At 72.9% G+C, this 56647-nt stretch carries 59 protein-coding genes and 1 riboswitch; of the genes, 41 read left to right on the top strand and 18 right to left on the bottom strand.

Annotation, left to right across the window (positions count from 1 at the left end):
- Positions 1-63 precede the first annotated feature (63 nt).
- From nadD to QSK20_RS03885, 8 genes are all read left to right on the top strand, one after another.
- Positions 64-693, top strand: coding sequence for a nicotinate-nucleotide adenylyltransferase (gene nadD / locus QSK20_RS03920; RefSeq protein ID WP_285787136.1), 630 nt, complete (start codon positions 64-66; stop codon positions 691-693).
- A gap of 77 nt (positions 694-770) precedes the next feature.
- On the top strand, positions 771-1184 hold the full coding sequence (gene rsfS / locus QSK20_RS03915; RefSeq protein ID WP_285787135.1) for a ribosome silencing factor: 414 nt from the start codon (positions 771-773) through the stop codon (positions 1182-1184).
- Positions 1181-1849 carry a histidine phosphatase family protein gene (locus QSK20_RS03910; protein WP_285787134.1) on the top strand — a complete coding sequence of 223 codons (669 nt, stop codon included), beginning with the start codon at positions 1181-1183 and terminating at the stop codon, positions 1847-1849. Before rsfS ends, QSK20_RS03910 begins: the two co-directional genes overlap by 4 nt.
- Before the next feature lie 193 nt (positions 1850-2042).
- Positions 2043-2891 (top strand): DegV family protein, encoded by an 849-nt coding sequence (locus tag QSK20_RS03905; RefSeq protein ID WP_285787133.1) that lies wholly within the window; start codon positions 2043-2045, stop codon positions 2889-2891.
- A 165-nt stretch (positions 2892-3056) separates the two neighbouring features.
- Entirely contained in the window at positions 3057-3929 is an 873-nt protein-coding gene (locus QSK20_RS03900; protein WP_285787132.1) for a ComEA family DNA-binding protein, read from the top strand.
- Positions 3926-6328, top strand: coding sequence for a ComEC/Rec2 family competence protein (locus tag QSK20_RS03895; RefSeq protein WP_285787131.1), 2403 nt, complete (start codon positions 3926-3928; stop codon positions 6326-6328). Before QSK20_RS03900 ends, QSK20_RS03895 begins: the two co-directional genes overlap by 4 nt.
- A gap of 147 nt (positions 6329-6475) precedes the next feature.
- A complete protein-coding gene (gene holA / locus QSK20_RS03890; RefSeq protein WP_285787130.1) occupies positions 6476-7456 on the top strand; it encodes a DNA polymerase III subunit delta in 981 nt (326 codons plus the stop codon).
- Positions 7453-8010, top strand: a complete 558-nt coding sequence (locus QSK20_RS03885) for a hypothetical protein (protein ID WP_285787129.1) — start codon at positions 7453-7455, stop codon at positions 8008-8010. Before holA ends, QSK20_RS03885 begins: the two co-directional genes overlap by 4 nt.
- A 136-nt stretch (positions 8011-8146) precedes the next feature.
- Here QSK20_RS03885 and rpsT read toward each other — a convergent pair whose 3' ends face one another.
- Complete coding sequence (rpsT, locus tag QSK20_RS03880; protein ID WP_285787128.1) at positions 8147-8413, bottom strand: 30S ribosomal protein S20; 267 nt, start codon at positions 8411-8413, stop codon at positions 8147-8149.
- 186 nt (positions 8414-8599) lie between these two features.
- The gene (locus QSK20_RS03875; RefSeq protein WP_285787127.1) at positions 8600-9604 is read right to left on the bottom strand and encodes a phosphotransferase; all 1005 of its coding nucleotides are present in this window, start codon (positions 9602-9604) and stop codon (positions 8600-8602) included.
- Positions 9605-9656: 52 nt separating this feature from the next.
- On the opposite strand from QSK20_RS03875, the gene QSK20_RS03870 reads away from it, so the two are divergent.
- The 7 genes from QSK20_RS03870 (at position 9657) to QSK20_RS03840 (ending at position 16779) form a co-directional block, all read left to right on the top strand.
- Positions 9657-10238: a DUF4240 domain-containing protein gene (locus QSK20_RS03870; RefSeq protein WP_285787126.1), complete on the top strand. Its 582-nt coding sequence runs from the start codon at positions 9657-9659 to the stop codon at positions 10236-10238.
- Between the two features lie 28 nt (positions 10239-10266).
- Positions 10267-10800, top strand: a complete 534-nt coding sequence (locus QSK20_RS03865) for a DUF4240 domain-containing protein (RefSeq protein ID WP_285787125.1) — start codon at positions 10267-10269, stop codon at positions 10798-10800.
- A gap of 226 nt (positions 10801-11026) precedes the next feature.
- Positions 11027-12907 carry a translation elongation factor 4 gene (lepA, locus tag QSK20_RS03860; RefSeq protein ID WP_285787124.1) on the top strand — a complete coding sequence of 627 codons (1881 nt, stop codon included), beginning with the start codon at positions 11027-11029 and terminating at the stop codon, positions 12905-12907.
- A gap of 314 nt (positions 12908-13221) precedes the next feature.
- Positions 13222-13506: a GlsB/YeaQ/YmgE family stress response membrane protein gene (locus tag QSK20_RS03855; RefSeq protein WP_145836567.1), complete on the top strand. Its 285-nt coding sequence runs from the start codon at positions 13222-13224 to the stop codon at positions 13504-13506.
- Between the two features lie 158 nt (positions 13507-13664).
- Positions 13665-14954, top strand: coding sequence for a sugar ABC transporter substrate-binding protein (locus QSK20_RS03850; RefSeq protein ID WP_088982551.1), 1290 nt, complete (start codon positions 13665-13667; stop codon positions 14952-14954).
- Positions 14951-15934 (top strand): carbohydrate ABC transporter permease, encoded by a 984-nt coding sequence (locus QSK20_RS03845; protein WP_285787123.1) that lies wholly within the window; start codon positions 14951-14953, stop codon positions 15932-15934. The genes QSK20_RS03850 and QSK20_RS03845 overlap by 4 nt, the downstream gene beginning before the upstream one ends.
- The gene (locus tag QSK20_RS03840; protein ID WP_285787122.1) at positions 15934-16779 is read left to right on the top strand and encodes a carbohydrate ABC transporter permease; all 846 of its coding nucleotides are present in this window, start codon (positions 15934-15936) and stop codon (positions 16777-16779) included. Before QSK20_RS03845 ends, QSK20_RS03840 begins: the two co-directional genes overlap by 1 nt.
- Before the next feature lie 154 nt (positions 16780-16933).
- Here the strand turns inward: QSK20_RS03840 and QSK20_RS03835 are convergent, their stop codons facing one another.
- The 4 genes from QSK20_RS03835 to QSK20_RS03820 all read right to left on the bottom strand — a co-directional run bounded on the left by QSK20_RS03835 (position 16934) and on the right by QSK20_RS03820 (position 20702).
- Entirely contained in the window at positions 16934-17707 is a 774-nt protein-coding gene (locus tag QSK20_RS03835) for a hypothetical protein (RefSeq protein WP_285787121.1), read from the bottom strand.
- Between the two features lie 191 nt (positions 17708-17898).
- A complete protein-coding gene (locus QSK20_RS03830; RefSeq protein WP_285787120.1) occupies positions 17899-19017 on the bottom strand; it encodes a PucR family transcriptional regulator in 1119 nt (372 codons plus the stop codon).
- Positions 19010-19798, bottom strand: coding sequence for an efflux permease Rv1217c-related protein (locus tag QSK20_RS03825; protein WP_285787119.1), 789 nt, complete (start codon positions 19796-19798; stop codon positions 19010-19012). The genes QSK20_RS03830 and QSK20_RS03825 overlap by 8 nt, the downstream gene beginning before the upstream one ends.
- On the bottom strand, positions 19776-20702 hold the full coding sequence (locus QSK20_RS03820) for an ABC transporter ATP-binding protein (protein WP_285787118.1): 927 nt from the start codon (positions 20700-20702) through the stop codon (positions 19776-19778). Before QSK20_RS03820 ends, QSK20_RS03825 begins: the two co-directional genes overlap by 23 nt.
- Before the next feature lie 287 nt (positions 20703-20989).
- Here QSK20_RS03820 and QSK20_RS03815 point away from each other — a divergent pair, with 287 nt between their 5' ends.
- Positions 20990-21643, top strand: a complete 654-nt coding sequence (locus QSK20_RS03815; protein ID WP_285787117.1) for an MOSC domain-containing protein — start codon at positions 20990-20992, stop codon at positions 21641-21643.
- A gap of 131 nt (positions 21644-21774) precedes the next feature.
- Here the strand turns inward: QSK20_RS03815 and QSK20_RS03810 are convergent, their stop codons facing one another.
- From QSK20_RS03810 to QSK20_RS03800, 3 genes are all read right to left on the bottom strand, one after another.
- Positions 21775-22677 carry a phytanoyl-CoA dioxygenase family protein gene (locus QSK20_RS03810; protein ID WP_285787116.1) on the bottom strand — a complete coding sequence of 301 codons (903 nt, stop codon included), beginning with the start codon at positions 22675-22677 and terminating at the stop codon, positions 21775-21777.
- Between the two features lie 178 nt (positions 22678-22855).
- Positions 22856-23671 (bottom strand): hypothetical protein, encoded by an 816-nt coding sequence (locus tag QSK20_RS03805; protein ID WP_502888837.1) that lies wholly within the window; start codon positions 23669-23671, stop codon positions 22856-22858.
- A 170-nt stretch (positions 23672-23841) separates the two neighbouring features.
- Positions 23842-24633 carry an enoyl-CoA hydratase-related protein gene (locus QSK20_RS03800; RefSeq protein WP_285787114.1) on the bottom strand — a complete coding sequence of 264 codons (792 nt, stop codon included), beginning with the start codon at positions 24631-24633 and terminating at the stop codon, positions 23842-23844.
- A gap of 20 nt (positions 24634-24653) precedes the next feature.
- On the opposite strand from QSK20_RS03800, the gene hemW reads away from it, so the two are divergent.
- Positions 24654-25877, top strand: a complete 1224-nt coding sequence (gene hemW / locus QSK20_RS03795) for a radical SAM family heme chaperone HemW (protein WP_285787113.1) — start codon at positions 24654-24656, stop codon at positions 25875-25877.
- Between the two features lie 126 nt (positions 25878-26003).
- On the opposite strand, the gene QSK20_RS03790 is transcribed toward hemW, so the two are convergent.
- Complete coding sequence (locus QSK20_RS03790; RefSeq protein ID WP_285787112.1) at positions 26004-27041, bottom strand: DUF4870 domain-containing protein; 1038 nt, start codon at positions 27039-27041, stop codon at positions 26004-26006.
- Positions 27042-27296: 255 nt separating this feature from the next.
- Between QSK20_RS03790 and hrcA the strand changes: the two genes are divergently transcribed.
- From hrcA to QSK20_RS03775, 3 genes are all read left to right on the top strand, one after another.
- On the top strand, positions 27297-28319 hold the full coding sequence (gene hrcA, locus QSK20_RS03785) for a heat-inducible transcriptional repressor HrcA (RefSeq protein ID WP_285787111.1): 1023 nt from the start codon (positions 27297-27299) through the stop codon (positions 28317-28319).
- 73 nt (positions 28320-28392) lie between these two features.
- Positions 28393-29532 carry a molecular chaperone DnaJ gene (gene dnaJ / locus QSK20_RS03780; protein ID WP_285787209.1) on the top strand — a complete coding sequence of 380 codons (1140 nt, stop codon included), beginning with the start codon at positions 28393-28395 and terminating at the stop codon, positions 29530-29532.
- Complete coding sequence (locus tag QSK20_RS03775) at positions 29533-30267, top strand: 16S rRNA (uracil(1498)-N(3))-methyltransferase (RefSeq protein ID WP_285787110.1); 735 nt, start codon at positions 29533-29535, stop codon at positions 30265-30267.
- A gap of 106 nt (positions 30268-30373) precedes the next feature.
- On the opposite strand, the gene ppk2 is transcribed toward QSK20_RS03775, so the two are convergent.
- Positions 30374-31285: a polyphosphate kinase 2 gene (gene ppk2 / locus QSK20_RS03770; RefSeq protein WP_285787109.1), complete on the bottom strand. Its 912-nt coding sequence runs from the start codon at positions 31283-31285 to the stop codon at positions 30374-30376.
- A gap of 72 nt (positions 31286-31357) precedes the next feature.
- The gene (locus QSK20_RS03765; RefSeq protein ID WP_352232269.1) at positions 31358-32119 is read right to left on the bottom strand and encodes an SDR family NAD(P)-dependent oxidoreductase; all 762 of its coding nucleotides are present in this window, start codon (positions 32117-32119) and stop codon (positions 31358-31360) included.
- Between the two features lie 132 nt (positions 32120-32251).
- Here QSK20_RS03765 and QSK20_RS03760 point away from each other — a divergent pair, with 132 nt between their 5' ends.
- Positions 32252-32602, top strand: a complete 351-nt coding sequence (locus tag QSK20_RS03760) for a histidine triad nucleotide-binding protein (RefSeq protein ID WP_145836558.1) — start codon at positions 32252-32254, stop codon at positions 32600-32602.
- A gap of 121 nt (positions 32603-32723) precedes the next feature.
- The gene (locus QSK20_RS03755) at positions 32724-34076 is read left to right on the top strand and encodes a serine hydrolase domain-containing protein (protein ID WP_502888836.1); all 1353 of its coding nucleotides are present in this window, start codon (positions 32724-32726) and stop codon (positions 34074-34076) included.
- Between the two features lie 183 nt (positions 34077-34259).
- On the opposite strand, the gene QSK20_RS03750 is transcribed toward QSK20_RS03755, so the two are convergent.
- Entirely contained in the window at positions 34260-34820 is a 561-nt protein-coding gene (locus QSK20_RS03750) for a snapalysin family zinc-dependent metalloprotease (protein ID WP_285787107.1), read from the bottom strand.
- 291 nt (positions 34821-35111) lie between these two features.
- Here QSK20_RS03750 and QSK20_RS03745 point away from each other — a divergent pair, with 291 nt between their 5' ends.
- The 13 genes from QSK20_RS03745 to QSK20_RS03685 all read left to right on the top strand — a co-directional run bounded on the left by QSK20_RS03745 (position 35112) and on the right by QSK20_RS03685 (position 46061).
- Positions 35112-36173 (top strand): PhoH family protein, encoded by a 1062-nt coding sequence (locus QSK20_RS03745; protein ID WP_285787106.1) that lies wholly within the window; start codon positions 35112-35114, stop codon positions 36171-36173.
- 14 nt (positions 36174-36187) lie between these two features.
- Positions 36188-36661: an rRNA maturation RNase YbeY gene (gene ybeY / locus QSK20_RS03740; RefSeq protein ID WP_088982570.1), complete on the top strand. Its 474-nt coding sequence runs from the start codon at positions 36188-36190 to the stop codon at positions 36659-36661.
- Entirely contained in the window at positions 36637-38052 is a 1416-nt protein-coding gene (locus tag QSK20_RS03735; protein WP_502888831.1) for a hemolysin family protein, read from the top strand. Before ybeY ends, QSK20_RS03735 begins: the two co-directional genes overlap by 25 nt.
- Complete coding sequence (locus QSK20_RS03730) at positions 38045-38419, top strand: cytidine deaminase-like protein (protein WP_285787104.1); 375 nt, start codon at positions 38045-38047, stop codon at positions 38417-38419. Before QSK20_RS03735 ends, QSK20_RS03730 begins: the two co-directional genes overlap by 8 nt.
- Positions 38416-39390 carry a GTPase Era gene (gene era, locus QSK20_RS03725; protein WP_285787103.1) on the top strand — a complete coding sequence of 325 codons (975 nt, stop codon included), beginning with the start codon at positions 38416-38418 and terminating at the stop codon, positions 39388-39390. The genes QSK20_RS03730 and era overlap by 4 nt, the downstream gene beginning before the upstream one ends.
- A 270-nt stretch (positions 39391-39660) precedes the next feature.
- Positions 39661-40911, top strand: coding sequence for an acyltransferase family protein (locus tag QSK20_RS03720; RefSeq protein WP_285787102.1), 1251 nt, complete (start codon positions 39661-39663; stop codon positions 40909-40911).
- A gap of 52 nt (positions 40912-40963) precedes the next feature.
- The gene (gene recO, locus QSK20_RS03715; RefSeq protein ID WP_285787101.1) at positions 40964-41785 is read left to right on the top strand and encodes a DNA repair protein RecO; all 822 of its coding nucleotides are present in this window, start codon (positions 40964-40966) and stop codon (positions 41783-41785) included.
- A gap of 28 nt (positions 41786-41813) precedes the next feature.
- Positions 41814-42623: an isoprenyl transferase gene (locus QSK20_RS03710; protein WP_285787207.1), complete on the top strand. Its 810-nt coding sequence runs from the start codon at positions 41814-41816 to the stop codon at positions 42621-42623.
- Between the two features lie 94 nt (positions 42624-42717).
- Entirely contained in the window at positions 42718-42906 is a 189-nt protein-coding gene (locus QSK20_RS03705) for a hypothetical protein (RefSeq protein WP_285787100.1), read from the top strand.
- Between the two features lie 99 nt (positions 42907-43005).
- A complete protein-coding gene (locus QSK20_RS03700; protein ID WP_285787099.1) occupies positions 43006-43788 on the top strand; it encodes an alpha/beta fold hydrolase in 783 nt (260 codons plus the stop codon).
- A 316-nt stretch (positions 43789-44104) separates the two neighbouring features.
- On the top strand, positions 44105-44755 hold the full coding sequence (locus tag QSK20_RS03695; protein WP_285787098.1) for a hypothetical protein: 651 nt from the start codon (positions 44105-44107) through the stop codon (positions 44753-44755).
- A gap of 334 nt (positions 44756-45089) precedes the next feature.
- A complete protein-coding gene (locus QSK20_RS03690; RefSeq protein WP_285787097.1) occupies positions 45090-45548 on the top strand; it encodes a class F sortase in 459 nt (152 codons plus the stop codon).
- Between the two features lie 279 nt (positions 45549-45827).
- Positions 45828-46061: a hypothetical protein gene (locus tag QSK20_RS03685; RefSeq protein WP_285787096.1), complete on the top strand. Its 234-nt coding sequence runs from the start codon at positions 45828-45830 to the stop codon at positions 46059-46061.
- 50 nt (positions 46062-46111) lie between these two features.
- On the opposite strand, the gene QSK20_RS03680 is transcribed toward QSK20_RS03685, so the two are convergent.
- Genes QSK20_RS03680 through QSK20_RS03670 form a run of 3 tightly spaced genes read right to left on the bottom strand, consistent with a single transcriptional unit; the run spans position 46112 to position 49011 of the window.
- The gene (locus QSK20_RS03680) at positions 46112-46912 is read right to left on the bottom strand and encodes an energy-coupling factor transporter transmembrane component T family protein (protein ID WP_285787095.1); all 801 of its coding nucleotides are present in this window, start codon (positions 46910-46912) and stop codon (positions 46112-46114) included.
- Positions 46909-48375, bottom strand: a complete 1467-nt coding sequence (locus QSK20_RS03675) for an ABC transporter ATP-binding protein (RefSeq protein ID WP_285787094.1) — start codon at positions 48373-48375, stop codon at positions 46909-46911. The genes QSK20_RS03680 and QSK20_RS03675 overlap by 4 nt, the downstream gene beginning before the upstream one ends.
- Before the next feature lie 45 nt (positions 48376-48420).
- Positions 48421-49011: an ECF transporter S component gene (locus QSK20_RS03670; protein WP_285787093.1), complete on the bottom strand. Its 591-nt coding sequence runs from the start codon at positions 49009-49011 to the stop codon at positions 48421-48423.
- 77 nt (positions 49012-49088) lie between these two features.
- A riboswitch (TPP riboswitch) is annotated at positions 49089-49193 on the bottom strand.
- Positions 49194-49481: 288 nt separating this feature from the next.
- Here QSK20_RS03670 and QSK20_RS03665 point away from each other — a divergent pair.
- The 6 genes from QSK20_RS03665 (at position 49482) to QSK20_RS03640 (ending at position 55676) form a co-directional block, all read left to right on the top strand.
- Entirely contained in the window at positions 49482-50435 is a 954-nt protein-coding gene (locus tag QSK20_RS03665) for a permease (protein ID WP_285787206.1), read from the top strand.
- Entirely contained in the window at positions 50436-51170 is a 735-nt protein-coding gene (locus tag QSK20_RS03660) for a TIGR03943 family putative permease subunit (RefSeq protein WP_285787092.1), read from the top strand.
- Between the two features lie 56 nt (positions 51171-51226).
- A complete protein-coding gene (locus QSK20_RS03655) occupies positions 51227-52057 on the top strand; it encodes an alpha/beta fold hydrolase (protein WP_285787091.1) in 831 nt (276 codons plus the stop codon).
- A gap of 62 nt (positions 52058-52119) precedes the next feature.
- Entirely contained in the window at positions 52120-52875 is a 756-nt protein-coding gene (locus tag QSK20_RS03650; RefSeq protein WP_502888835.1) for a sugar isomerase domain-containing protein, read from the top strand.
- A gap of 200 nt (positions 52876-53075) precedes the next feature.
- Positions 53076-53579 (top strand): DUF6328 family protein, encoded by a 504-nt coding sequence (locus QSK20_RS03645; RefSeq protein ID WP_285787090.1) that lies wholly within the window; start codon positions 53076-53078, stop codon positions 53577-53579.
- Between the two features lie 123 nt (positions 53580-53702).
- Positions 53703-55676, top strand: coding sequence for an acyl-CoA dehydrogenase family protein (locus QSK20_RS03640; protein ID WP_285787089.1), 1974 nt, complete (start codon positions 53703-53705; stop codon positions 55674-55676).
- Positions 55677-55733: 57 nt separating this feature from the next.
- On the opposite strand, the gene QSK20_RS03635 is transcribed toward QSK20_RS03640, so the two are convergent.
- Positions 55734-55901: a hypothetical protein gene (locus QSK20_RS03635; protein ID WP_170107768.1), complete on the bottom strand. Its 168-nt coding sequence runs from the start codon at positions 55899-55901 to the stop codon at positions 55734-55736.
- Positions 55902-55910: 9 nt separating this feature from the next.
- A complete protein-coding gene (locus QSK20_RS03630) occupies positions 55911-56516 on the bottom strand; it encodes a hypothetical protein (protein WP_285787088.1) in 606 nt (201 codons plus the stop codon).
- Between the last annotated feature and the right edge of the window lie 131 nt (positions 56517-56647).

The following is a 56647-nucleotide window of genomic DNA, read 5'->3' as shown; positions in this document are numbered from 1 at the left end:
CCGCTGCCGCACCCGAGGGAGCAGGGCAGGTCAGCCGCGTCCCGGCGGGCATACGATCACCGGATGGAGGAAGACATCCGGCGGATCGGGATCATGGGGGGCACCTTCGACCCGATCCACCACGGCCACCTCGTGGCGGCCAGCGAGGTCGCCGACCGGTTCGGGCTGGACGAGGTGGTCTTCGTCCCCACCGGGCAGCCGTGGCAGAAGGCCGACGAGGCGGTCAGCCCGGCCGAGGACCGCTACCTGATGACGGTGGTCGCCACCGCCTCCAACCCGCGCTTCCAGGTCAGCCGGGTCGACATCGACCGGGGCGGCCCCACCTACACCGTCGACACCCTGCGTGACCTGCACGCCGAGTACGGCCCGAAGGTGCAGCTCTACTTCATCACCGGCGCGGACGCGCTGGCCCGGATCCTCTCCTGGAAGGACCTGGACGAGATCTTCGAGCTGGCCCACTTCATCGCGGTCACCCGGCCGGGGTTCGAACTCTCCGACGCGCACCTGCCCGCCGACACGGTGAGCCTGGTGCAGGTGCCCGCGATGGCGATCTCGTCGACCGACTGCCGGGCGCGGGTGGCCCGCGGCGAACCGGTGTGGTACCTGGTCCCTGACGGTGTGGTGCAGTACATCGCCAAGCGGGGGCTCTACCAGGGCCGGCAGCCGTCTGGTTCGTCCCGAGAAGTCCGCTAGTCGACCGGAACTCACGCGTCACTCCCGCGCCACGTGTGAGACGCTAGGAGAATCGCACGGTTGATCGAAGGAGAACGGTGACAGTTTCCGACCGCGCCCACGAGCTGGCGACCGCGGCCGCCCAGGCCGCAGCCGACAAGAAGGCGCAGGACATCGTCATCATCGACGTGGGCGACCAGCTCGCCATCACCGACGCCTTCCTGCTCGCCTCCGCCCCGAACGAGCGTCAGGTGCTCGCCATCGTGGACGCGATCGAGGAACGCCTGCTGGAGCTGCCGGAGAAGGCGAAGCCGGTCCGGCGGGAGGGCGAGCGGGGCGGCCGCTGGGTGCTGCTCGACTACGTCGACGTCGTGGTCCACGTCCAGCACACCGAGGAGCGCGAGTTCTACGCCCTCGACCGGCTCTGGAAGGACTGCCCGACCATCCCGTTCGTCGACCGGGACCTGGTCGAGGCCGACGCCACCGCCGGGTCCGCGGCTCCTGCCGAATGACCCGGCTGATCGTCTGGCGGCACGGCAACACGGACTGGAACAACGCCCGGCGGGTGCAGGGGCAGACCGACGTGCCCCTCAACGAGCGGGGTCGCGAGCAGGCCCTGGCCGCCGCGCCGCTGCTCGCCGCGCTCCGCCCGGACGCCATCGTCGCGAGCGACCTGAGCCGCGCGGCGGACACCGCCGCCGCGCTGGCCGCGCTCACCGGCCTGCCGGTCCGCACCGACCCGCGACTGCGTGAACGCTACTTCGGGCAGTGGCAGGGGCTGCTGCTCGACGAGGTGATCGAACGTTTCCCCGCCGAGTACGCCCGCTGGCGGGCCGGTGACCCCGATCCGGGCGCCGGGTTGGAGAGCCTCGACGACCTCGGCAAGCGGGTCGGCAGCGGATTCCAGGCCGCCGTCGACGCCGTACCCGGTGGCACGGTGGTCGTCGCCACTCACGGCGGTGGGGCCCGGCAGGGCTGCGGCCACCTGCTCGGCTGGGGCCACGACGTGCTGGCCACCGTCCTCTCCCTGGCCAACTGCCACTGGACCGAGCTGCGCCACGACGAGGTTCGGGGCTGGCAGCTGCGGGCCCACAACGTCGGGGCGCCTACCGTCGGTGTTCCCGCCGGGGCCGGCGGCTCCGGGCCGGGCGTCCCGGCGTCCACCGAAGCGGTCTGACCCGTACCGTCGCCCGGGCCGGACCGCCCGGGCCGATGGTAGGCCGACGACCCGGTCCCCGGCGGTGGGGCCGGCGGGACCGGTCGGGCCGGCGCGACGCCTACGCAACCGGTCCGGCCGGTGTGATGCCGGCGGGACCGGTCGGGCCGGCGCGAGGTCGGCGACCCGCCCCGACTTCGACTAGCGTGCGGGCATGCCCGTCGCGGTCGTCACCGACTCCACCGCCTACCTGCCACCCGAACTGGTGCGCACGCACCGGCTGACGGTGGTGCCGCTGACCGTCGTGCTCAACGGCGCGGAGGGCCTGGAAGGGGTCGAGACCCGCCCCGACGACGCCACCCGGGCGCTCGGTGCGCGCCGGGTGTCGGTGAGCACCTCCCGGCCGGCTCCCGAGCAGTTCGGGCGCACGTACCGCCGGCTGCTGGACGAGGGGGCCGACGGGGTGGTCTCCGTGCACCTCTCCGCCGAACTCTCCGGCACCGTCGAGGGGGCCCGCGCCGCCGCCGCCGAACTCGACGGCCGGGTCGCTGTCGTGGACAGCCGGTCCGCCGGGATGGGCATCGGGTTCCCGGTGCTCGCCGCCGTCCGGGCCGCCGAGGAGGGCGCCGACCTCGCCGGGGTACGCGACGCGGCGCTCGCCGCGGTGGACCGCACCCGCGTTTTGTTCTACGTCGACACGTTGGAGTTCCTCCGCCGGGGCGGCCGGATCAACGCCGCCGAGGCGCTGCTCGGCACGGCGCTCTCGGTCAAGCCGATCATGCACATGGTCGACGGGGCGATCGTGCTGCGGGACAAGGTCCGTACCGCCAGCCGGGGGGTGGCCCGCCTGGTGGACCTCGCCGTCGAGGCGGCCGGTGACGCCCAGGTGGATCTCGCCGTGCACCACCTGGCCGCCCCGCAACGGGCCGAGCAACTGCTCGACGCGTTGCGTGACCGCCTCGGCGAGCGGCTGCACGACACGTACCTCACCGAGGCGGGAGCGGTGGTCGCCGCCCACGCCGGACCGGGACTGGCGTCGGTGGTGGTGCACCGGCGGTCGTAGGCGGGCGGCCCGGAACAGCCTGCTCCGGTCGGGGGCCGCCGCCCGTCGACCCCGACCGCTAGCACACCCGGGCATGATCAGGGCGTTGTCCACAGGTGGCTCGTCCGTCCACAGGTGACCCGGCGCGGGCCACGTCCCCGGGGTCCGCCGGCCTACCGTCGCGCCGTGTCCGACGACCAGGAGACCGAGGCGGGCCGGCGGCTGCGGCGACTGCTTCCCGTGCGCAGCGACCGGGTGACCGGGCCGTCCGTCGCACCGGCCCGACCGTCCCGCCCGTCCCCGGGTGTCGACCGTCCGTCCCTACGGGACGCCGGCCCGCCCCCGGAGGAGAGCAGCGGGCCGGAACCGTCCCGGTCGGCGTCAGCCGACCGTCCCGCGTCGACAGCGGACGTGGCGACGCCGGCACTGCCCGGTCCGGGCGCCTTCGACCCGGGGCGGCGGGGTGTCCGGGCGCTCGCCGTGGTCGCGGCCCTGGTGGTGCTCGGGGCCGGATTCTGGGCCTGGCGGTCCCGGCCGCAGGTGGAGCCGGTGGCGGCGCCGACCGCGTCGGTCGGGTCGCCCGTCGACGCCGCCACCGAGCCGCCGTCGGGCAGCGGCGCGGCCGAGCTGGTGGTGGCGGTCGCCGGCCGGGTACGCCGTCCCGGGCTGGTCCGGCTGCCCGCCGGTGCCCGGGTCGCCGATGCGATCGAGGCGGCCGGCGGCGCGCAGCCGGGCGTGGACGTCGCCCTGCTCAACCCGGCCCGCAAGGTCACCGACGGCGAGCTGATCGTCGTCGGGGTGACCCCTCCGCCGGGTGCCGGTCCGCCCACGGCCGGAGCGGCACCCGGCGCGGCCGGGCCGGCGGCCGGGAAGGTCAACCTGAACACGGCCACCGTGGCGCAGCTCGACACGCTGCCCGGGGTCGGTCCGGTGCTCGCCCAACGGATCGTCGACCACCGCGACCAGCAGGGCGGCTTCCGGTCGGTGGGCGACCTGCGCCAGGTCGAGGGCATCGGGGACGCCCGTTACGAGCAACTCAAGGACCTGGTGACGGTGTGACCCGCCCCGGCACCGCACCCGGCCCGACGCACCCGGCCGGCGATCCGGCCCCGGACCTGCGGCTGGCCGGGCTCGCCGTGGCGGCCTGGCTGACCGCTCTCGCCGGACTGCACCTCTCCGCCCCGGTCGGTGCGCTGCTGGCCACGGTCGCCGCCGTCCTCGCCGGCGTGCTCGCCGTCCACATGGTCGGCTGGCTCGGACGACCACGCGAACCCGTCCGGCGGTACGGGTGGATCGCCGTCGCCGTGCTGCTCGGCGTGGTCTGCGGCGGCGCGGCCACCAGCGCCCGGTTGACCGCCCGGGACGCGGCCGTCATCCGTGCCCTGACCCACACCCGTGCCCCGGTCACCGCGCACCTGGTCGTCCGGGACGATCCGCGTCCCGTCCGGGGCGCGGCCGGTCGACCGGCCATGCTGCTGGTCCCGGCCGACCTGGTCACCGTGACCGGGCCGGACGGCCGACGGGTCGACGCCCCGGTCCGGCTCCTGGTGCTCGCCACCGACCCGGCCTGGCGTCCGCTCCTGCCCGGCCAGCGGCTGACCGCCGAGGGGCGGCTCGCCGAGCCGCGTGGCGGCGACCTGACCGGCGCGGTGCTCACCGCCAGCGGCCCACCGACGCCGCGCGGTGAGCCCAGCCGGGCGCAGCGGGTCGCCGGCACCCTCCGCGCCGGGCTGCAACGAGCCTGTGCCCCGCTGCCGGACGACCCGGGTGGGCTGCTGCCCGGTCTGGTGGTCGGCGACACCAGCCGGCTGCCACCGGCCGTGGAGGAGGACTTCCAAGCCACCGGCATGACCCACCTGAACGCCGTCTCCGGTTCCAACGTCGCGATCGTGGTGGGCGCGGTGCTGCTGCTCGCCCGCTGGGCGCGGGCCGGCCCCCGGCTGGCCGTCGTGCTCTGCGGGCTCGCCCTGGTCGGGTTCGTCATCCTGGTCCGCCCGTCCCCGAGCGTCGTGCGGGCGGCCACCATGGGCGCGATCGGACTGGCCGCGCTCGCCGCCGGACGGTCCCGGGCCGCGCTGCCCGCCCTGGCCGCCGCGGTGACCGTGCTCGTGCTGGTCGACCCGGAGCTGGCCGGTGACCCCGGGTTCGCGCTCTCCGTGCTGGCCACCGCCGGGCTGCTGCTGCTCGCCCCACGGTGGCGTGACGGACTGCGCCGACGCGGCGTACCGGCTGGCCTGGCCGAGGCGCTCGCCGTGCCGGCCGCCGCGCAGCTCGCCTGCGGCCCGGTGGTCGCCGGGCTCTCCGGCACGGTCAGCCTGGTGGCGGTCCCGGCGAACCTGCTCGCGGTGCCGGCGATCGCGCCGGCCACGGTGCTCGGCGTGGTGGCCGCGGTGCTCTCCCCGGTCTGGCCGGCCGCCGCCGAGTTCGTCGCCTGGCTGGCGAGCTGGCCGGCGTGGTGGCTGGTCAGCGTCGCCCGGTACGGCGCGCGGTTGCCGGCGGGCGCGCTGCCCTGGCCGGGCGGGGTGGCCGGAGGGCTGCTGCTGGCGGCGCTGACCGTCGCGTTGCTGGTGGCCGCCCGGCGGGCGGTGGTCCGGCGGGCGGTCGCCGTGGTGGGGGTCGCCGCCGTGCTGGGCGCGTTACCGGTGCGCCTGGTGGCGAGCGGGTGGCCGCCGGCGGGCTGGGTGGTGGCGGTGTGCGCGGTCGGCCAGGGTGACCTGGTCGTCCTCCCGGTGGCGCCGGGCCGGGCCGTGGTGGTGGACGCCGGCCCCGACCCGGCCGCCGCCGACGGCTGCCTTCGCCGGCTGGGCGTCCGGCAGGTGTCGCTGCTCGTGGTCAGCCATTTCCACGCCGACCACACCGCCGGCGTCGACGGGGTGTTCCGGTCGCGACGGGTGTCGGCGGTGGCCACCCCACGGTGGCCGGAGCCGGCCGCCGGGCGGGACCTCGTCCGGGCGGCGGCGACGGTGGGCAGGGCACCGGTGACGCCGGTCGGTGCCGGGTGGACGTTCCGTGACGGCCGGGTGGCGCTGGACCTGCTCGGTCCGCCGTACCCGATCCGGGGCACCCGGTCCGACCCGAACAACAACTCGGTGGTGCTGCTCGCCCGGGTGGACGGGGTGCGGATCCTGCTCGCCGGCGACGCCGAGACCGAGGAGCAGCGGGCGATGCTGGACCGGGCACCGTCCGGAAAGCTCCGGGTCGACGTGCTGAAGGTGGCCCACCACGGTTCCGCCTACCAGGACCCGGCCTTTCTCGACGCGACCCGTCCGGCGGTGGCGCTGGTGCCGGTCGGCGTCGACAACGACTACGGGCACCCGAACCCGGCCGTGTTGTCCCGGCTGGCCCGGGGCGGTGCCCGGGTGCTGCGGACCGACACCGAGGGGGACCTGGCGGTGGTGACCGTCGACGGACGGCTGGCGGTGGTGGCCCGGGGAGTGGAGCCCGGCCGCCGTCGGTAGGGGAGTCTCCGACGGTCGTCACCGAGGCCAGGCAGTATTGCTCAGAAAAGGGGCGGATTGAGTTATATGTCTGGATTTGCGCTGAGTGCGGGCTCTGCCGTCGCGGCGACGGCGAGCAGGCACGATGTGCTTCCGGAGCGTGCGAATATGGGCGGCGTGACCCCCGCCAGCCTCGCTCCCATTCTGCTCGTCCTCGGCGACGAGGAACTGCTCGCCACGCGCGCCGTTTCCCAGGCCGTCGCCGAGACCCGTGCCGTCGACCCCGACGTGGACGTCCGGGAGTACCAGGCCGGCAGCCTCACCGTCGGCGAGATCGCCGAGATGCTCAGCCCGTCCCTCTTCGGTGGGCGGCGGGTGTTGATCCTCCGCGCCGGCCAGGACGCCCGTAAGGACCTGGTGGCCGCGCTGCTGGCGTACGCGAAGGATCCGGACCCGGAGGTCTGCCTGGTCGTGCTGCACGTGGGCGGAGCCAAGGGGAAGGCGTTCGCCGACGGGCTGCGGGCCGCAGGGGCCACGGTCGTCCCGGCGGCGAAGCTGAAGGGCGACCGGGAACGGGTGGCCTTCGTCCGCGACGAGATCCGGCGCGCCGGGGGCAGGTGCACCGACGACGCCGCCCACGCGTTGCTCGCCGCCGTCGGCAACGACCTGCGTGAGCTGGCGGCGGCCTGCTCCCAGCTCATGGCCGACACCGACGGACGGATCGACGCCGACACGGTGGCCCGCTACTACCGGGGTCGGGCCGAGGTGAGCGGCTTCACCGTGGCCGACGCCGCGATGGTCGGTGACGTGCCCGCCGCCCTGGAGGCCCTGCGCTGGGCCCTGCACGTCGGCGTCGACCCGGTCCCGATCGCCGACGCGCTCGCCGACGGGGTGCGGACGGTGGCCCGGGTCGCCTCGGCCGGTCGCGGCGACCCGTACCAGCTCGCCAGCACCCTCGGCATGCCCGCCTGGAAGATCAGGACCGCCCAGCAGCGGGCCCGGGGCTGGACGCCGGAGGGGCTGGTACGCGCGATGCAGGTGGCCGCCGAGTGCAACGCGGCGGTCAAGGGCGGTGCGGACGACCGGGCGTACGCGCTGGAGCGGGCGGTCTTCTCGGTGGCGGCGGCCCGGCAGGGCAGTACCCGGTGACCCGGCCGACGCGGACCGGATGGGCGACCCTCGCGGCGGACGAGGAGCGGTACCGTCCGCTGTACGCGCGGGTCCTCGGGCTGCGGTTCGTCAACCCCGGCGGGGTGCTCTGCTTCCTCTTCTTCGAGGGCGCGGTGGCGCTGGCCGCCCTGCTCGCCCTTGCCGAGCTGGTCAGTTGGTGGGCGGTGCTGCTGTTACCGGCCGCCGTCGCGGTGATGGTCAAGCTGAACGACATCGTGGCGGCCTCGGTGGTCCGCACCGCCGCTCTCGTTCCCGAGCAGGAGCGGGACCGGTTCCGCCGCCAGATCGAACCGGCGGTGGGACGGGCGCCGGTGCCCGCCCGCGCGGCGGACCGTCGGGGCAGGACCGCGGCCGGACACCCCGTCGACCCGGTCACCGGCCGGGCATCCTGGATCCCCGCGGAGGTGGTGTCGGTCCACCGCCCCGAGCCGAGAGTCCCGGGCGCCGGCCGGAAGAAGGTCGATTCGCGCCGGCCGGCGATCGAACCCGACCGGTGGCACGCGGAGCCGGACAACCGCCCGGCCCGACCCTGAGCCGGCACAGCCGGTCGGGACGGCACCGGGCACCCGGGGCCACCGCGATGGAGAAGCAGGTGGGCGTACCCGGGAAAGCCGAAACCCCCGGGGCCGTTCGGCCCGGGGGTTTCCGGTCAGATCGACGCGCGCCGGATCAGGCGGAGAGGGAGTGCACGCGCTGGGCGATCGCGGACTTGCGGTTCGCGGCCTGGTTGGCGTGGATCACACCCTTGCTGGCGGCCTTGTCCAGCTTGCGGGAGGCGTCCCGCATGAGCACGGTGGCCTTCTCGGTGTCGCCGGCCGCAACGGCCTCGTGGAACTTGCGGATGGCGGTCTTCAGCGACGACTTGACCGACTTGTTACGCAGCCGGCGCTTCTCGTTCTGCCGGTTGCGCTTGATCTGGGACTTGATGTTCGCCACGCGACAGCCTCGTCTTATAACTCGGGTTTCGGTCTGCTTCTGCGCGCGACGAGCATGCGTCATCGCTGCGCGAAAAGCCAGGCTACCAGGTCCGCCGGGACGCGCCAAAACGGGCGGCGATCCCACCCGTCGACCCCGGACCGGCGCCCGTTGCGCTGCGCGGTCGCCGCGCTGGTCGGCGCGGGGTCAGCGGGCGGACCGGGGCCAGCCGCGCCGGTCGGCGAGCCAGTCGAGGGCGAGACCGCCGCTGAAGAGGCGGTGCGCCCGGATGTGCGGCGAGGCGGTGCCCGGCGCCGCGTTGGCGCCGGTGAGGTAGTAGCCGGACAGGGCCGCCAGGGTGGCGTCCAGCGCGTCCGACGGTGCCCCGGCCGTCACCGGGTGGTCGGCGAAGAGGGCGTCGGCGTCCAGGCCGCTGCCGTACGCGGTGAGCAGCAGCCCGGCCAGGTCGAACCAGGCCGGCCCCTGGCAGAGCCAGGTCCAGTCGCAGAACCACGCCCGGCCGGACCGGTCGATCAGCACGTTGTCCAGGCGGAGGTCGCCATGGGCCAGGCCGCCGGTCAGGGCGTACCCGGGCAGCAGCGACTCCAGCCGGACCAGCTCGGGCAGGACCTCCTCCCAACCACCGGCGACGGGGCAGGGCCCCGGCCGGGGCTCCCGCCCGGTGGCCACCTCCCGCCACCAGGTGAGGTCCTCGTAGGCCAGGTCGGCGAGGCGGGGCAGGCCCACCGCGACCAGGTCGGCCGGGGGCGCGGCGAGCGCGGCGGCGACCTCCGCGTACCCCGCCAGGGTGGCGGTGAGGTCGGCGGCGGACCAGGGCAACTCCGGCACCCGTCCGTCCACGGCGGTCAGCCCCAGCGCGAACCAGCCGGCCGCGTCGAGGGTCCACCGGGGCCGGGGCACCGGCAGCCCGGCCGGGAGCCGGTCGAGGAGGGCGGCCTCCCGGGCGTACCAGGTGACCAGGTGGGGCTGGTCGGCCGTGGACGCCGCCTTGACGAAGACCCGCCCGCCGTCGGCGGTCTCCAGCACCCCGGCGAAGCCCCGGGTGAAGCCGGACGACGCGACCCGGACCGACCGCACCGGCGCGCCGAGCCGCGCGGCCACCGCGCCGCGCAGCCCGGCCGGCAGGTCCGCCCAGGACGGACGTTCGGCGGTGACCTCGTACGACACCGGGGGCAGCGAGACCGCGCACATGGCGTCCATGGTGCCGCGCGATCGTGTCGTACCGCACCCGCACACTGCCCCGGTGCTGGATGTCGACGACTTCTGGACCCTGGTCGAGGGTTCCGCCACGGTCACCGGGCAGCCCGACGAACGGCTGGCCCGGCTCACCGACCGGCTCGCCGGGCGCACCCCCGCCGAGGTGGTGGACTTCGCCCTCCGGCTGGACGAGGTCCGCCGCCGGGCCGACACCTGGCGGCTCTGGGCCGCCGCGTCGCGGATCTGCGACGGGCACTGCTCCGACGACGGGTTCCACTACTTCCAGGTCTGGCTCGTCGGGCTCGGCCGGGAGACCTTCGACCGGGTGGTCGCCGACCCGGACACGCTCGCCGACGTGCCGCAGGTGCGCCGCCTCGCCGGCCGGTCGCTGCGGGACTGGGCCGACGACGAGTGGCCGGACTGGGAGGGCCTGGACTACGTGGCCGGCGAGGCGTACGAGCGGATCACCGGCGTCGACGAGGGGCTGGACGAGGCGATCGAGGCACGCGGCCACGAGCGCAGCTTCTCCCCGGACCCGCAGGACGAGCAGGACGCCCCGCGTGACCCGGCCGAGTTCGCCCGCCGGTACCCCCGGCTCGCCGAGCTGTTCCCGGCGACCGGCCGGTGAGGGCGCGGCTCTGTCAGACTGCCACTCCATGAGGACCGACGACTTCTGGCAGCTGATCGACCGGGCCCGGGCGGGCGCCGGGGAACCCGGGGCGGTCGCCGCGCGGGCGGTCGCGCTGCTCGCCGAGCGGACTCCGGAGGAGATCGTCGGGTACGCGCACCACCAGCGGCGGGTGCTGGCCGCCTCGTACCGGGTCGACCTCTGGGGGGCCGCCTACCTGATCAACGGCGGAGCCTCGGACGACGGGTTCGAGTACTTCCGGGGCTGGCTGATGACCCAGGGCCGGGCGGTGTTCGCCCGGGCGGTCACCGACCCGGACTCGCTGGCCGAACTACCCGGGGTACGGGCCGCCGCGCTCAGCGGCGAGGAGTTCGAGTGCGAGGACATGCTGGCGGTGCCGTGGGACGCGTACCGGAAGGCCACCGCGACGGACCTGCCGGCGGACCGGGACCCGGTCGCCCAGCCCGACCTGAACGACTTCTGGGACTTCGACGACGAGGAGGAGGCGCGGCGACGGCTGCCCCGGCTGGCCGCCCTCTTCACGGAGCCTCCCGCCGAGTGACCTCCCGCCCTCGCTCGCCCGTGCCGCCGCCGGCGGCTGAGGTGGTAGCAGGGGACCCCTGTTCATCAGAAAGCGGTAACAGGGGACCCCTGCTATCACGCGTGCCGCCACGCGAGGGGAAGGGCGTGGAGGAGCGCTCCGACCTTGTCCGGGAGGACGTGGGAGCATAGAGGGGGGCCGGCGTCACGCCGGCCTGCTCACGTCACGCCGACCAGAACGGACCGCTGTGCCACCGATGCTCGACTCCGGCGCGAACGCTCCTGGTGCCACCGACCCGGGGCGCATCAGGAACTTCTGCATCATCGCCCACATCGACCACGGGAAGTCGACCCTGGCCGACCGGATGCTCCAGCTCACCGAGGTGGTGGATCCCCGGCAGATGCGCGCGCAGTACCTCGACCGGATGGACATCGAGCGGGAACGCGGCATCACCATCAAGAGCCAGGCGGTCCGGATGCCGTGGACCGTCCGGGAGGGCGAGCGCAAGGGCGAGCGCGCCGTCCTGAACATGATCGACACTCCCGGGCACGTCGACTTCACCTACGAGGTGTCCCGGTCGCTCGCCGCCTGTGAGGGCGCGGTGCTGCTGGTCGACGCCGCGCAGGGCATCGAGGCGCAGACCCTGGCGAACCTCTACCTCGCGCTCGAGAACGACCTGCACGTCATCCCGGTGCTCAACAAGATCGACCTGCCGGCCGCACAGCCGGAGAAGTACGCCGAGGAACTGGCCCACCTGATCGGCGGCCAGCCGGAGGACTGCATCCGGGTCTCCGGCAAGACCGGCGAGGGCGTGCCGTACCTGCTGGACGAGATCGTCCGGCAGTTCACCCCACCGGTCGGCGAGGCCGAGTCCCCCGCCCGAGCGATGATCTTCGACTCGGTGTACGACGTCTACCGGGGCGTGGTCACCTACGTCCGGGTGGTCGACGGGCGGATCAGCGCCCGCGACCGGATCAAGATGATGTCCACCGGCGCGGTGCACGAGCTGCTGGAGATCGGCGTCATCTCCCCGGAGATGAAGAAGGCCGACGCGCTCGGCGTCGGCGAGGTGGGCTACCTGATCACCGGCGTGAAGGACGTCCGCCAGTCCCGGGTGGGTGACACGGTCACCATCAACACCCGGCCGGCGTCCCAGGCGCTCGGCGGGTACAAGGACCCGAAGCCGATGGTCTACTCGGGTCTCTACCCGATCGACGGCTCGGACTACCCGAACCTGCGGGACGCCCTGGACAAGCTCAAGCTCAACGACGCCGCCCTGACGTACGAGCCGGAGACCTCGGGCGCGCTCGGCTTCGGCTTCCGCTGCGGCTTCCTCGGCCTGCTGCACCTGGAGATCATCCGGGAGCGGCTGGAGCGGGAGTTCAACCTGGACCTGATCTCCACCGCCCCGAACGTGGTCTACCGGGCCATCCAGGAGGACGGCGAGGAGGTCGTGGTCACCAACCCGAGCGAGTACCCGACCGGCAAGATCGCCGAGGTGTACGAGCCGACGGTGCGGGCCACCGTGCTCACCCCGAACGACTACGTCGGCGCGGTGATGGAGCTCTGCCAGGGGCGGCGCGGCAGCCTGCTCGGCATGGACTACCTCTCCGCCGACCGGGTGGAGCTGCGTTACACGCTTCCCCTCGCGGAGATCATCTTCGACTTCTTCGACCAGCTCAAGAGCCGGACGAAGGGGTACGCCTCGCTCGACTACGAGCCCTCCGGCGAGCAGTCGTCCGACCTGGTCAAGGTGGACATCCTCCTGCACGGCGAGCCGGTCGACGCGTTCAGCGCGATCGTGCACAAGGACAAGGCGTACAACTACGGCACCACGATCGCCGCGAAGCTGCGCACCCTGATCCCGCGTCAGCAGTTCGAGGTGCCGATCCAGGCGGCCATCGGCAGCCGGGTCATCGCCCGGGAGACCATCCGGGCGATCCGCAAGGACGTGCTCGCCAAGTGCTACGGCGGTGACATCAGCCGGAAGCGCAAGCTGCTGGAGAAGCAGAAGGAGGGCAAGAAGCGGATGAAGATGGTCGGTCGGGTGGAGGTTCCCCAGGAGGCGTTCATCGCCGCCCTCTCCTCCGACGGCGGCGGCGAGGGCAAGGGCGCGGGGAAGAAGTAGCGCCGAAGATAGTCACTCTCCGTATCGGATCGGCGGGTCGGATCGATCCGTAACGAACGCTTCCACGGGCCGCCCGGTCCTGCGGTCCGCGTACCGGAAGGAATTTTCCGGTACGCGGACGCGTGGGGTCGGGCGGTCTCCCGTCGGTCTGACCTGGTGTTTTGTCGGACTCCCAGGTCGCTTCCAGGTTGTCCCCGGTCGGGGCTCGGTGCCGGATGTCCGGTTGTGCCGGTTTGAGATTTCGGCGCCCCGGGAACTTAGCGGTCACGACAGGAACGACACACCTAGTGACAACACATTGGAGGAGGGCGACCGTGGAGCTCACCGTCTGGGGAATCATCACTGCGCTCATCGTTGGTCTCATCGTCGGCGCGCTCGGCCGTCTGGTCGTCCCGGGCCGGCAGAACATGCCGATCTGGCTGCACATGCTGATCGGTGTCGGCGCCGCGCTGCTGGGCACGATCGTGGCCCGCGCCGCCGGGTTCGCCACCACCGCCGGTGTCGACTGGCGGGAGCTGCTGCTTCAGGTCGCCTTCGCCGCCATCGGTGTCGCGCTGGTGTCGGGCGTCGGCCGTCGTCGCCACGTCACGCACCGGTAACGATCTCCGCGTACCCGCAAGGGGCGCCCGGCCATCCGGCCGGGCGCCCCTTCCGTCTGTTGTACGTTCGCTCCGCCGCCACCCCTGTCGTAAAGGAATTTTACCGACTATGGTGCGGCGGAGAAGGTTTGTGCCAGACGGCGCGAGGGAGAAGTGGCGTGAACAGGTGGAAACGGCTGGCCCCGGTCACCGCCGTCGTGGCCTCGGCCGCGATGTTGATCGCCGGCTGTGGTGGCTCCGACGAGGGTCAGTCAGCTGATAACAGCAAGTTGACGGTCTGGATGATGGGCGAGGGAAGCGAGGCGCAGACCGCCTTCCTCGACGGCGTCGAGGCCGAGTTCAAGAAGAAGCACCCCGAGACCGACGTGGTGGTCCAGTACATCCCGTGGCTCGAGGCGCCGAAGAAGTTCCAGGCGGCGCTCGCCGGCGGCGAAGGGCCGGACATCACCGAACTGGGCAACACCGAGACGCAGGGCTGGGCCGCGCAGGAGGCGCTGGCCGACCTCAGCGGCCGGATGGACGGCTGGGCCGACGGCAAGGACATCCTGCCCGACCTGGTGAAGAACGCGCAGCTCGACGGCAAGCAGTACGGCCTGCCCTGGTACGCGGGCGTGCGGGCGATGTACTACCGCACCGACTGGTTCGCCGAGGCCGGCGTGCAGCCGCCGACGACCTGGGACCAGCTCGTGGCCGCCGCCAAGGCGGTCCAGGCCAAGAAGCCGGGCACCTACGGCATCGCCCTGCCGGGCAACTCCGAGCTGCCCTTCTACTCCTTCCTCTGGAGCGCCGGGGCGGAGATCGCCACCAAGCAGGGCGACACCTGGAAGTCCGGCTACAACACCCCGGAGGCCCAGAAGGCGGTCAAGTTCTGGACCGACATGGTGACCGTGCACAAGGTGGCCCCGCCGGCCGCCGCCGGGTGGAACGAGATCGACGCCCGGACCCAGTTCGCCACCGGCAAGGCGGCGATGGCGTTCGCCGGCAGCTGGCAGCAGGGCGCGATCAAGAAGGACAACCCCGAGATCGAGAAGGTCTGGGGCACCTTCCCCATCCCCGGCCCGGACGGCAAGCCGGCTCCGGCCTTCGCGGGCGGCTCCGACCTGGGCATCTGGGAGGACAGCGAGCGCAAGGACCTGGCCTGGGACTACCTCACCGTCCTGCTGAACAAGAAGAACGCCAAGACCTTCGCCGACAGCCTCGGGTTCTTCCCGGTCTACCAGGATCTGGTCGCCGGCGGTGAGTACGCCAACGACAAGGTGATGGCCGCGTTCGCCACCACCCTCCAGAACACCAAGCTCACGCCGCTCACCCCGAAGTGGGTGGAGGTCAGCCGGACCAAGACGACGACCCAGGCGATGAACAGCTCGGTGATGAAGGGCCAGAAGACGGTGGAGCAGGCCACCGCCGACGCGGCGGCCGAGATGGAAAGCATCCTCAACGCCAAGTGAGCACCCTGACCGACACACCGAAGGCCGCCGCCCCGCGGGAGAACCCCGCGCGGCGGCGGCCCCGGGTGGACCGCCTCCCGTACCTGCTGCTCCTGCCCTGCCTGGCGATCATCGCCGTGCTGCTGCTCTGGCCGCTCGGCCAGGTGGTGTGGATGTCGTTCCACCGGCTGAACAACGTCCGCCAGCTGCGCGGCGACCGGGAATGGCCGTGGATCGGGCTGGAGAACTACGTCCAGATCCTCAGCGATCCCTTCTTCCGGACCGTGCTGCGGAACACCGTGCTCTTCGCGGCGGCCAACGTGGCCTTGACGATGATCCTGGGCACCCTGGTCGGACTCCTGCTCAACCGGCTCAGCAAGCGGATGGCGACCTTCGTCGGCAGCTGCGTGATGCTCGCCTGGGCCACCCCGGCACTGACCGGCACCATCGTCTGGAAGTGGATCTTCGACGACACCAGCGGTCTGGTCACCTGGCTGTTCAACGCGCTGCCGGACGGGTTGTCCCAGGCGCTCTTCGGCCGCACCGACTGGACCGGCTACGGCTGGTTCAACTCGCCACTGCTCTTCTTCGCCATTCTCACCCTGGTGGTGGTCTGGCACTCGTTCCCGTTCATCGCGGTCAGCGTGCTCGCCGGGCTGAAGAGCGTACCGAGTGAACTGCACGAGGCGGCCCGGGTGGATGGGGCCGGTCCCTGGCGGGTCTTCTGGAAGGTCACCTTCCCGCTGCTGCGCCCGGTCTTCGGCATCCTGATCGTGCTCTCCACCATCTGGGACTTCAAGGTCTTCACCCAGCAGTTCGTGCTGGCCGGCGGCACCCAGGACCGGCCGACGTTCATGCTCTCCATCTACTCGTACGCGGAGGCGTTCTCGCCACCGCCGAAGTACGGTCTCGGCGCGGCGATCGCGGTGATCCTCACCCTGATCCTGCTCGTGGTGACCGGCCTCTACGTCCGCATGGTGCTCAAGCAGGAGGAGGAGTGATGCGCGGCACGCTCGTGAAGCGGATCGCCCTCAACGGAGCCGGGCTGCTGGTGGCGCTCTTCGCGGCCTTCCCCGTCTACTGGATGATCGCGACGTCGCTGAAGCCGAACCGGGAGATCTTCTCCTCGACGCCGCGACCGGTGCCGACCGAGCCGACGCTCGACCACTACAAGAGCATCCTCACCGGCAACCTGATCCCCGGCGTCAGCTTCGCGGACTTCTTCCTCAACAGCGTCCTGGTCGCCGGGGCGACCGTGCTGCTCAGCGGCCTGGTGGCACTGCTCGCCGCCACCGCGGTGGCCCGGTTCCGGTTCAAGCTGCGGACCAGCTTCCTGATCATGCTGCTGATCGTCCAGATGATCCCGCTGGAGGCGTTGGTCATCCCGCTGTTCCTGATGATCCAGCGGCTCGGCCTCTACAACACGCTGCCCAGCCTGATCCTCACCTACCTCGGCTTCTCGTTGCCGTTCGCGGTCTGGATGCTGCGCGGCTTCGTGGCCGCCGTGCCGAAGGAACTGGAGGAGGCGGCGGCGATCGACGGGGCCACCCGGGCGCAGATCTTCCGGAAGGTCCTCTTCCCGCTGGTCGCCCCCGGCCTGGTGGCGACCAGCATCTTCTCCTTCATCACCGCATGGAACGAACTGATCTTCGCGTTGACCTTCATCAACGACCAGGACCGGTACACGCTCCCGGTGGCGATGACGTTCTTCTTCGGCCGCGACGACACGGCGTGGGGCCCGGTGATGGCCGCCTCCACGATCTTCACCCTGCCGGTGATCGTCTTCTTCCTGGTGGTCCAGCGCCGGATGGTCTCCGGCCTGGTCGCGGGCGCGGTCAAGGGCTGAGGTTGGTGGTTGGTTGTTAGCAGGGGACCCTTGTTACCGCTTTTTGCGGAGCAGGGGGCCCCTGCAAACACCTGAACCGTCGCCGCCCACCCACACCGCGAACGCCCCGCTGCCCGTCCCGGCAGCAGCCAGCCGGCAGACCGTCCGGACGGACTCAGGAGAAGCGCTCGACGGTGACCGGGATCAAACCCCGCAGGCGCAGTGTCGTGGTCAGCTCACGCAGCACCGGCCGTACGCCGTCGTCCCGTCCGGTCGCCAGGTCGACGGTCAGGTCCAGGCAGTACGCCCCGACCACCCCGATCCGACGCAGCTCCCAGCGGAAGACATCGGCTCCGACCCGACGGCGGGCGCTACCGACCACCCCGTCCGGGCGGGTCGGATCGGTGCCGGTCATCTGCCACACCGACGACAGTTCGACGAGGTGGTCCGGCCCCAGCTCGTTGGCGAACAGCACCCGGTAGACCCGGGTGCTGTGGAAACCGGGAGTGACCTGCTCCGGGGACAGCAGCAGCGGAGCCGACGCCGCACGGGTGTCTCCCGCCCGTAGGTGACCGCGCAGGGTCGCCTCGTCCGGGAGCGTGGCTCCGCCGAGCTGGCGGTAGACGACCTCGGCCCGGTGGCGGGGCACCCCGACGACCCGTCCGCGCAGCTCGGGGTCGGCCCGGATGTTCCTGCTCAGCTCGCGCGCCGTCCACCATCCCGGTCCGCCCGGCGTCCACGCGGCGCTGTCCACCCGGAGCACCTGGTGGTCCGCGCCGAAGAGGAACTCCTCGACGACGATGCCCTCGGGCGGCGCGGCCGGTCGGTCGCCCGGCGGTCGGGGACGGACCAGGTAGTAGTCCAGCGCCGGCGCGGTGGGCCGGGGCCGTCGGACGGGCACCGGTGGCCGGCCGGCCGCTCCGCCGCCTCCGGTACGGGACATCGCCATGTACGCATTCTCGACCACAATCTGCAGATGCCCAGGACGTCGGCAGCCCGCGCGCCCTGACCCCTCGGAGCGCAACTTCGAGGGGTCGCCCGGTGAGCGCGACAGTGTCCACCGGGCCGCTGGTTTCCACGGTCTGCGTTGCGCGTGGGCAGGTCGTGAGGCCCCGGACGGTGCGCGCCGTCTCGGTGCTGTCATGGCTGGGGTGAGGGCCAGCCGAGAAGGCGGGCACCCAGGACGGCGGCGTGCAGCGTGAAGCGTTGGGTGGGTTCGCCGGGGTGGTAACCGGTGAGGTCGTGGATACGGTCGAGGCGGTAGGTGACGGCACGGACGGACAGGTGCATGTGGCGGGCGGTGGCGGTGTAGTTGCCCTGGTTGTCGAACAGGACGGTGAGGGTGTCGAGGTAGGGCTGGGCACCGCCGCGAGCGGTGGTCAGCGGGCCGAGGACAGTGGTGACCAGGTCGGTGATGGCATCGCGGTCGCGTAGCAGTACAGGAAAGACGAGCAGGTCGGCGGCGTTGAGCACCGGTGTGGTGAAGCCGAGCTTCGTGGCGTGGTCGAGGGTGTTGCGGGCTTCGTCGAGCGAGGTGGCGAGGCCGGCCAGGCCGGGGTGGGCACGGCCGACCGCGAGTTGCCAGCCGTCGGTGCCGAGTTCGGCGATGAGCCGGTGGGCGAGCTCGGCGGTGATGCCGCGCAGGCCTCCTGCGCTGATGCAGACGAGGTCGCCGTCGCGCAGGGTGGTGAGGATGTTGCCTTCGCCGAACCGGCCGGCCAGCGCGGCGTCGACGCGATGGACGACCTCGGCGGTGAGGCCGGCTGCTCGGGCGACGAGCACGACGTGGGCTGCGGAGAGGCGGATGCCGTAGCGGTGGGCCCGCTCGGCGAGGCGTCCGGGGTCGGCGCGGCCGGTGAGCAGGTCGTTGACGAAGACGGCGCGGTTGTGGTCGTGGCGGGCGAGTTCGGCGTGGGTCTGATGGGCGTAGCCGTCGAGGAGCGCGTCGAGCAGCGACCGCGCCGTCTCGAGGACAGCCGCTGCCTGCGCATGGACGCCGGTCGTGGTGTCGTCTGGGCCGACGGTGGTGTACTGCCAGCGGTCGGCGGCGGCACGCAGCATGGTGCCGACCAGGTCGGGCAGTTGCAGGCCGGTGTCCGCGGCCCGCGCGCCGAGTCGGGCGGCGGCCTGCGTACGCCGGTCACCTGCCGGTTCGTCCAACAGCGCCCGGCATGCCTGGGTGAGCCACAGTTGTTCGCCGTTCGCGGTCTCCCCTGTGGCCGCCGCGGGCGGGCGGCCACCGGTGCGCGATTCAGACACCGACGTCGCGACGGTCGAAGAGGATCACCCCGGCGGCCGCGGTGAGGGCACCGACGGCGGCGAGGACGAGCAGTTCGGCCGGGTGCCAGCCGGTGTGCAGCGGGTCGGTGCCGATGAAGTAGTGGAAGGGCGACAGCCAACGCAGCCATCCCCAGCCGTCGAGCATGCCGCCGATGGCATTGACCATGTAGGTCGCCACGGCGACGACACCGGTGACCGCCAGGACGGTGCCGCGTCGCCCGGTGGCCGCGCCGATGAGGAACGCGATGCCGGTGAAGCACCACACCAGCGCGACCAGCCCGGCGCACGCGGCGGCGACGTTGGACAGCGGAATGTCCATGCCGACCGCAGGGACGACGAGCATGAGCACCAGCAACGGGATGGCGGCGACCGAGGTGACCGCCGCGCTGGCGGCGGTCAGGCGCTGCCGGGCGAACGCAATACGGGAGAGCGGGTTGGCCAGCAGCAGTTCCATGCCGCCGTCCTCCTCGGGCCGGGCGATCGTCCGCGCGGTCAGGGTCACGGCGCACATGAGCACCAGCAGCGGGCCGATGAGGCTGAAGACGGTGGCCTGGAGGTAGCCGGCGGCGGAAAGCATGTCGGCGATGCCGAGGAAGTCGAGCATCCCCTGGGGCAGGGCGTCCTGCTTGAGCTCGGCCGCGCCCTGAAAACTGGCGTAGAAGCCGGTATAGGTGGCGGTGAACGCGGCGACGCCGACGGCCCAGCCGATTACCGCTCGGCGGTCGTCCCGCCACGTCTTATGCACCAGCGCGGGCAGCATCGCCGGCTCCTTCGGAGTGGTAGTAGAACGACAGGAACGTCTCCTCAAGGTCCGGCTCGGCCGACAGCAGGTCGACGACCTCGTGCCGGGCCGCGGCCTTGACCAGCGGATCGAGCCGGCCGTCGACGGTGCATCTGAGCACCGGCCCGGAGATCGTCACGTCGCTGACACCTGGCAGAACGTCGAACTCGGCCGCGTCGACCGGGTCGGCGAAGTGGATCTCGACGGTGCGGACCGCACGCCGGCCGAGCGACTCCACCCGCTCGACCGCGGCGAGCCGGCCGTCGCGGACGATCGCGATCCGGTCGGCGCTCTGCTGCACCTCAGCCAGCACGTGGGACGACATGAACACGGTCTGGCCGGCAGTGCGGGCATCGTGCACCATGGCCAGGAACTCCTGCTGCACCAGCGGGTCCAGGCCGCTGGTCGGCTCGTCGAGGACCAGCAGCGCCGGTCGGTGCATGAACGCCTGGACCAGGCCGACCTTCTGCTTGTTGCCCTTGCTCATCGTGTGGACCGGCCGAGACAGGTCCAGGCTCAGCCGGTCGGCCAGCTCCGTCACCTGCGACCACGGCACACCGCCGCGGGCGTCGGCGAAGAACCGCAGCAGCGCATCGGCCCGGCCGCGACCGGGGAACGCCAGTTCGCCGGGGAGATAACCGATCTGCCGGTGCAGGGTGGCCTTGTCCCGGCGCGGATCCAGGCCGAAGATCGTGGCGCGTCCCCGGGTGGGGCGCAGAAAGTCCAGCAGCAGCCGGATAGTCGTGGTCTTCCCGGCCCCGTTCGGACCGAGGAAACCCATCACCTCCCCGGTGCGGACCTCCAGGGTGAGGCCCTCGACGCCGCGGCGCGGACCGTAGAGCTTCGTCAGGTCCTCGGCATGTACGGCGATGTCGCTCGTCATACCCCACATCGTGGCCACGACCCCCATCCCGCCTCCAGGTCCGGATCCGGTCGACAACCGGCCGGGATCCTTGCCGAGGTCCGGCAAACCCGCAGCATACGAGCCATACCGCGCAAGGGCGCCCGCCGCTGCGGGCCCTCCCTGACAGCGTGCCGGGTGAACGGGGTCGTGACCGGTGCGATGGTGAGCGCGGCGGTTGTGCCGTGGCTCCTCGGCGTCGCCGGCCACCAGCCGTCGTGCCCTTCGCGGCTGACGGCCGGCCCGTGTTCGGTCGTAGGCTGGCCGGTATGACGGGGAAGGTGATCTCGGTGAACCTCGCGGTGGTCACCGAGGCGGAGTGGGCCGGTGACGCCAGCGGCCGCAGTGGCATCGACAAGCGGCCGGCAGCCGGGCGGGTGTCGATCAGGTTCGACGGGGTGGTCGGCGACTTCATCGCCGAGCGGGCCCACCACGGCGGCCCGGACCAGGCGGTGTACGCGTACGGCACGGAGGACGCCGACTGGTGGGCGGCGGAGCTGGATCGGGCGGTGCCCCCGGGACGCTTCGGGGAGAACCTCACCACCCACGGGGTGGACGTGACCGGAGCGGTGATCGGGGAGCAGTGGGCGATCGGGTCCGCGCTGCTCCAGGTCACCAAGCCGCGTACGCCCTGCCGGACGTTCGCCGGGTTCTGGGCCGTACCGGATCTGATCAAGCGGTTCGCCGCGCGGGCGGCTCCCGGGGCGTACCTCCGGGTGCTCCGGGAGGGCGAGGTGGGCACCGACGACCGGGTCGAGGTGCGGGACCGTCCGGCGCACGGCGTCACCATCGGCGAGGTGTTCCGGGCCCTGCACGGGGAGCCGGAGCTGTTGCCCCGGCTGCTCGACGCGCCGGGTCTGCCCGAGCCGCTCCGGGAGAAGGTCCGCCGTCGGCTGGGCGTGGCCTCCGGCCCGCCGAGGTGACTGCAGGGGTCCCTTGCTACCCAGAAAGCGGTAACAGGGGTCCCCTGCTACCGAAAAAGCGGTAACAGGGGACCCCTGCAGTCACCCGGAGCCGGTGCGGCAGTCACCTGGAGCCCGTGCGGCGGCTGCGGTCAGCGGAGCCAGGGGATGTTGCGGTCCAGCAGACCGCGCTCCTTCAGCTCCTTGCGCAGCGGGATCTCGTCGTCGATGTACCCGTTCCAGTTGATGCCCCAGTAGTTCGCGGTGTGGGTGCCCTCACCGCAGAGCTGGCGCTGCACCGGCGTGCGGTTGGCCCACCACTCGCCGTCGGAGTCGATGTGCAGCTCGTCCAGCGGCCGGATCCACCGGTAGGTGTAGCCGACGAAGAGCATCTTGCGGGTGATGGTCGACAGGTTCGTCGACCGGGAGTGCCACTGGCGGCGGTCGAAGATGAAGGCGTCGCCCGGGTTCGCGGTGATCTCCACCGTGCCCTCCGGGTCCGGGTTGTGCACGCTCAGGTCGTCCGGCCGGGGCAGCGAGTTCCACAGGTGGCTGCCCGGGATGACCTTGGTCGCGCCCCGCCCCTTTTCCGACAGGTCGGAGAGCACGTAGGCGACCTTCAGCGAGAACATCGGCCGGGGGACGTTCGGGTCCATCGTCTCCGGGTCGGAGTTCTGCCGGTACCCGTCCTGGTGCCAGCCCCAGTACGGCTTCTCCGGCTCGGCCGCCGGCGGGGTCACGTCCAGGTGGTTGTGGTGCGTGTAGATGTTCCACCCGGCCAGCCCCCACATGTACGGGAAGGCGATCGGGTGGGTGAGCAGTTCGCCGAAGAGCTCGTCCCGCTCCAGGAAGCCCAGCAGGTGCAGGGTCCCGTCCTTGGTGGTCTTGCCCTTGGCCTTCTCCTCCTCGTAGACGCGGTCGACCGCGGCCTCCAGGGCGGCCCGGTGATCCTCCGTCAGCACGTTGCGTAGCAGAAGGAAACCCTGCTCGTGGAACTCTTTGCGATCAACATCGCTGATCGGCTCGTAACCGGTCCGGCCACCGTAGTCGAACACCGCTGTCACCCCTCCCCGAAAGGAATCCGCCATTTCTGGCACAGATCGCCGATGGTAACGCGCCGTCGCCAAGGTCGGCGTCCGACACCCGACCACCGGGAACTGGCCTGATGGTGGACGTCCCGGCGGCTGGGCGGTGCGGATCGACCCCGCAGGTGGCTACGGAGAGAGACGGAGGTCACCCCTCGTCGAAGACCTCGGCGACCACCCGGGCGTCCTGCCGTTCCCGGTCGGAGACCCGGGACCAGGTGCCCCGGTCGGCCGTCCACTCCAGGTCGGCGAAGAGGACCCGCCGGACACCGTGGTCGTGGGCGTGCGACACCAGCCAGTGCGCGTACCGCCAGCCGTCGCGCGGGTCGGCGGCGGGAACGGTCAGCCCGGTCAGTTCGGCGGGGTTGACCGCCTCCGGCAGTCCCCAGTCCAGGGTGAGGTTCTGGGTCAGCGCGGCCGCCGCGGCGGCGCCACGCATCACCGGCGTACGACCGACGGTGCAGGCGACCGCGGCGGTGACGTCGCCGAGCAGCGCTCGGGTGAGCACCTCCGACTCGTCGGCCCACTTCTCGTACGCCTCGGGGAACGCCGACCGCTGGACGGCCTGGGCGGCGTCGGTGACCCGCATCTCCTGCCAGCCGCGGACCTTCTTGAGCCCCGCGTAGAACTTGTTGGCGGCATAGCGCGGGTCGCTGATCTGCTCCGGCGTGCCCCAGCCCTGGCTGGGTCGCTGCTGGAACAGCCCGATCGAGTCCCGGTCGCCGTCGGGCAGGTTCTCCAGCCCGGACTCCTGGAACGCGGTGGCGAGCGCGACGACGACCGCCCGCTCGGGCATCTTCCGCTGGATGCCGATCGCCGCGATGGTGGCCGCGTTCGCCATCTGCTCGGCGTTCAGCCGGACGTGCCCGTCGGCCCGGACCGTGCAACTGCGTCCTGCTATCGGCAGCCGTATGTCGTCACCGACGTTCCGGATGACGAGATAGATCCCGATGCTGGCGATGATGGCGACGACGAGGCCGGTCGCCACAATTGCCCGAGTTCGCACCCACACCCCCTGAACGACAGTCAGCCAAGCCTACGTCCCGCATGCCACCGCTCCACGCTCTCGACCGGTTCGGCCGACAGTGTCCGGACTCATCGCCGATGTCCCACCGGCCGGACGTTCGCCCCCGCCTACCCGGCGTCGAGGGCGGCCACCCACCGGGTCGGTCGCTTTTCCCGAAAGGCCAGCACTCCCTCCCGGCCCTCCTCGGAGAGGAAGTAGCCGGTGGAGACGGCGGACAGGTGGTCCAGCTCACGGCGCAGGTCCGTCTCGGGCGTACGACGCAGCAGCTCCTTCGCGCCGGCCAACGCCCCCGGCGCCCCCTTGACCAGCGCCGCGCACCAGCGGGCCACCGCCTCGTCCAGCTCCGCGGCGGGCACCGCCGTGGTGACCAGCCCGACCTCGGCGGCCCGCCGACCGTCGAAGGTCTCCCCGGTGAGGTACAGCTCGGCCGCCGCGCGGGAGGTCAGCCGCGGCAGGACGGTCGCCGAGATCACCGCCGGGATCACCCCGAGCCGCACCTCGGTGAAGGCGAAGGTCGCCTCCTCGACGCAGACCGCCAGGTCGGCGGCGGCGATCAGGCCCAGCCCGCCGGCGCGCGCCGGTCCGGCGACCCGCGCCACCACCGGCTTCGGGCACTCCCGGACCGCCGCCAGGACGTCGCCGAGCTTCCCGGCGGGCACGCTCCCGCTCGCGTACGCCGCGGCGGTCTCCTTCAGGTCCGCGCCGGAGCAGAACACCGGGCCGGTGTGGTCGAGCACCACCACCCGCACCGAGGGGTCGGCGACCGCCGTGGCCAGGCCGTCGAGCAGCTCGGTCATCAGGGGCGTGGAGAGCGCGTTGCGGTTGTGCGGGCTGTCCAGGGTGAGTGTGGTCACCCCACGGGCCGTCGACACCCGCACCAGCGCGTCGGGAAGGGTCATGGAAGGGCACACTAGTGGCCATGCCCGGCGTCCTTCCAGAAGGCGAATCCGTACCGACCGACGGGTCGCTCCCATCGACCGCCCTGCGCGCGGTCGGCGCGCGCGGCTTCGGGGTCTACCTCCACGTGCCCTTCTGCGCCAGCCGCTGCGGCTACTGCGACTTCAACACCTACACCGCCAGCGAACTCGGCGGCGGCGCGAACCGGGACAACTACGCCGACACCGTCCTGACCGAGCTGGGGCTCGCCGCCCGGGTGCTCGGGGACACTCCGCCGCCCCGGGTGGACACGGTCTTCGTCGGCGGTGGCACGCCCACCCTGCTCCCCGCCGACGACCTGGCCCGCCTCCTCGACGGCATCGACCGCACCTGGGGGTTGGCCGCCGACGCCGAGGTCACCACCGAGGCCAACCCGGAGTCGGTGACACCGGAGTCGCTGAAGACGCTGCGCGCGGCCGGGTACACCCGCATCTCGCTGGGCATGCAGTCGGCCGCGCCGGGCGTGCTCGCCGTGCTCGACCGCAAGCACTCCGCCGGGCGGGCCACCGCCGCCGCGGCCGAGGCCCGCGACGCCGGGTTCGACCACGTCAACCTCGACCTGATCTACGGTACGCCGGGGGAGCGGGCCGAGGACTTCGCCGCCTCGCTCGACCAGGTGGTCGCCGCCGGGGTGGACCACGTCAGCGCGTACGCCCTGATCGTGGAGGAGGGCACCCGGCTCGCCGCCCGGATGCGCCGGGGCGAGCTGGCGTACCCCTCCGACGACGTCGCGGCGGACCGCTACCTGGCCGCGGAGGCCGCCCTCGACGCGGCCGGTTTCTCCTGGTACGAGGTCTCCAACTGGGCCCGGACGCCGGACGCCCGGTGCCGCCACAACCTGCTCTACTGGACCGGCGGCGACTGGTGGGGCCTCGGCCCGGGGGCGCACAGCCACGTCGGCGGGGTGCGCTGGTGGAACGTCCGACACCCGAGTGCGTACGCGGCGAAGCTGGCCGCCGGGGAGTCGCCCGGCCAGGCGCGGGAGGTCCTCACCGTCGACGAGGCGCACATGGAGGACGTGATGCTCCGGCTCCGGCTCGCCTCCGGGCTGCCGCTGGCGGTGCTCGACCCCGCCGGCCGGGCCGGCGCCGAGCGGGCCCGCGCCGCCGGGCTGCTCGCCGAGGCCGACTACGCCGCCGGCCGGGCGGTGCTCACCCTGCGTGGCCGACTGCTCGCCGACGCCGTGGTCCGCGACCTGCTGCCCTGAAGCGTCCCCTCGACAGCGTGCGCGCCACCCGCCGCCCCGGCGGTCTCCCGGGCACCGTGTCGCGCCACCCGGGGCTGCCATGAGGACGGCCGGCCCCGGGAACACCACCGGGACCGGCCGGACGGCTCACTTCACGAAGCTCCGGGTCATCGGGTACTGGTAGAGCAGGTCCTGGTTGGCCTTGAGGGCGGCCACGATGCCGAGCACGATCGGCACGATCGCGAGCACGATCGGCACGAAGGAGAGCAGGCCGCAGGTGATCGCGGCGAGCAGCCAGCCCACCAGGATCGCGACCGCCCAGGTGATCTGGAAGTTGAGCGCGGCGACGGCGTGTGCGCGTACCGCCGGGGACTGCTGGCCCCGGACCAGCAGCACGATCAGCGGCCCGACCCAGCCGAACAGGGTCGCACCGATCACGATGCCGATCGGCCCGCCGGCGTGGGCCAGGATCGCCCAGGTCCGGTCGTCGCCACCGATCGGGCCGGGGGACGGCTGCGGCCCGCCCCCGCCCGGCGGCGGATATCCACCCGGCCCTCCGGGCGTGTGCGCCCCCGTGGCCCCGGGCGGCGGGAAGCCCGGTGGCGGGTAACCGCCCTGCTCACCCGCTGGGTGGTAACCGCCCGCTTCGCCCGGCGGCGGGTAACCGCCCTGGTCGCCCGGCGGCGGCGGGTAGCTGGCCTGGGGGTCCGGTGTCGGGTAGCCGGTAGCGGCGAAGTGCCCGCCCGAGGTCGGGTGGTCGGCCGACGGGGCGTCACCGGACGGGCCGTAACCCACCGTCGGCGGCTCCGGGGCGACGGCGGCGTGGCGCTCCGTCGGCGGCTCGTCGCCGAGCGACCCGTAGCGCTGTGTCGGCGGCTCGTACGACGGCGTCGTCCAGTTCTCCGTGGGCGGCTCGGGGGCCGGCGTCGTCCAGTTCTCCGTGGGCGGCTCGGGGGACGACGGGGGAAGGTGCTCGGTGGGTGGCTCATGGGGCGGCGTGGGCCAGCCGCCGGGCGGGGTGGATCCACCCGGTGGGGGATACCCGGACGCACCGGCCGCGTCGGAGAGTGGGGTGGTGGGCTCGTCGGGTGTCGACGGGGACCCGGACGGGGCGAGCGGCATGGTCGGCTCCGGCGGGTACCGGCCGGCGTCGCCCGCGCCGGGCGGGCGCGGCGGTTCAGTCATACCGGTCACGGTAGGGGCACCGGACAAGGCGCGACCAGCGGGCGCGTCCTGATCACCCGGGGGGACGGCCGGTACCGGGCCGGGGGCGGGGGTCGACACCGATCATCGCGTCCCGGGGGTGCCCCGACGTAGACTGGCACTCGTTAAAGTCGAGTGCCAGGAGCGCGTCGTCGTCGGCGACCGCCGCCGGTCGTCGCCGGGGGTGGGCACGCGCCGCGACGGACCGGGCGCCGACCGGCGTAGGAGGTGGGGAGAGTGGGTCTGGACGACCGCAAGCTCGCCGTGCTGCGCGCGATCGTCGAGGACTACGTCGCGACCCAGGAGCCGGTCGGCAGCAAGGCGCTGGTCGAGCGGCACCAGCTGGGCGTCTCCCCGGCCACGGTCCGCAACGACATGGCGGTGCTGGAGGAGGAGGGCTACATCCGGCAGCCGCACACCAGCGCCGGCCGGGTGCCCACCGACCGTGGCTACCGCCTCTTCGTCGACCGGCTCAGCCGGGTCAAGCCGCTCAGCCCGGCCGAGCGTCGGGCGATCGAGCGGTTCCTGGTCGGCGCGGTCGACCTCGACGACGTCGTCCACCGCACCGTCCGGCTCCTCGCCCAGCTCACCCGCCAGGTGGCCGTGGTGCAGTACCCGAGCCTGGCGCGGTCCTCGGTGCGACACCTGGAGCTGGTGCCGATCTCCACCACCCGGCTGATGCTGGTGATGATCGCCGACACCGGTCGGGTCGAGCAGCGGCTGGTGGAGCTGCCCGCGCCGGTTCCCGCCGACGACGTCACCGACCTGCGTCGCCTGGTCAACGAGAAGCTCTGCGGCACCCGGCTGTCGGACACCCCACCGCTGGTGCAGGCGTTGGTGGAGGAGGTCGACGCCGGGCTGCGTCCGGCGATGACCACGCTCTCCACCGTTCTGCTGGAGACCCTGGTCGAGCGGCACGAGGAGCGGATCGCGCTGGCCGGCACGGCCAACCTGACCCGGGGCGGCCTGCTCGACTTCCAGGGCTCGTTACGTCCGATCCTCGAGGCGCTCGAGGAGGAGGTCGTGCTGCTCAAGCTGATCGGCGAGGTCGAGCCGAGCACGACCCGGATCCGGATCGGCGACGAGAACGAGATCGACAACCTGCGGGGTACGTCGGTGGTCAGCACGGGTTACGGTCCAGGTGCCACCATCGTGGGTGGGCTGGGCGTGCTCGGCCCGACACGGATGGACTACCCCGGCACCATCGCCACGGTACGCGCCGTGGCACGCTACGTGGGCGAGCTGCTGGCCCAGAACTGACCAGTCAGGGCCGACGGCCGGCTCGGGCCGACGACCGGCGCAACGCGAGACGAACATGAGGACACGGAACGCAGTGGCCAGGGACTACTACGGCATCCTCGGTGTCAGCCGGGAAGCCTCCGATGACGAGATCAAGCGCGCCTACCGCAAGCTGGCGCGGCAGTTCCACCCGGACGTCAATCCGGACCCGGAGGCCCAGGAGAAGTTCAAGGACATCAACGCCGCGTACGAGGTCCTCTCGGACGACCGGAAGCGGCAGATCGTCGACCTGGGTGGCGATCCGCTCGCTCCCGGTGGCGGCGCGGCCGGTCCGGGCGGACCGGGCGGCGCGGGGCCGTTCGTCGGCTTCCAGGACATCATGGACGCCTTCTTCGGCGGGGCCACCGGCTCGCGGGGGCCGCGTCCGCGCACCCGTCCCGGGGCGGACGCGATCCTGCGGCTGGAACTGGACCTCAACGAGACGGCGTTCGGCGTCGAGGCGCCGATCACCGTCGACACCGCCGTGCTCTGCACCACCTGCTCCGGCGCGGGCACGGCCGCCGGCACCCACCTGGCCACGTGTGAGGCGTGCGGTGGCCGGGGCGAGGTGCAGTCGGTGCAGCGCACCTTCCTCGGCCAGGTCGTCTCGGCCCGGCCCTGCACGGTCTGCCAGGGGCACGGCACCACGATCCCGCACCCCTGCCCGACCTGTGCCGGGGACGGCCGGGTGCGTACCCGCCGTTCGCTGACCGTCAAGATCCCCGCCGGGGTGGAGGACGGCATGCGGATCCGCCTCGCCCAGCAGGGTGAGGTCGGCCCGGGTGGCGGCACCGCCGGCGACCTCTACGTCGAGATCCACGAACGGCCGCACGACGTCTACTCCCGCAAGGGCGACGACCTGCACTGCCGGGTGACCGTGCCGATGACCGCGGCGGCGCTCGGCACCCGGTTGACCATCAAGACGCTGGACAGCGAGGAGACCGTCGACGTCAAGGCGGGCACCCAGCCGGGCAGCACGATGCGGTTGCGCGCCCGGGGCGTACCGCACCTGCGCGGCACCGGCCGGGGTGACCTCTACGTCCACCTCGACGTGCGGACCCCGACCAAGCTCGACGCCGACCAGGAGCGGATGCTGCGCGAGTTCGCCAAGACCCGGGGCGAGGAGGTCGCCGAGCTGAGCAAGCAGGGCGGCTTCTTCTCCCGGATGCGGGACGCGTTCAACGGGCACGGCTGAGTGTCGGCCCCGCTCTTCCTGGTCGAGTCGCTGCCCGTCGCCGACACGCTGACCCTGGACGGCCCGGAGGGCCACCACGCGGCCACCGTGCAGCGGCTGCGGGTCGGCGAGGAACTGCTGCTGGCCGACGGTCGGGGTGGCACGGCCGCCGCCGTGGTCACCGCCGTCGGCCGGGGCGCCCTCGACCTGACCGTCACCTCGCGGGGGTACGCCGACGCGGCGGTGCCCCGCGTCGTGGTGGTGCAGGGCATCGCCAAGGGCGACCGGGGCGAACTGGCCGTCCAGGCGATGACCGAGGTCGGCGTGGACGAGATCGTGCCCTGGGCGGCGTCCCGCTCGGTGACGCAGTGGCGGGGCGAGCGGGGCGTACGCGCCCGGGAGAAGTGGGTGGCGACCGCCCGGGAGGCGGCCAAGCAGGCCCGCCGGGCCTGGCTGCCGGTGGTGGCCGGTGCCCCCGACGAGTCGACGGCGGCGGTGGCGGCGCGGCTCTCCGGTGCCGCCGCCGGGTTCGTGCTGCACGAGGAGGCACAGGACCGGCTGACCACCGTCGAGCTGCCTCCGGCCGGTGAGATCGTGCTGGTGGTGGGCCCGGAGGGTGGGATCGCCCCGGCCGAACTGGACGCCTTCCGGGCGGCCGGTGGTCGCCCGGTGCGGCTCGGGCCGGCGGTGCTGCGTACCTCGACCGCCGGGGTGGCCGCGCTCAGCGTGCTCGCCACCCGCCTCACCCGCTGGTGACCCGCCCTTCCCGCCCAGCCGTGATCAACGCGACATGCGGCATGTCGGGGTGTGGGAGGGACCCGACGGCCCGGGATGCCGCAATCGGGGGTGGAACCCGGGCGGGTCAGAGGCGGGGGAAGACCTGGACGGTCTCCTCGTCGGGGCTGAGGTCGAGACCGGCCGGGCCGACGATGCGGGGATCGGGCACGCCGACCACCTCGGTGTCCTTGTCCGTGTAGGCGAAGCGGTTGAGCACGTGGCGCATGGCCTCCAGCCGGGCCCGCTTCTTGTCGTTGCTCTTGACCACCGTCCACGGCGCGTCGGCGGTGTCGGTGTAGAAGAACATCGCCTCCTTGGCCTCGGTGTACTCGTCCCACTTGTCCAGCGCGGCGATGTCCATCGGGGACAGCTTCCACTGGCGTACCGGGTCGACCTGACGGATGGCGAACCGGGTGCGCTGCTCGTTCTGGGAGACCGAGAACCAGAGCTTGACCAGCCGGATGCCGGAGCGGACCAGCATCCGCTCCAGCTCGGGGGCCTGGCGTAGGAACTCCAGGTACTCCTTGCGGGTGCAGAAGCCCATCACCCGCTCGACCCCGGCCCGGTTGTACCAGGACCGGTCGAAGAGCACGATCTCGCCGGCCGCCGGCAGGTGGTGCAGCCAACGCTGGAAGTACCACTGGCTGGACTCCCGCTCGTTCGGCTTGACCAGGGCCACCACCTTCGCGCCGCGCGGGTTGAGGTGTTCCATGAAGCGCTTGATCGTGCCGCCCTTGCCGGCCGCGTCCCGCCCCTCGAAGAGGATCACCAGCCGCTCGCCGGACTCCTTGATCCAATCCTGGAGCTTGAGGAGCTCGATCTGGAGCAGACGCTTGTGGTGGTCGTACTCCTCACGGGCCAGGCGCTCGTCGTACGGGTAGTCCTCCCGCCAGGTGTCCACCGGGCTGCCGTCCGCACGGAGCAGCACCGGGTCGTCGTCGTGGTCGTCGACCACCTGGTAGTCGGCGGAGAGGTCCAGCAGCGCGGCGTCGGCCATGTCGGGGATCCTTACCCGGGTTCCGGGCCGGTCAGCCGTCCCGGTTGCTGGGAGTTCGCTGAGAGACCAGCCTCAGGAACGCAGGTAGGACGCGCCGTTCAGGTCGACGATGGTGCCCGAGGCCCACTCCGCCTCCGGGGAGGCGAGCCAGTGCACCGCGGCGGCGATCTCCTCCGGTCGGGCCACCCGGTCGAACGGGCTCTGCGCCCGCACGGCCGCGCCCCGGGGCGACTTGAGGTGCTCGTTGGTCATGTCGGTCTCCACGAACCCGGGCGCGACCGTCGCCACCGCGATGCCGTACGGGGCCAGCGCCACCGCGAGGGACTGCCCCATCGCGTTCATGCCCGCCTTGCTCGCCCCGTACGCCGGGTTGCCCGGCTCGCCACGGAACGCCCCCCGGGAGGAGACGTTGACGATCCGGCCGCCCCGGTCGCGCATGTGCTGGGCGGCGCACCAGGACGCGTTGGCCGCGCCGAGCAGGTTGGTGTCGACGATCTGCCGCCAGCGCTGCCGCCACTGCTCGTACGTGGTCTCGAAGACCGGGTGCGGCGGATCCGCCGGACCGAACACCCCGGCGTTGTTGACCAGCACGTCCAGGCCGCCGAGCCCGGCTGCCGCCTCGTCCACCGCGGCCCGGACCGCGTCCGGGTCGGCCAGGTCGGCCCGGACCACGAGGTGCCCGTCGCCGGGCAGTTCCGCCCGCAGCCGCTCGGCCAGTTCCGCCGAGTCGCGGTGGTGGATCGCCACCCGGTCGCCGCCGGCCGCGAACCTGCGCGCCACCGCTCGGCCGATGCCGCGCGAGGCCCCCGTCACCAGTACCGCCCGAGAGTCCACCCGCCCATGATCCCCGACTGCCGGGCCCCGACCCGACCCGGGGCCGTCCGGTCGCGGCCGGGAGCTGCGACGACATGCCGGCCCGGCTCCGGGGAGATGCTGGTACGCAACCGGTGGTCCTACCATGCGTCGATGAGTTCCGACTGCCTGTTCTGCCGCATCGTCGCCGGGGAGATCCCGGCCACCATCGTCCGGGAGACCGCGACCACCCTCGCCTTCCGGGACATCGGCCCGAAGGCCCCGGTGCACGTGCTGGTGATCCCCAAGGAGCACTACGTCGACGTGGCCACGCTCGGCCAGGGCGACCCGGAGCTGGCCGGCCAGGTGCTGGCCACCGCCGCCGAGGTGGCCGAGGCCGAGGGGCTGCTCGCCGACGGCTTCCGGCTGATGTTCAACACCGGCCGGTACGGCGGCCAGGAGGTCTTCCACGTGCACGCGCACCTGCTCGGCGGTGCTCCGCTCGGGCCGATGCTCGCCCGCTGACTCCTCGGTCGTCCCGCCCCGCCGCGGTGGTAGCAGGGGTCCCCTGTTCATCAAAAAGCGGTAACAGGGGACCCCTCCTTACACTTGCGGCGTGGTGGAGATCAACGCGCGGCTCGGGCGGATGGTGCGGCAGGTGCAGGCCGGTGCCCGGGTGCCGGCGCTGTCGGTGGCCCTGCACCGGGCGGACCGGCCGCTGTGGAGCCTCACCGTCGGCAGCACCGGCAACGACGCCCCGCTGACCCCGCAGACGCCCTTCCGGATCGGTTCGGTCACCAAGACCTTCACCGCCGTCCTGGTGCTCCAGTGCCGGGACGAGGGTCTGCTCGACCTGGACGATCCGGTGGGGCGGCACCTGGACGTGCCCGCGCACGGCGGGGCGACCGTGCGTCGGCTGCTGTCGCACACCTCGGGCCTGCAACGGGAGCCGTACGGTGACATCTGGGACACGTTGCGGGCCCCCGGGGTCGAGCAACTCCTCGCCGACCTCACCCGGGCCGAGCGGGTGCTGCCTCCGGCCCGCCGCTTCCACTACTCCAACCTGGGGATGGCCCTGCTCGGCGAACTGGTCGCCCGGCTGCGCGGCGGCACCTGGGTGGAGGTGCTCGCCGACCGGATCCTCGCCCCGCTCGGGCTGGCCGCCACCACCACCCGTCCCGGTCCCGGCGCGGCCACCGGCTTCCTGGTCGACGCGTACTCCGACCACGCTCGGCCGGAGCCGCCGACCGACTTCGGGGCGGTGGGCCCGGCGGCGCAGCTCTGGAGCACGGCGGGTGACATGGCCCGCTGGGCGGCCTTCCTCGCCGACCCGGCCGCGCTGGATCCGACCGGTGCGGTGCTCGCCCCGGCGACCCTGGACGAGATGCGCTGGCCGCTTACGGTCACCGACGAGACGAACTGGGTGGACGGCTTCGGCCTCGGCCTGATCCTCGTGCCGCAACCGAACCGGGTGCTGCACGTCGGGCACGACGGCGCGATGCCCGGTTTCCTCGCTTCGGTCTACGGCCGGCGGGGCGGCGACGGGACACCGGGGGCGATGGGCTGCGCGGTGCTCGGCTCGGCCGGCACCGCCGGGGCGATCTTCGAACTGCCGCACCGGCTGCTCGCCACCGCGGTCGAGCACGACCCGGCCGACATCGAGCCGTGGTCGCCGGGGGAGCCGGCCCCGGAGGCGTACCGGGGCGTGCTGGGCCGCTGGTGGGGCGAGGGTTTCGAGTACGTCTTCCTCTGGCGGGACGGGGCGTTGCGGGCCCGTCGGGCGGAGGACGCGCCGGGCAAGCCGACGGCGGTCTTCGCGCCGCTGCCGGACCGGCCGGACGTGCTGCGGACGGTCTCCGGGCGGGAGGTCGGGGAGTTGCTCCGGCTGACCCGGGACGAGCGGGGGACGGTGCGCCGGATGCACTGGGCGACCTACCGTTTCACCCGGGACCAGCAGACCTTCGACGGGTACGACGTGCGCTGGCCGGACCAAGGCTGAGGCGGGGAAGCTCCGTCGGCCGACTGCCGCTGAGGCGGAGGAGCGTCCGCCGAAAGGGCTGGGCCGGGACCGTCCCCGCTCACCGTCCGGTGGGCCGGTGGGGAGATCCGGCACCCGGTGGTCGTCCCGGACGCGTGGCGGGCCGGGGCCGGCGGAGGCCGACCCCGGCCGGGGCGGGGTGGGTCAGCCGACCAGGGCCGGTGCCGGCCAGCTGTCCCGGAAGACCTGGGTGCCCTCGGCGCCGAAGCCGCCGAAGTTCCGGTCGACCTGCGCGGCCTCCGTGCTGTACGGGTACGGGTTGGTGCAGCCGGTGCCCGCGCTGCCGCCGGACATGAGCAGGTGGCACTGGCCGTTGTAGTTGTCCGGCAGGCCGAGGATGTGCCCGATCTCGTGCGTCATGATCCGCAGCGGGGCGTACTGCTGGGCCTGCGCGGTGTCGATCACCACGTAGCCGTTGCCCAGGCTGCGCCGGACGGCGTAGGAGCCGCCCCCGGTGGTGTAGTAGATCATCAGGTTCGAGCCGCACTTCGACATGTTCAGGTTGTTGGTGTAGGCGTTCCAGATCGAGGCGGCCTGGTCGGCGATGCCGGCGTAGGGGCCGGCCTGGCTGGTGTTGTAGCAGACGGTGGCGTTGACGACGACGTCGGCGGCGGCGGGTGCCGGGTTGGCCAGGCCGAGGCTCAGCACGGTGGCGGCGCCGGCGACGAGGGTGGCGAAGCGGCGGCCGATCCTTCGTGGGGACACGGGTCACACTCCGTTCGTGACGGGAAACGGGGGGTGAGCGAATCCTAGATATGGATGTACATCTATATCAATTCTGCCCGTTATCATGTCGATCAGATATAATCCTGCCGGATGTCGTGATCATGGCTTTCCTGGCGATCTTCTCCGCCCCGCCCGAGGTGACGACGGGGGAAATGGGCCGGGTGTCTCGGGTGCCGAACCGATACCATGGAACCAACGTCCGTACGCCGAGCCAGCTCAGGCCGGCGCCGAGAGCGAGAGCAGGTGGCGCAGGGCCCGACGGCCCGACCTATGACCGGCACCCCACCTCCGGGCCCGTCCCGGGCGCAGACCAGGATCACCGTCCCCGATCCCAAGATCATGGTCAACCTCCTCGGCGCGGGCGACGAGATCCTGCGGCTCGTCGAGCGTTCGGTCGACAGCGACGTGCACGTCCGTGGCAACGAGATCACCATCACCGGTGCGCCCGCGGACAACGCCCTCGCCGAGCGCCTCTTCGGTGAGCTGCTCGAACTGATCGAGAAAGGCGAGACACTGACCACTGACGCCGTCCGGCGTACCGTCGGCATGCTCGAGCAGGGCGGCACGGAGCGGCCCGCCGAGGTCCTGACGCTGAACATCCTCTCCCGGCGCGGACGCACCATCCGCCCGAAGACGCTCGGGCAGAAGCGCTACGTCGACGCGATCGACGCGCACACCATCGTCTTCGGCATCGGCCCCGCCGGCACGGGCAAGACCTACCTGGCGATGGCGAAGGCCGTGCAGGCGTTGCAGGCCAAGCAGGTCAACCGGATCATCCTCACCCGGCCGGCGGTCGAGGCGGGGGAGCGGCTGGGCTTCCTGCCCGGCACCCTCAACGAGAAGATCGACCCGTACCTGCGCCCGCTGTACGACGCGCTGCACGACATGCTCGACCCGGAGTCCATCCCGAAGCTGATGGCGGCCGGGACGATCGAGGTCGCGCCGCTTGCCTACATGCGCGGCCGGACGCTGAACGACGCCTTCATCATCCTCGACGAGGCGCAGAACACCACGCCCGAGCAGATGAAGATGTTCCTGACCCGACTCGGCTTCGGCTCCAAGATCGTGGTCACCGGCGACATCACCCAGGTCGACCTGCCGGGCGGGACGACCAGCGGCCTGCGGGTGGTCCGGGAGATCCTCACCGACGTCGAGGACGTGCACTTCGCCCAGCTCTCCAGCTCGGACGTGGTCCGTCACCGCCTGGTCGGGGAGATCGTCGACGCGTACGCCCGGTGGGACGCCGAGCGGGAGAACCAGCAGGCACAGAGCGTGCACGCGGTGCCGGGACGGGCCGCCCAGGGCGGCGGCCGCGCCGGCCGCCGCCGTTAGAGCAGAGGAAAGACGTGTCCATCGAGATCGCCAACGAGTCCGGTGTCCCGGTCGACACCGACGCCGTGCTCGCCGTCGCCCGGCACGCGCTCGACGAGATGGGGGTCAACCCCCTCGCCGAGCTCTCCGTGCTCCTGGTCGACATCGACTACATGACCGAGCTGAACCACCGGTGGATGGGCGGCGACGGGCCGACCGACGTGCTGGCCTTCCCCATGGACGAGGGGAGCGTCGACCACGGGCCGGGGGAGAGCGCCGGTCCGGCCGGTGAGCCGGCCCTGCTCGGTGACATCGTGCTCTGCCCGGAGGTGGCGGCCAAGCAGGCGGCCACCGCCGGGCACAGCGCCGCCGACGAGCTGCACCTGCTCACCGTGCACGGGGTGCTGCACCTGCTCGGGTACGACCACGCCGAACCGGAGGAGGAGCGCGAGATGTTCGGGCTCCAGGCGAGGTTGCTCGCCAGTTGGCGGTCGACCCGAGCCACGTGATGGACACCCCGATACTCGCGGCCGGTGCCACCGGCCTGCCCGATCTGCAACTGCTGGTCTTCGCGGCCGGCCTGGTGGTGGCCGCCGGGGTCATCGCGGCCACCGAGGCGGCGCTGGCCGCCGTCTCCCCGGCCCGCGCCGCCGAGCTGGCCCGCGACGGGGTACGCGGTGCCCGTACCCTCCAGATCGTCGCCACGGACGTGGTCCGCCACCTCAACCTGCTGCTCCTGCTGCGGCTGCTGGCCGAGCTGACCGCCACCACCCTGGTGGCCCTGGTCGCGGTGGACACCTTCGGCGCCGGCTGGCGGGCCGCCCTGATCACCGCCGGTGCGATGACCGTGATCAGCTTCGTGGTGGTCGGGGTCGGTCCGCGCACCATCGGCCGCCAGCACGCGTACGCGGTCGGCCGGGCGGTCGCCCCGCTGGTGCGCTGGCTGGGCCGGGTGCTCAACCCGCTCGCCTCGCTGCTCATCCTGATCGGCAACGCGGTCACCCCCGGCAAGGGGTTCCGGGAGGGGCCCTTCGCCACCCAGGTGGAGCTGCGCGAGCTGGTCGACCTGGCCGAGCAGCGCGGCGTGGTGGAGCACGGCGAACGGCAGATGATCCAGTCGGTCTTCGCCCTCGGTGACACCATCGCCCGGGAGGTGATGGTGCCGCGTACCGAGATGGTGTGGATCGAGGAGCGCAAGACGCTCGCCCAGGCGTTGGCGCTCTTCCTGCGCTCCGGTTTCTCCCGCATCCCGGTGATCGGCGAGAACGTCGACGACGTGCTCGGTGTGCTCTACCTCAAGGACCTGATCCGCCGCACCCAGGGTGGCGGGCGCGCCGAGGGGACGCCGGTGGCCGAGCTGATGCGACCGGCGACCTTCGTGCCGGAGTCCAAGCCGGTCGACGACCTGCTCTCCGAGATGCAGGCGGCCCGCAACCACCTGGTGATCGTCGTCGACGAGTACGGCGGCACCGGCGGCCTGGTCACCATCGAGGACATCCTGGAGGAGATCGTCGGCGAGATCACCGACGAGTACGACGTCGAACGTCCCCCGGTCGAGCACCTGCCGGAGGAGGGGGCGGTGCGGGTGACCGCCCGGCTGCCGGTGGAGAATCTGGGCGAGCTGTTCGACGTGGAGCTCCCCGCCGACGAGGTGGAGACCGTCGGTGGCCTGCTCGCCCAGGCGCTCGGTCGGGTGCCGATCCCGGGCGCGGAGGCGGAGGTCGCCGGGCTGCACCTGGTCGCCGAGGGCACCACCGGTCGGCGGAACCGGATCGACGCCGTGCTGGTGCGCCGGGTCGGGCCGACCGACGAACACGAGAGCCCGGGGCGGGGTGAACAGGCCGAGCCCCGGGGAGGAAACCCGAACCGTTCCGAGGAGAGGCAACCCGCCGATGCCTGAGTCACCCGCCGCACCGTCCGTTCCCACCCCCACCGAGCTGAGCGCCGAGGACGCCAAGCTGGTCATCCTCGCCCGGGGGGCACGGGGTCGGGTCGGCGCCGTCGAGGGAGCGGCGGTCCGCGACCAGGACGGCCGGACGTACGCCGCCGCGAGCGTCGCGCTGCCGTCGTTGGCGATCACCGCTCTCCAGTTGGCGGTCGCCTCCGCGGCGGCGGCCGGCGCGTCCCGGTTGGAGGCGGCGGTGGTGGTGACCGAGGCGTCGACCCTGGACACCGCCGGGCACGCCGCCGTACGCGATCTCGCGACGGACGCGCCGATCCACCTGGCGGCCCCGGACGGCACCGTCCTCGGCACGGTGGTCGAGTGAGCCGGCGTGACGAGACGGCCCGGCGTGATCCGGCCGACTCCACCCGGGCGGGCTCGGGCCGGGCGGGTTCCGGCGGGACGCTCGACGGGGACCGGCCGTACCGGGCGGGGTTCGCCTGTTTCGTCGGCCGGCCCAACGCCGGCAAGTCGACCCTGACCAACGCGATCGTCGGGCAGAAGATCGCCATCACCTCGAACAAGCCGCAGACCACCCGGCACGTCATCCGGGCCGTCCTGCACCGGCCGGACTCGCAGCTCGTGCTGGTCGACACGCCCGGCCTGCACCGTCCCCGGACGCTGCTCGGCGAGCGCCTGAACGACCTGGTCCGGTCCACCTGGAGCGAGGTCGACGTGATCGGCCTCTGCATCCCGGCGAACGAGCCGGTCGGACGGGGCGACCGCTTCATCACCGGTGAGCTGGCCGAGCTGAAGGCGACCGTGCTCGCGGTGGTGACCAAGACCGACCTGGTCGACCGGAAGCGGCTGGCCGAGCAGTTGCTCGCGGTCAGCGAGCTGGGCGAGTTCGCCGACGTCGTGCCGGTCAGCGCGGTCTCCGGTCACCAGGTGGACACCCTGGTCGAGGTGATGACCGGGTACCTTCCGGCGTCGCCGCAGCTCTACCCGGACGACATGCTCACCGAGGACCCCGAGCAGGTGCTCGTCGCCGAACTGGTCCGGGAGGCGGCCCTGGAGGGCGTCCGGGACGAACTGCCGCACTCGATCGCGGTGATCGTCGAGGAGATGATTCCCGAGGGCCAGGTCATGAAGATCTACGCCGACGTGTACGTCGAGCGGCCCAGCCAGAAGGCGATCGTGATCGGTCACCGGGGCAGCCGGCTCAAGGACGTGGGCACCCGGGCCCGTCGGCAGATCGAGGAGCTGCTCGGCACCCGGGTCTACCTGGACCTGCACGTGCGGGTGGCGAAGGACTGGCAGCGCGACCCGAAGCAGCTGCGCCGGCTCGGTTTCTGACCGGCCGGTGTGGGGCGGCCCGGGCCGCCCCACACCGCTTGATCGACTCGTGGTGCGGCATGTCGGGGTGTCCGGGGCGACCGAGACCCCGACATGCCGTAACCGGTGTCGATCGAGCGGGCCCACCCGGCCACCGGTCCGGCGCGGCACGCCGTTCGGGGCTTTTTGTGGGATTCCTCACTTTCGATGCCCCGGGTCGGGCGTTTCCGGCCGGTGATGCGGAGGGTAGGACAGGAACCCGCCGCTGCCCCCGGACATAGACGCAGGCTGATGCGAAACCGATACCTGGATCTGCTGCGCTTCCTCGCGATCATCCGAGTCGTGGTCTACCACGTCACCGGGTGGGCCACGCTCACCCTGGTCTTCCCGGCCATGTCGGTGATGTTCGCGCTGGCCGGATCGCTGATGGCCGCCTCGCTCGACCGCTCCGGCACGGCCGCCGTCGGCCGTCGGCTGCGCCGGCTGCTGCCCTCGCTCTGGGTGGTCGCGGTGATCTTCGTGCCGGCCATGCTGATCAGCGGCGGACTGGCGGTGAACTGGCGGCTGCTGCTCTGGCTCTTCCCGATCACCGACCCGCCGGCCAACGGCTGGGGCGCGCTCGCGCTCAGCGTGATCTGGTACCTGCGCGACTACCTCTGGTTCGTGCTCGCCTCCCCGCTGGCGCTCTGGCTGTTCCGGCGGGCCCCACTGCCCACCCTGCTCGCCCCGTACGTGCTGCTCGTCGTGGTCGAGCTGGGCTTCCCCGGCGCGCCGGTCGTGCTCCGCGACTTCGGCCTCTACTTCGGCGCGTGGCTGCTCGGCTTCGCCCACCACGACGGCATGCTGCGCCGGCTCTCCCGGCGGCTGCTGGTCGCCGTCGCGGCACTGCTGGCCACCGCCGGAGGGGCCTGGATCCTCACCCACCCGGGAGCACGCGGCTACGACCTCAACGACATCCGGATCGGCAACGCGCTCTGGGCGGCGGCGTTCATCCTGGTCGTGCTCGGGTTCGCCCCGTCCGGAGCGGCCTGGGTGGACCGGAACGCCCTGTTCGGCCGGGCGGTGACCGTGTTCAACCGGCGGGCGTTGACCGTCTACCTCTGGCACATGCCCTTCGTGGTCGCGCTCACCCCGCTGGTGGACGTGGTCGGCTGGTCCCACCAGGACCTGCTCGGCCTCGCCATCCGGGTGGTGCTGGTCTTCCTCCTGGTCGGGGTGGTGACGATGCTGGTCGGCTGGGTCGAGGACGTCGCGGCCCGCCGTCGCCCCGAACTGCTGCCCGGCGGGCGACGTGCTCGTCCGGGGTCGGCCACGCCCGCCGGCTCCGCCGCGACGGCGACCGGCGGAACCGGGCCCGGCGCGGGGACCGACGAGGGACCCGGGCCGGTCGGGGTGCCGCGTCCCCGGCCCACCGGCAACGGTCTGCCCCGTTCCGGGTCCGCCGTCGGGCCCCGCGCCGGGTCCGTGGCCGTCGACACCCGGGTCGGGGCCGCCCCGGAGGCCGGCGCTTCGGCCGAGGACGCCTCGGTCCGGGTGCGCTGACCGCCCGCCACCCGGGTCACCGGTGCCCGGGGTGGGCGGGGAGAATGGTCCGGTGGCCGGGTACCGCCGACAGCTCTACCGCGACGACGCGGTGGTGCTGCGCGTCCAGAAGCTCGGCGAGTCGGACCGGATCATCACCCTGCTCACCCGCCGGCACGGCCGGCTGCGCGCGGTGGCCCGAGGGGTACGCCGCACCACCTCCCGCTTCGGGGCCCGGCTGGAGCCGTTCGGCCACGTCGACGTCCAGCTCGCCGGGGACCCGAAGGGCAACCAGGGCAGCTCGCTGCACACCGTCAGCCAGGTCGAGGGGATCGACCTGTACGGCAAGCGGTTCCTCGGCGACTACCCGCGCTACACGGCGGCCAGCGCGATCGCCGAGACCGCCGAACGCCTCACCCCGGTCGAGCGGGAGCCCTCGCTGCGGCTCTTCCAGCTCACCCTCGGCGCGCTGAAGTCGCTGGCCCGGGGCGACCACGAGACCACGCTGGTGCTCGACGCGTACCTGCTGCGCGGGATGGCGCTGGCCGGCTGGGCGCCCGCCCTGGTCGCCTGCGCGGTCTGCGGCACGCCGGGCCGGCACCGCGCGTTCTCCGTACCGGCCGGGGGATGTGTCTGCCCGGACTGCCGACCGCCCGGCGCGGCCCACCCGGCCCCGGCCACCGTCGACCTGATGTCCGCGCTGACCACCGGCGACTGGGTGGTCGCCGACGCCACCCCCACCGCCGTACGCCGGGAGTGCAGCGGCCTCGTCGCGGCGCACCTCCAGTGGCACCTGGAGCGCGCGTTACGCTCGCTGCCGCTGGTCGACCGGGGCACCCCGACGGCCGGCCCGGTCCCGTCGCGCGGTAGCGACGGGCCGGTGGAGCGGGTGTGACCAGGGAGAGTATCGCGTGATCCGATCGATGAGGGCGGGCCGGCGCACGCCGACGCCGCCGACGCCGCACCCGTCCGGGGCCCGGCCACCGGCACTGCCCGCCGAGGCGCTGCCGAAGCACGTGGCGGTGGTCATGGACGGCAACGGCCGGTGGGCCAAGGAGCGGGGACTGCCCCGCACCAAGGGCCACGAGGCGGGTGAGTTCTCCCTCTTCGACACCGTCGAGGGCGCGATCGAGCTGGGCATCCCCTACCTCTCGGCGTACGCGTTCTCCACCGAGAACTGGCGGCGCTCCCCGGACGAGGTGCGCTTCCTGATGGGCTTCAACCGGGACGTCATCCGGCGTCGCCGGGACCAGCTCGTCGACCTGGGCGTCCGGGTGGTCTGGTCGGGGCGGGCCGGCCGGCTCTGGAAGAGCGTGATCGGCGAGTTGCAGACCGCCGAGGAGATGTCCAAGGACAACTCGACGCTGACCCTCCAGTTCTGCGTCAACTACGGCGGCCAGGCCGAGATCGCCGACGCCGCCGCCGCGATCGCCCGGGACGCCGCCGCCGGCAGGCTGGACCCGGCGAAGGTCACCGAGAAGACCGTCGCGAAGTACCTCTACCACCCGGAGGTCCCCGAGGTGGACCTCTTCCTCCGCCCCTCCGGCGAGGAACGCATCTCCAACTTCCTGCTCTGGCAGAGCGCGTACGCCGAGCTGGTCTTCCTGGACACCCTCTGGCCGGACTTCGACCGTCGTCACCTCTGGTACGCCTGCGAGCTGTACGCCCAGCGCGACCGGCGGTTCGGCGGCGCGCTGCCGAACCCGGTCGCCCCGCCGGCCCCGGTCGGCTGAGCCTTCCTCGTGTGCGTCGGGCCGCAGTGGTGCTTACCGGCGGTCCACCCTGGGTACTGGCTGGTCAGCAGCTATCCAGGGAGGTGTACCGACAATGATCCAGAAGCGGATCGGGCAGTGGGCGGTCATGGCGGTCGCGGTGCCGCTGGCGGCTGCCGGCGCACGACGGATCAGCCACACCATCGAGGCCCGACGCGGCCCGTCCGGCGTCAGCCGGATCCTCAGCCGGGGAGCGGACCTGCTCCGCCCGCAGAAGGCGAAGCGGCGGCGTCGGTTCTGGTGACCGACCGGCGGTGCCGTCCTCCACACGGCACCGCCGGGTCCACCGGCCACGGCGGGCGCAGGAGCGCCCCGGCACACGGACCGGTCTAGGGTCCGTACCGTGGCGATCGACCTGACCGCGACCGACGGCACCCACCTGGCCCTGCACGACTTCGGAGGCGACGGCGAACCGGTGCTGCTGCTGCCGGGCCTGTGCGGCCACGCAGGGGAGTGGTCGGCCACGGCCGACTGGCTGACCGGCACCCACCACGTCTACGGTCTGGACCCACGCGGCCACGGCGCGAGCGAGCGCCGCCCCGCCGACGTGTCCCGGGCCGCCCACGTCGGCGACACCGTGACCGCCCTGACGACGATCGGCCGTGCCAGCGTCGTCGGGCAGTCCCTCGGTGGGCACACCGCCCTGCTCACCGCGGCACGCCACCCCGAACTCGTCTCCCGGCTGGTGCTGGCCGAAGCCGGTCCACAGGGCCCCGACGACGACACCGTCGACATGGTCGACCGGTGGCTCGGCGACTGGCCGATCCCCTTCCCGGACCGGGATGCCGCCGCCGCGTACCTGGGCGGCGGTCGGGTCGGCGCGGCGTGGGCGGCGGGACTTCTGCCTCGGCCGGGCGGCTGGTACCCGGCCTTCGACCGCGACGTCATGGTGGCCACCGTCGCCGCCGCCGTCGGGGCATGCTGGGACGAGTTCGCCCGCATCCGTTGTCCGATCCTGGTCGTCCGGGCCGGCGGTGGCGTGCTGCGCGCCGACGAGTACGCCCGGATGCGGCGGCATCCCACGGTCACCGCGGTGGAGTTTCCCGAGGCGGGCCACGACGTGCACCTCGACAGTCCCCAGTGGTGGCGGACTGCCGTCCGGGACTTCCTGTCCCTGTCCACATAGGGGACGTTCCCTCCGGGCCCGCTCGGCCTGGTTGCCCAGGGGCCGCCTGACGACGGTCGTCACCCCGTCCCACCCGCCCCCGACGACGATCTCGTCGGTACGGGCCTCCTGTCGATGGTCAGCAGGCCGGCGAGCCGGCAGCCCCAGCGGACAAAAAGGCGCATAAGCCTCATAGGGTAATAATTAACCGATTGTGGCATCTCAAGTACTACTTGTTACGAAACACGGAAAAGTCCTCTTGTTTCATATGAATCAGCCTAACTTTTGGTCATGGCTCGTCCTCCTGAGCCGACCAGAAGGAGTGAGGAATATGTCAATGAGGTTGTTCACCAAGCTCGGCGGCGGTGTGGTGCTGGGCAGCGCTGCCCTCCTGCTCGCCGCCCCCGCCGCCGCGCTCGCCGCGAACGACGGCGGGCCCCGTGAGGCCGGGGCCCCGGCTCAAGGGCCGGTGTCGACGAAGAAGTCGGACGACACGCCGAGGACGTTCAACACGCAGGACAAGAGCGGAAACGGGGTCACCTGCGCGTCCAACCAGCAGGTCAACGAGCAGAACATCGCCCAGGTCATCAAGAACAACATCATCGTGAACAGCATGGTCAGCTTCAACCTGGGCGCGGCGCAGGCAGCGTCGAACGACATCGGGCCCCAGAACAACAACGTCGTCGTCTGCATCCGGGACATCGACGTGGACGTGAACCTCCGGCACAACCTGCTCACCGACTTCCTCCGGATGGCCGAGGTCGGTGCCAGCGCGGCCGCCTCGCCCGGCGGCAGCGTCGCGCAGGTGGGTCCGAACGGAGCCTGGGTGCTGCCGAGCACGGCCGCCGTCGCGGCCGGTGGCGGTGGCGCGCTCGCCGACACCAACACCGGTGCTCTGGCGGCGGGCGGTGCCGGCATGGTGGGCGTGGGCGTACTCAGTGGCATCGCGCTGCTGCGTCGGCGGTCCGTCAATGGCACGGTCGCCTAGGGCGGCCAGGGGCGCCAGCGGCCGCCACGGTTTCCCGTGGCGTGCCGCTGGCCTCGTCCTGGTCACCCTCATCACGCTCACCGGAGCAGGACTGATCACGTACGCGGCCACGGCTCCCGAACCGGTCGGGCCGCCGCAGCCCGACCCCGCCGCCGCACCGCAGTCCCTGCTGTCACCATCGACAGGCACCACACCGGCGCCGACGCCGAGCGGATCCACCGCGTCACCAGCCCCGGGGGCGACCCCCGGCGAGGCGGACGGTGTCCGTGACCGCCACGCCGACGATCTCGGACTGACCGTGACCAGCCCGTCGCCCTCCCCGACGGTGACCGGGATGCCACGATCGCAGCCCACCCGCATCAGGATCCCGAAGATCGGCGTCGACGCGCCGACGGTTCCGCTCGGGCTCGACAAGAACCAGCAGATCGCGGTCCCACCGCTGAACCAGCCCGGCACGACCGGGTGGTACAAGCTGGGGCCGAGTCCCGGCGAGATCGGGACCGCCGTGGTGGTGGGCCACGTCGACTCCCGCGCCAAGGGGCGGGCGGTCTTCTACCGTCTGGGCACCCTGAAACCGGGAGACACCATCGAGGTGCCCCGCGAAGACGGCAAGAAGGCCCGCTTCGTCGTCGACGGGGTGACCCGCTACCCGAAGAAGAAGCTTCCGCTGGACCTGGTCTACGGCCACACCGACAAGGCGCAGCTCCGCGTGATCACGTGTGGTGGCGGCTACGACAAGGCGGCGAAGGCGTACAAGGACAACATCGTGGTGTTCGCGACGCTGGTGCCCTGACCAGGGAGGTTCGGGGGTGTGAGGTAGTTCCGGCCGGCGGGCGGTAAATCGGATGCGCGTCCGGACGCCGTGGGATAGCGTCCAGGACATGCGCTACTGACGCCCCTGTGCCGAGCCAGGTCCACCGCCGTTGCCGTGGACCGTGCCGCCGGGCGTGCGCGTTCCCGTTCGTCGCTGTCGCGACGTCATCCGTGGTCGGCCGTCCCGGGGCTACTCCCGTTCCCCGCTCGCCGACCGTGCCGGCTGATCCGGACGGTCCCCCGCCGAAGGAGGCACCGTATGCCTGCCAAGCGCAAGCCGAAGAAGTCCCGTCCGTCCGCGCCGAAGCCGTCCCTGCTGGACGTGACCCCGCCGGACCTGGACTCGATCGAGGTGGCCCCGGTGAGCCTGCCGACGGGCTCGACCCCGCCGCAGGCCCCGAAGGCCGGTCCGCCACAGTGGGGCGCGGCCTACGCCGCCGGTCGCGGTCGACCCGCCGCGCAGAGCCGCCAGTACGCCTTCCGGCGCAGCTGACCGATCCTGGGATGGTCGGGGCGGTCACCGCCCCGACCATCTCCGCCGGGTCAGCCGATCAGGGGGCGGAACGTGCCGAGCGCGACGCTGACCGCCAGGGCCGCGCCGGCCAGCCCGGCCGCCCCCGCCACCAGCAGCCCGTCCGCCCCCGTGAACCGTTGCCGACGGGCGACCGTACGGGGGGTGCCGGCGTCGAAGCCACGCGCGTCCATCGCCACGGCCAGCCGGGTGCCCCGCCGGATCGCCCCGACCAGCAGCCCGAATGCGGTGGAGACGAAGAGCCGGAGCTTCGCCAACGGGTTGCGGCCGGCGTCCACGCCCCGAGCCCGTCGGGCCAGGCTGATCATCTGCCACTCCTGGCCGAGCATCGGCACCAGTCGGAACGCGGCCAGCGCGCCGATGGCGAACCGGGGCGGGGCCTTGGCGTTCTGGATCAGCGCGTCGGCCAGGTCGGTCGGATCGGTGGTGGCGAAGACGATCACGCCGGGCAGCGCCACCGCGAGCATCCGCAGCACCAGTCCGAGCGCGGTGACCAGCACCCCCGAGGTCACCAGCACCGGACCGGCCTCGACGAGCACCCGGCCCTCCCGCTCGGCGGCGAAGAGCACCAGGGTGACCACGATGCCGACCGCACCGAGCAGCAGCGGCCAGGCCCGCCGGGCGAGCACCGCGTACCGGACCCCGAAGAGCGGCAGCACCGCGAGCTCGACGGCGATGGCGATCGCGGGGGCGACCGGGTCGAGCGTGGCGACCAGGGTGAACGAGAAGAGCAGCGCCGCCGCGACCTTCGCCACCGGGTTGCGCCGGGCCAGCGGCGCGGTCGGGTCGGCGACCGGTTCGAGGCTGATCACGGCCGCCTCCGCTCGTCCCGCCCGCCGTCGGCCGGCACCGGACGGCGGTCCAGCGTCACCCGACGGTCGGCGAGGGCGTCGACGAAGTCCGCGTCGTGGGTGACCGTCACGACGCCGTGCCCGGCGTCGCGCAGCCCGGCGAACAGGTCGACCAGCTCCGACCAGGTGCGCCGGTCCTGCCCGAAGGTCGGCTCGTCACAGACGAGCAGGCGGGGCGCGGTGGCCAGGGCGGTCGCCACGCTCAGCCGCCGCGCCTCCCCACCGGAGAGGGTGTACGGGTTCGCCCCGGCCAGCCGCGTCAGCCGGAGCCGCTCCAGCAGCTCGTCCACGGTGGCCCGGACGGCGTCCTCCGGGCGACCGGTACGGCGCGGCCCGAGCGCCAGCTCGTCGAAGACCGTACCGGTGACGAACTGGTGTTCCGGGTCCTGGAAGACCGAGCCGATCCGCCGGGCCAGGGCGGGCGCGCGCCACCGGTGCGGGGGAGTGCGCCGGTCGGCGTCGGCGAGTTCTCCGCTGGCGGTCAACCGGCCGGTGCCCGGTCGGAGCAGTCCGCCGAGGAGCAGCGCGAGAGTGGACTTGCCCACGCCGTTCGGGCCGAGGACGGCGAGCGCCTCGCCGGCGCGTACCGCCAGGTCGGTGGGGGCGAGGCGGGGCGGCAGGCCGAGCCGTTCGGCGGTGAGCAGCACCTCCCCGGGCGGCCGGGCCGCCCGGCGGGGCGGCACCGGGTGGCCCGGCACCCAGACCCCGTCGGCGGCGAGCGCGGCACCGTGTTCGGCGAAGACCCGCTCGGGTGGCCCGTCGGCCCGCACCCCACCACCGGCGGCGAGGACGACCACCCGGTCGACCAGGGGCAGCGCCTCGGCGACCCGGTGCTCGACCAGGATCAGCGTGGTGTCGGCGTCCACCGCCTCGGCGACCGCCCGCCGTACCAGGGCCGCGCCGGCCGGGTCGAGGTTGGCGGTCGGCTCGTCCAGCAGCAGCAGACCGGGCCGCAGCGCGAGCGCGCCGGCCAGCGCGAGCCGCTGCTGTTCCCCGCCGGAGAGCGCGGCGGTCGGCCGGTCACGCGGGTACGGGAAGCCGACCCGGGCCAGCGCCTCGTCCACCCGGGGCCAGATCCGCTCCGCCGGCACCCCCCGGTTCTCCAGGCCGAACGCCACGTCGTCGCCGCAGCGGGCCATCACCAACTGGCTCTCCGGGTCCTGGAAGACCATGCCCACCCGGTTCCGCGCCTCGTGCGGCGGGAGCCCGTCGACCTCGATGGCGCCCGCCCGCTCACCGGAGTCGTCGGGCAGCAGTCCGGCCAACGCGGCCAGCAGGGTGCTCTTGCCCGCGCCCGACGCGCCGAGCAGCAGCACCCGCTCGCCGGCCTCGACGCGCAGGTCGACGTCGCGCAGCGCCCACGCCTTCCGCCCCGCGTGCCGCCACCCGAATCCGCGTACCCGGACGGCTGTCCCACCCACCACCCCGCTCCTTCCCTCCTGCCTGCCTGCCTCCGGCGGTCGGTCGGGTCAGACGCGGTTGCGGTCGCGGGCGGCGGGCAGGTGGGCCAGGGCGCCGGTGCGGGCCAGCGCGTTGGTCAGGGCGTACCCGCCGGCACCGGCGACCACCGCCGCGCTGACCACGGTGAGCAGCGCGTACGGGATGCGGTAGCTGGTCAGGTCGTACTTGGCGTTCCAGACGAAGAAGTCGAAGATCGCCGCGCTGACACCGGTCAGCGCCCCGGCGAGCACCGCGGTCGGCAGCCGGAACGAGCGGTACCGGAACGCGGCGAAGGCCAGTTCCGCGCCGAGCCCCTGGACGATGCCCTGCGGGATCACCGTGCCGGCCCACTGGCTGCCCAGCAGCGCGGAGAGCACCGCCGCCACGGTCTCGCAGTACAGGGCCGCGCCGGGCTTGCGGATCACCAGGCCACCGACCACGGCCGGCATCAGCCAGACCCCGTAGATGAGGGTCTGCGCCGGCGGGAAGAAGGCGAACGCGCCCTCGGTGGCGCTCCAGACCAGGCCCCAGGCCCAGAAGATGACGCCGAAGGCCACCGCGATCACCGAGGCGACCACGATGTCGATGGTGCGCCAGCGGGGGTTGTCGAGCTTGCTCATGTGTACGTGCTCCCAGTCCAGGTGTAGACCAGGCAAGACGCACGCCGTGCGACCGGTGGCACCGGACGACGACGCGGCTGGAGACTGACCGAACTCCCTGCGCTGGCATTACCCAGATCAGGTTCGAGGGTCTGCGGGCGGTGCCCGCACTCTCAGCGCTGTGCGCTCCCCTGTCGGAGGTGAAGTTGTCTGGCAGACGCTAACACCGGGACGCGCCGTAACCCAGGGGCGAAGTCGCGCCGATGACGTCGGCCACGTCACGGTCCGGGTTAGGGTGGGGCACTCCCCGTACCCGTGTCCGTCGATCCGAAGGGACGACCGTGACCTCTGCCGACCAGGCCACGCCGGGTTCCGGCGCACCCGGTACGACCGGCCCGCCCACCGGGGCCGGCGTACCCGCCGGAGGCGACCCGGCCCTCCCGGCGCCCGCCGCCGCGGGGGAGAGCCCGGCGGGCGGGCCGGGCCGGTGGCTGCGCGGGCGGGTCGGCTCGGTGGAGGTCCTGGCCGCGGTCCTGGTCCTGCTGGTGGCCTTCCGGGAGCCGATCGCCACCGCGATCTCCGCGCCCCGTCTCCAGACCTGGACCACCGTCTTCGTCTCGGTGATGGTGCAGGCGATGCCGTTCCTGGTGTTCGGGGTGCTGCTCTCGGCGGTGATCGCGGTCTTCGTGCCGCGCTCGTTCTGGGCCCGGGCGCTGCCCCGGCACCCCGCGCTCGCCGTGCCGGTGGCCAGCGCCGCCGGAGTGGTCCTGCCCGGGTGCGAGTGCGGGTCCGTGCCGATCGCCGGGTCGCTGATCCGCCGGGGCGTCACCCCGGCCGCCGCGCTGGCCTTCCTGCTCGCCGCCCCGGCGATCAACCCGATCGTGCTCACCGCGACCGCGGTCGCCTTCCCCGGCAACCCGGAGATGGTCCTCGGCCGGGGTCTGGCCAGCCTGGTCGTCGCCATGATCATGGGCTGGCTCTGGCTGCGGCTGGGCCGCACCGACTGGATCCGGCTGCCGCACCGTCCGGACCTGGACGGTCTGGGCCGGGGGGCCGCGTTCTGGTCGGCGGTACGCCACGACGTGGTCCACGCCGGCGGGTTCCTGGTGCTCGGCGCGATGGCCGCCGCCAGCATCAACGTGCTGGTGCCGGAGCGCTGGTTGCAGACGCTGGCCGACGACCCGGTGCTCTCGGTGCTGGCCCTGGCGGTGCTGGCCGTCCTGCTCTCCATCTGCTCCGAGGCGGACGCCTTCGTCGCCGCGTCGCTGTCCCAGTTCTCGTTGACCTCCCGGCTGGTGTTCCTGGTGGTCGGTCCGATGGTGGACCTGAAACTCGTCTCGATGCAGGTCGGGGCCTTCGGGCGGCGGTTCGCCTCCCGGTTCGCCCCGGCCACCTTCGTGGTCGCCGTGCTGGTGGCCGTCGGCGTGGGAACGGTGGTGTTCTGAGTGAACCGGCAGGCCCAGGCGGTCGTCCTGCTGCTGCTCGGGGGTGCGGTGCTGCGGGCCAGCCTCACCGACCTGCACCTGCGCTACGTCAAGGAGGGGCTGCAACCCTTCCTGGTCGCCGCCGGGCTGCTGCTGGTGGCCGCCGCCGCGATGACCCTCTGGTACGAACTCCGCCCCGTCGCGGACGGCGACCCGGTCGACCACGCCGAGGGGCACGACGACCACGGGCACGGCCACCACGGGGCGCGGGTCGGCTGGCTGCTCATCCTTCCCGTGCTCGGGCTGCTGCTGGTCGCTCCGCCGGCCCTCGGCTCGTACGCCGCCGGGCAGGCCGGGACGGTGCTGTCCGACCGGGCGACCTCCGACTACCCGCCGCTGCCCGAGGGGGACCCGGTCCGGATCACCGTGCTGGACTACGCCTCCCGGGCGCTGTTCGAGCAGGGCCGGTCCATCGGGGACCGTCGGGTCCAGCTCACCGGCTTCGTCGTCACCGGCCCGGACGGGCAGCCGATCCTGGCCCGCATGATCCTGTCCTGCTGCGCCGCCGACGGCCGCCCGGTGAAGCTCGGCCTCACCGGTGACGTCCCCGCCGGCCTGGCCGACGACACCTGGGTCGAGGTGACCGGCCGCTACACCGACCGGATCGGTCGTGACCCGGTCAACGACGCGGAGGTGCCGTACCTGGACGTCGAGTCGTGGCGTCAGGTGCCGACCCCGAAACAGCAGTACGAGTAGGGCCGTCGCCGTTCCGGTGTCCGCTCCGGCGCATCCGGCGGCGGTAGGCTCCGGCCATGAGGATCGATGCGCGCGGGCTGACGTTCGAGGTGCACGCCGACGGCCCGGACGACGGCGAGGCGGTGCTGCTGCTGCACGGCTTCCCGCAACACAGTGGGGAGTGGGTCGACCTGCTGCCGGCCCTGCACGCCGCCGGGCTGCGGACGTACGCGCTGGACCAACGGGGCTACTCGCCCGGCGCCCGGCCGGCGGCGGTGGAGGCGTACCGGCTGGCCGAGTGCGTGGCCGACGCGGTCGCCGTCCTCGACGCGCTCGACGTGCCCGCCGCGCACGTGGTCGGCCACGACTGGGGCGCGATCGTGGCGTGGGCCCTGGCCGCCGGCCATCCGGACCGGGCGCGCACCCTCACCGCCGTCTCCGTGCCGCATCCGGCCGCGATGGCCCGGACCATCGCCGGGGACCGGCGGCAGAAGGCCCGCTCGGCGTACATGGGGCTGTTCCGCAAGGAGGGCACGGCCGAGAAGGTGCTGCTCGCCTGGCAGGCCGCCGCCCTGCGCAAGCTGTTGGGCGGGGTGGGGAACCGGGAGCGGATCGACACGTACGTGCGGCCGATGCGGGAGCCGGGCGCGCTCACCGCGGCGCTGAACTGGTACCGGGCGATGTCCGGGCGGGAGCTGGTGGCCACCGGGCCGGTGTCGGTGCCGACCACCTACGTCTGGAGCGACCGGGACACCGCGGTCGGCCGGACCGCCGCCGAGGCGTGCGCCGCCTACGTCACCGGCCCCTACCGGTTCGTCGAGCTGACCGGGGTCAGCCACTGGATCCCGGACGAGGCGCCCGGCGCCCTGGCCGAGGCCGTCCTCGCGCAGGTGGAGGCGGTCCGGTGAGCGGCCCGGTGGACACCCCCGGCGGGGACCCGACGACCCCGCCGGTCGGTGCCGGCCGGGAGGTGACCCCGCCGGTCAGCGCCGAGGGTTACCTGGCCACGTTGACCGCGACGATCGCCCGGGTCGCCGCCGGCCAGCGCGCGGCGGTGGCCCGCGCGGCGGACCTGGTCACCGACGCGCTGCGGGCCGGCGGGGTGGTGCAGGCGTTCGGCACCGGACACTCCGAGGGGCTGGCGTTGGAGATCGCCGGACGGGCCGGCGGCCTGGTGCCGACCAACCGGATCGCCCTGCGTGACCTGGTGCTGTACGGCGGCGCGCCGGTCGACCTGCTCGACCCCACTCTGGAGCGGGACCCGACGGTCGCGCACCGGCTCTGGGAGCTGGCCCCGGTGCGTCCCCCGGACGTCTTCGTGATCGCCTCGAACTCCGGCATCAACGGTGCGGTGGTCGAGTTCGCGTCCCTGGTCAAGCGGCACGGGCACGGGTTGGTGGCGATCGTCTCGGCCGAGCACTCGGCCCGGATGCCGTCCCGTCACCCGGACGGGCACCGGCTCGCCGACTTCGCCGACGTGCTGTTGGACAACGGTGCCCCGTACGGCGACGCGACCCTGCCGCTGCCCGGCGGGGGAGCGGTCGGTGCGGTCTCCTCGATCACCGCCGCCCTGCTGGCCCAGCAGGTCGTGGTGGAGGTCGTGGCCCGGCTGCTCGCGGCGGGGGAGACGCCGCCGGTCTACCTGTCGGCCAACGTGCCGCACGGCGACGCGCACAACTCCGAACTGGAGGCCCGGTACGCCGGTCGGCTGCGGCGCGGGACCTGACCGGGACCGTCCTCCGTCGTCGGGTCCGGGGGCGTTGTCCGGTCGGTCTCGGGTGTCCGGTGGTGTCCGGTCCGCCACCCGGTCGTACGGTCCGGAAGCAGACATGTGAATGCGTTTCGTGGCACGTGGCGCGGGGCATTCGCTGTGCTGCCGGCAGGGGGTCGTACCGCCGGTCCTGGTCCTCATGCGGAGGTGGCGGTTTGTCCAAGGAGACCGAGAAGCAGCGTTGGCAGCGCAACTTCGCCGACCTGTTGCAGGAGCTTCGGGTCGCCCAGACGGGCGTGCAGATCCTCTTCGCCTTCCTGCTCACCCTGCCCTTCAGCGCCGGCTTCGACGACACCACCGGCTTCCAGAAGGACGTCTACGTCGTCGCGCTGATCGCCGCCGCTGCCGCGACCGCGATGATCATCTCGCCGGTGGCGTTCCACCGGGCGCTGTTCCGCCAGGGCCGGAAGCCGGAACTGGTCCGCTTCGCCCACCGGATGGCCAGTGGCGGGCTCGCCTTCATGCTGGTCTCGATGGTCAGCGCGGTGCTGCTGATCACCGACTTCATCCTCGACCGGCCGATCGCCTTCCTGCTGAGCGCGGTCACCGGCCTGTGGTTCCTGACCTTCTGGGCGATCCTGCCGTTCGCCCGACGCAACTGGGGTGAGGACGACCTGGACGACGAGGACGACGACCCGGCTCCGGGCCGGTGCGACTGATTCCTCCCGGTAACGCCACTGGCAGGGCTTACGCGACGCTACTCCTGGGTAACAACGGGGGTGGCGTCGTTCCCTGTCTACCGGGGACGGCGCGCGAGGCGGACCGAGGTACGAGGGGGCAGCATGAGCACCACGCAGCACGACCGCCCGGCGTCCCACCACGACGGGGTGGGGCCGCTGCCGAAGGAGGCGGGGCAGGTCTCGGAGAAGGAGGCCCGGCAGGTCGCCGAGGCGGCCCGCGAGTCGGCCTGGGACCGGCCGAGCTTCGGCAAGGAACTGTTCCTCGGCCGGCTCCGGCTCGACCTGATCGACCCCTGGCCGCGTACCGACCCGGCGGAGACCGCCCGCGCCGACGAGTTTCTCGCCACCCTGCGGGCGTACCTGGAGTCCGAGGTGGACGGGGCGGCGATCGAGCGGGACGCGTCCATTCCGGACGAGGTGTTCCAGGGCCTGGCCCGGATCGGCGCCTTCGGCATGAAGATCGACCCCGCGTACGGCGGCCTCGGGCTGAGCCACCTGCACTACTGCCGGGCGCTGATGCTGGCCGGCTCGGTCAGTCCGGCGATCGGCGCGCTGCTCAGCGCCCACCAGTCCATCGGCGTGCCGCAGCCGCTGAAGATGTTCGGCACCGAGGAGCAGCGGCAGCGCTTCCTGCCCCGGTTGGCCGCCGGTGAGGTCTCCGCGTTCCTGCTCACCGAGCCGGACGTCGGCTCGGACCCGGCCCGCCTGGGCACCACCGCCGAACCGACCGCCGACGGCACCGGCTACCGGCTCAACGGGGTGAAGCTCTGGGCCACCAACGGCACGGTCGCCTCGCTGCTGGTGGTGATGGCCCGGGTGCCGGCCGGCGAGGGCCGCCGGGGCGGCATCACCGCCTTCGTGGTCGACGGCGACGCCGAGGGGATCACCGTCGAACGGCGCAACGCCTTCATCGGGCTGCGCGGCCTGGAGAACAGCCTCACCCGCTTCCACGACGTCTTCGTGCCGAAGGAGAACGTCATCGGCGGCGAGGGACGGGGTCTGAAGATCGCCCTCAGCACGCTCAACACCGGTCGGCTCTCGCTGCCGGCGATGTGCGTCGGCGCCGGCAAGTGGTCGTTGAACGTGGCCCGCCAGTGGGCCGCCGACCGGGTGCAGTGGGGCCGTCCTGTCGCCGAGCACGAGGCGGTCGCCACCAAGCTCTCCTTCATCGCCGCCACCACGTACGGCATGGAGTCCATGCTGGACCTCTCCTGCCTGCTCGCCGACGACGACCGCAACGACATCCGGATCGAGGCCGCCCTGGCCAAGCTCTACGCCAGCGAGATGGCCTGGCGGATCGTCGACGAACTGGTGCAGATCCGGGGCGGACGGGGTTACGAGACCGCCGATTCGCTGGCCGCCCGGGGGGAACGCCCGGCCGCCGTCGAACAGCTCCTCCGCGACCTGCGGATCAACCGGATCTTCGAGGGCTCCACCGAGATCATGCACCTGCTGATCGCCCGGGAGGCGGTCGACGCGCACCTCTCCGTCGCCGGGGACATCATCGACCCGGACGCCGGGCTCGGCCGCAAGGCCCGAGCCGGGGCCCGCGCGGGCGCCTTCTACGCCCGCTGGCTGCCCACCCTCGCCGTCGGCCGCAGCCAGGCACCCGGGGCGTACGCCGAGTTCGGCCCGCTCGCCGGCCACCTGCGACACGTCGAGAAGACCTCCCGGAAGCTGGCCCGCTCGACCTTCTACGCGATGTCCCGCTGGCAGGGGAAGATGGAGCGCAAGCAGGCCTTCCTCGGCCGGATCGTGGACATCGGGGCGGAGCTGTTCGCCATGTCGGCGGTCTGCGTCCGGGCGCACGCCGAACGGGACACCCACCCCGAGGGGCGCGAGCTGGCCGACCTGTTCTGCCGGCAGGCCCGGCTGCGCATCGAGGCCCTCTTCACCAACCTCTGGTCGAACACCGACCCGGTGGACGTGGTCGCCGCCCGACGGATCGTCGCCGGCCGGTACGCCAGCCTGGAGTCCGGCGTGCTCACCCCGCCGGACGACAGGCCCTGGGTGGCCCGCTGGACGCCCGGCCCGTCCGAGGTGCCGGACGTGCGTCGCCGCATCCCGCCCCGGTAACCGGCTCGGAACCGCCCGTTTCTCCCGCCGGACCCGCCCGGGTCCGGCGGGAGCCGGTCAGCGGTTGACCGCCCAGACCAGCACGGCCACCAGAATGATCCCGTTCAGCACGCCGAGCACCACGTACGCGGTGGAGGGCATCTTCTGCCCGCGCCGGGCGAGACTCATCAGGTAGCCGGCGTAGCCGAACAGCAGCAGGGCCATGACGATCAGGAAGTAGAGCACCGGTCGACCTTAGCGTTTCGTCCGCAGGCCGAGTTCACGCAGTTCCAGGGCGGCCAGCGCGTCGACGGTGTCCGGGTCGCCGCGCCGCCACGCCTCGGCCACGTCCGGGGCGATCCGGGTGAGCCGGCCCAGCGGCTGCCCGGCCAGCGCCCGCAGGGCGAGCAGGTCCCGGCCGGCGGGCGCGGACCGCAGGGCCGCCGCCTCGCCGGCCCGGCGCATCCAGCGCAGGCGCAGCGGCAACCAGCCGAACAGCACCAGCCCGAGCGGGAACACCAGCACCGCCACGGCCAGCGCCAACGCCAGCTGGTCGACCAGTTCCTGCTGGTCACGCCCGGCGTCGGCGACCGCGCGGGCGGCCTCGGCGGCCCGTTCGAACGGCGTGGTCAGCTCGTCGCCGACCAACGGAACCCGGCCGATCTTGCCGCTGGCGTCGGCCAGGTTGTCGGCGAGGCCGCCACCGGCGCCCTCCAGCTTCTGCCCCGGTACGGCGAGCCGCTGCACCAGGTCGTGCAGCCACATCGCGCCCCGGACCGCGACGTACACCCAGGCGACGACGAGCAGGTCGGTGACGAGTTGGCGGGCGGCGGTGGGAAAACGGTCGGCGTAGATCCTCACGCCGCACAGCGTGCCACGCGGCACCGCCCGCCGCTGACCGCGCCGGAACACCTCACCGCCGGCTCGACCCGCGTGGTGATCGCCCGTGCCGGCGGCCTGCCCGCGCCCGTGCCGACGGTCCGGTCAAGCGT

Origin of the sequence: Micromonospora sp. NBRC 101691 (assembly GCF_030269285.1) — a bacterium.
GTDB lineage: Bacteria > Actinomycetota > Actinomycetes > Mycobacteriales > Micromonosporaceae > Micromonospora > Micromonospora echinospora.
The sequence above is the reverse complement of the archived record's forward strand: the minus strand, read 5'-3'. Positions and strand labels throughout refer to the sequence as shown.

Bases quoted from the DNA above. Each gene is read 5' to 3' on its own strand.
- nadD (WP_285787136.1), top strand. From the start codon at position 64: ATGGAGGAAGACATCCGGCGGATCGGGATCATGGGGGGCACCTTCGAC.
- QSK20_RS03910 (WP_285787134.1), top strand. From the start codon at position 1,181: ATGACCCGGCTGATCGTCTGGCGGCACGGCAACACGGACTGGAACAAC.
- QSK20_RS03905 (WP_285787133.1), top strand. From the start codon at position 2,043: ATGCCCGTCGCGGTCGTCACCGACTCCACCGCCTACCTGCCACCCGAA.
- holA (WP_285787130.1), top strand. From the start codon at position 6,476: ATGGGCGGCGTGACCCCCGCCAGCCTCGCTCCCATTCTGCTCGTCCTC.
- QSK20_RS03875 (WP_285787127.1), bottom strand. From the start codon at position 9,604: ATGTGCGCGGTCTCGCTGCCCCCGGTGTCGTACGAGGTCACCGCCGAA.
- QSK20_RS03865 (WP_285787125.1), top strand. From the start codon at position 10,267: ATGAGGACCGACGACTTCTGGCAGCTGATCGACCGGGCCCGGGCGGGC.
- QSK20_RS03840 (WP_285787122.1), top strand. From the start codon at position 15,934: ATGCGCGGCACGCTCGTGAAGCGGATCGCCCTCAACGGAGCCGGGCTG.
- QSK20_RS03835 (WP_285787121.1), bottom strand. From the start codon at position 17,707: ATGGCGATGTCCCGTACCGGAGGCGGCGGAGCGGCCGGCCGGCCACCG.
- QSK20_RS03825 (WP_285787119.1), bottom strand. From the start codon at position 19,798: ATGCTGCCCGCGCTGGTGCATAAGACGTGGCGGGACGACCGCCGAGCG.
- QSK20_RS03820 (WP_285787118.1), bottom strand. From the start codon at position 20,702: ATGACGAGCGACATCGCCGTACATGCCGAGGACCTGACGAAGCTCTAC.
- QSK20_RS03815 (WP_285787117.1), top strand. From the start codon at position 20,990: ATGACGGGGAAGGTGATCTCGGTGAACCTCGCGGTGGTCACCGAGGCG.
- QSK20_RS03800 (WP_285787114.1), bottom strand. From the start codon at position 24,633: ATGACCCTTCCCGACGCGCTGGTGCGGGTGTCGACGGCCCGTGGGGTG.
- hemW (WP_285787113.1), top strand. From the start codon at position 24,654: ATGCCCGGCGTCCTTCCAGAAGGCGAATCCGTACCGACCGACGGGTCG.
- QSK20_RS03790 (WP_285787112.1), bottom strand. From the start codon at position 27,041: ATGACTGAACCGCCGCGCCCGCCCGGCGCGGGCGACGCCGGCCGGTAC.
- ppk2 (WP_285787109.1), bottom strand. From the start codon at position 31,285: ATGGCCGACGCCGCGCTGCTGGACCTCTCCGCCGACTACCAGGTGGTC.
- QSK20_RS03760 (WP_145836558.1), top strand. From the start codon at position 32,252: ATGAGTTCCGACTGCCTGTTCTGCCGCATCGTCGCCGGGGAGATCCCG.
- QSK20_RS03755 (WP_502888836.1), top strand. From the start codon at position 32,724: ATGGTGCGGCAGGTGCAGGCCGGTGCCCGGGTGCCGGCGCTGTCGGTG.
- QSK20_RS03745 (WP_285787106.1), top strand. From the start codon at position 35,112: ATGACCGGCACCCCACCTCCGGGCCCGTCCCGGGCGCAGACCAGGATC.
- QSK20_RS03730 (WP_285787104.1), top strand. From the start codon at position 38,045: ATGCCTGAGTCACCCGCCGCACCGTCCGTTCCCACCCCCACCGAGCTG.
- QSK20_RS03720 (WP_285787102.1), top strand. From the start codon at position 39,661: ATGCGAAACCGATACCTGGATCTGCTGCGCTTCCTCGCGATCATCCGA.
- QSK20_RS03710 (WP_285787207.1), top strand. From the start codon at position 41,814: ATGAGGGCGGGCCGGCGCACGCCGACGCCGCCGACGCCGCACCCGTCC.
- QSK20_RS03705 (WP_285787100.1), top strand. From the start codon at position 42,718: ATGATCCAGAAGCGGATCGGGCAGTGGGCGGTCATGGCGGTCGCGGTG.
- QSK20_RS03695 (WP_285787098.1), top strand. From the start codon at position 44,105: ATGAGGTTGTTCACCAAGCTCGGCGGCGGTGTGGTGCTGGGCAGCGCT.
- QSK20_RS03690 (WP_285787097.1), top strand. From the start codon at position 45,090: ATGCCACGATCGCAGCCCACCCGCATCAGGATCCCGAAGATCGGCGTC.
- QSK20_RS03685 (WP_285787096.1), top strand. From the start codon at position 45,828: ATGCCTGCCAAGCGCAAGCCGAAGAAGTCCCGTCCGTCCGCGCCGAAG.
- QSK20_RS03670 (WP_285787093.1), bottom strand. From the start codon at position 49,011: ATGAGCAAGCTCGACAACCCCCGCTGGCGCACCATCGACATCGTGGTC.
- QSK20_RS03655 (WP_285787091.1), top strand. From the start codon at position 51,227: ATGAGGATCGATGCGCGCGGGCTGACGTTCGAGGTGCACGCCGACGGC.
- QSK20_RS03640 (WP_285787089.1), top strand. From the start codon at position 53,703: ATGAGCACCACGCAGCACGACCGCCCGGCGTCCCACCACGACGGGGTG.